This is a genomic window from Enterobacter chinensis (assembly GCF_034008295.1).
Classification (GTDB): Bacteria; Pseudomonadota; Gammaproteobacteria; order Enterobacterales; family Enterobacteriaceae; genus Enterobacter; species Enterobacter chinensis.
Window position 1 is genome coordinate 166,961 of record NZ_JARDVI010000008.1, and the last position, 57,671, is coordinate 224,631.

The following is a 57,671-nucleotide window of genomic DNA, read 5'->3' on the forward strand; positions in this document are numbered from 1 at the left end:
TTCTGAATTCCAGAAAGATAACCGCGCCCGCGTGGAAAAAGCCGACGGTTACCAGCAGCTGAAAGCCAAACTACCGCCGGTTTCACGTCGCGGCCTGGTGCTGATCGACCCGCCGTATGAAATCAAAACCGACTATCAGGCGGTGGTGACCGGCATCCACGAAGGCTACAAACGCTTCGCCACCGGAACGTATGCCCTGTGGTATCCGGTGGTCCTGCGCGCGCAAATCAAACGCATGATCAAAGACCTGGAAGCGACCGGCATTCGCAAAATCCTGCAAATTGAGCTGGCGGTACGTCCGGACAGCGACCAGCGCGGCATGACCGCCTCGGGCATGATCGTCATCAACCCGCCGTGGAAGCTTGAAGCGCAAATGAACAACGTGCTGCCGTGGCTGCATAAAAAGCTGGTGCCAGCCGGTACAGGCCACGCGACCGTCAGTTGGATCGTGCCGGAGTAATCGCAGCCATCGGTGGAAACTATTGATTTCAGGTATACAATCGCGGCAATTCACGATTAAGGACAAAAGCTATGACTAAGCATTATGACTACATCGCAATCGGCGGCGGCAGCGGCGGCATCGCCTCCATCAACCGTGCAGCCATGTACGGCCAGAAGTGCGCGCTGATTGAAGCCAAAGCGCTGGGCGGCACCTGCGTGAACGTGGGTTGTGTACCGAAAAAAGTGATGTGGCATGCGGCGCAAATCCGTGAAGCTATTCATATGTATGGCCCGGACTACGGCTTTGATACCACCATCAACCACTTCGACTGGGATAAGCTGATCGCCAGCCGTACCGCCTACATCGACCGTATTCACACCTCGTACGACAACGTGCTGGGTAAAAATAACGTCGATGTTATCCACGGTTTCGCCCGCTTCGTGGACGCGAAAACGATCGAAGTGAACGGAGAGACGATCACCGCCGATCACATCCTGATCGCTACCGGTGGCCGCCCGAGCCATCCGAACATCCCGGGCGTAGAATACGGCATCGACTCCGACGGCTTCTTCGAGCTGCCTGCCTTGCCAAAACGCGTTGCCGTTGTCGGCGCGGGTTACATCGCAGTTGAACTGGCCGGTGTGATTAACGGCCTGGGAGCACAAGCGCACCTGTTCGTGCGTAAACACGCGCCGCTGCGCAGCTTTGACCCGCTGATCGTCGATACGCTGGTTGAAGTAATGAACACCGAAGGCCCAACCCTGCACACCAACGCTGTACCAAAAGCGGTCGTGAAAAATGCAGACGGCAGCCTGACCCTGGAGCTGGAAGATGGCCGCAGCCAGACCGTCGATTGCCTGATCTGGGCGATTGGGCGTGAACCGGCGAACGATAACTTCAACCTGGGCGTGACTGGCGTGAAAACCGACGAAAAAGGCTACATCGTCGTTGATAAATTCCAGAACACCAGCGTACCGGGCATTTACGCGGTCGGCGATAATACCGGTGCGGTTGAGCTGACCCCGGTTGCCGTTGCGGCGGGCCGTCGTCTCTCCGAGCGCCTGTTCAACAACAAGCCGGACGAGCATCTGGATTACAACCTTATCCCAACCGTCGTCTTCAGCCACCCGCCAATCGGCACCGTCGGCTTAACCGAGCCGCAGGCGCGCGAGCAGTACGGCGACGACCAGGTGAAAGTGTATAAATCGGCGTTCACCGCGATGTATACCGCCGTCACCTCTCACCGCCAGCCGTGCCGCATGAAGCTGGTCTGCGTGGGTCCGGACGAGAAGATTGTCGGTATCCACGGCATTGGCTTCGGCATGGACGAGATCCTGCAGGGCTTCGCGGTAGCGCTGAAGATGGGCGCGACCAAGAAAGACTTCGACAACACCGTAGCAATCCACCCAACGGCGGCGGAAGAGTTTGTGACGATGCGATAATGCCGGACGGCGTTACGCCAGTTTTTCCTGGATCGCTTTTTTGACCTCGCGGACAAATGCCTCAACCTGAGGCATTTTTTCTGCCCAATCCACAGTGACCAACCCGAGATACTCTGCCCGCGCCTCCCCCAGCAGTTTCGCATGGGCTTCAGGCAGTTGCGGCTGCAGCCAGGCCGCCGCCTCGTCTTTAGACGCAATCTTACCGGTCTCAACGCTATACCCGATACGCGCCAGCGTCAGGAGGATATGCCTCTCGTCACCCTCCAGATCGTCGGCCCCGTTCCACAGCGCGAGGGTCTGGCGAAACGTATGCTGCAGATCGCGTTCAGGAACCGCCTCAAACAGCGTGCTGGCCGCTTCTCCCCGCAGGGGGAAGCTGTTCTGACGCGCTTTGGTCAGTAAAATCGCCAGATCGGGGTCGGGCTGCGCCGGTTCGTATTCGCCGTTTGTAATATCGTCCCGTAGCCATTCTCCAAACTGCAGTTCCCGCACGGGCGGAAAGTGCCATGGCACAATCTGCGACCAGACGACAACCGTCACCTCCAGCGCCCGGTAAACCTCCGACGTGCCGGGCCAGGCCGAAATCCCAAGCAGCTTCTGCATTAAGGTACGCCGTTGTTCATCCCGCAGCGGCGAACGCACTGTGACCAGCAGGTCAATATCGCTCAGCGGTTTCAGCCCCCTCTCCATCGCCGAACCGTATAAGTGAATCGCCATCAGCTCGCTTCCCAGGATGCTGTCGATAAGCGCGCAGGCGGTCTGGATCTGTTTTTGTGCACAGGGGAGTACGTTCATCCTACCTCTTCGTCTAACGTCAGCTGCTGATTAAACCGGGCCATCTCTTCCAGCACGCGGTTGACGAGGGATTCAATCTCCTGCCAGCTGCGTTCTGCATTACAGGCCGTTTCCAGTTGTTCACAGGCTTTCTGCAGGGCCGTCATGTTCATCATCCGCGCCCCGCCGTTGATACGGTGCGCCATACGGCCCACCTTGTCGCGATTTTTCTGCGCGAGCCACTGCGTCAGCTGGCTGGCATCTTCTTTGTTGACCTCAACCATTTCGGCCTGCAGCGCCCGCGTGGCATCATTCACCAGGTCGGGTTTTGCGCTGCTGGTCGCAAAATAGCGATCCAGCAGCGTCTGGAGCTTCTCCGCCGTCAGCGGTTTTTCCAGATATTCATTCATCCCGGCATCAATACAGCGCTCTGCCGCTTCTGCTCCGCTCATCGCCGTCAGACCAAAGACCGGAATCGGCGGCAATCCATTGAGTTGCTCAGTATGGCGGATCTGCTGCGCCAGCTCATAACCGTCCATCTCTGGCATCGTGCAGTCGGTAATAATGACATCATAGCGTTCAGGATTTTGCTGCCACATCGACAGCGCCTCAGCGCCCTGCGTCGCGAGTGACACCCGGTGCCCCCAGGACTCCAGCCGCTGCTGCAGCGCGCGCCGTGCGGGCGGATAGTCATCCACGCCAAGAATATGCAGGCTGCGCGTCTGTTCGACGGGCGGAGGGGTCAATACTTTGCTGGCAGCTGGCTCGGCATTGAAGTGAAGGCTCACCACGCAGCCCTCATGGGGTTCACTGTCGATACGCACCTCGGCACTTGCAGCCTGCGCCATATACAGGCAGGCGGGTAAACTAAACCCGGTGTCAGTCCACTCAGATTTCAGCGTCACGTGGTGCGCCCGTCCGGCAATCTCCTCCAGCAGATGACCGCCAATGCCCTCGCCCCGATCGCACACCTCAATGACCAGCGGGATCGTCGTGGTATGCGGCTCTCTGCTGCCCTCATACACCTCAACGTCAATCTCATGACAGTGAGAATGCTTGATGGCGTTACGCAGCAGGCTGGAGAGGATGCGAATAATCAGCAGCGGATCGGTGGTAAAGCGCTCGGTAGAGAGCTCGATCAGCACGTTCAGGGTGATCCCCTTCGCTTCCGCCTGCTGCCGGTAGAGCGCCACCGTACTGTGGATTAACTGCGGCAGGTGCGTGCTGCGCGTCGTTCCATTCAGCTGCGGGTTATCGGCACGGAAGACATCGAACATATCGCCGATAAGCGAAAGCAGATTGAGGGAGGATTCCCATATCAGGTTCAGGTTTTCATTATGCTCATGCCGCGCATCCAGCGCCTGAAGCTCCATCTCCAGCAGGCCGGTAATCACGCTGAGCGGGGTACGCACTTCATGCCCCATCGTCTGCATAAAGGCATTCTTGCTGCCTATCGCCTGCTCCAGATTACTTTTGGTCTCAGAGAGCTGAGCAATCAGTTGCTCTTTTTCGGTGACATCCAGCCAGCCGCCAATCAGGCCGCCAATGTCCCCCTGGCTGTCGTGCCACGGCACAACCCAGCCCTGCAGGTAGCGCGTCTGGTCATTTATCGTAAAACTGTCAGACCAGTTCTGCGGTTGCCCATCCTGCAACGCCTGCTGGTATTTCGCCTCCAGGTTTGCCAGCACCGCCGGTTCGGCAATGTCGATTGCCGTCACCGGCTGCCCCTGGAAGGCATCGCCCGGCTGGCCGATGGCATCCGCCCAGGCCTGGTTGTAGCGCAGCAGATGGCCGTTGCGATCGCGGACGTAGAGCGCCACGGGCGAGGCGTCGATCAGTGCCTGGGTAAAACGTAACTGTTCAGTAAGCTGTTGCTGCAAGACGTTGCCGCGACGCAGCGCGGCGCGCAGATACTGTATCCACAGCCAACACCCTGTCACCACCAGCAGAAGCAATACGCCCCAGACCAGTGAATTGAGTAATGAACTTTGTGCCCAGGTTTCGCTATTGTCGATGGCCGCTTGTCGCCAGTCGCCCGCCAGCTGCATCAATGCCTGCGGTTGCATATCCGCCAGCGCTTTATTGAGAATATTGATCGGCTGGCTGGTGTCGGTTTGCGCGGCAATAACCACATCAATAGGGGGCACGGGCACCGTCACTGCCAGATGAAAACGGGTGGGATGGTGGCGCGTAACCAGATAGTTAGCGATAAACTGTGGCGCAATCACACCGCGTATCTCGCCTTTTTTCAGCCGCGCGAGCGCGTCGTCCATATGGGTCAACGGCACCAGTTTGATCGTGGGATACCAGGTTTCCAGCCAGGGGAGCAGCGGATCGTCGGCCATAATCGCCAGCTTTTCGCCCTTCAACTGGGAAAAATCGTCCGGCCGTTTGATCTCCTGATCCATCACCACCACGACGGGCGTGGTGAGCAATGGTGGGGTTATCGCGCTGGACGTTGCGTTTTTTTGCGCCACGTTGACCTGCTGCCTGAGCACCAGCGCATCCGGGTTATCCCGCTTTAACGCATTCAGTTCGTCGTCGCTACCCGCCATCATGATGGTGAAGTGAATGTCATACTGCTCGCTAAATTGATTGAGCAAATCGATCACCAGACCCGCAGGCGTTCCATCTTCCAGAAACGCCAGCGGCCGCTGGCGATTATCAAGAATGACCTGAATCTGGCTATGTTTGCGCAGCCAGTCCTCTTCCTCCTGATCAAGACCCAGCGGGTTCGTCGTGATCACGAAGCTCCGGTTAAGCCCCCAACTGGTGGTGATACGCAAACGGCTGGCTAACGGGATATGTTTGAACACCGTGTCGATGGCTTCCGCCAGTTGCGGCAACTGGCGATCCACCCCAAAACTCATGTTCAGATTGGGCAGTGCCGGGCTGTAGCGCCAGCGTAGCCCCTGAGCCTGATGATACTGAGTGAGATACTCCGCGCTGGCCCGGTTAATCCACAGCGCGTCTATCTGCTTAAACGCCAGCGCGCTGACGGCTGAAGGATACCAGGACTGGAAACGGAGCGTGCTGCCGGGATAGTAACGCCGCAGCGCCGGGCTGGCGTTGGTATCAGTCATCAGGCCGACGGTCTTAGGGCTCTCTTCGGGTGCGTCATCGGCCCGCTCGCGGGTGGTCATTAAGACCGCCTTATCCAGCAACCATGGCGGTGTGGTCACCAGATCGGGGTTTGGCCACAGCTCCGGGTTCCACATCGCTACCATCTGAATGTCATGGCGGCGCAGCGCCTGGAAGGCATCGCGACTTTGGCTGTAATAGTGGAGTTTGACGTTGACCTTCAGACTATCTTCCAGCAGCGCCAGATAATCAGCCGCAATCCCGTTGAAAATCCCGTGTTCCATCCCTTCGCTGAGAGGAGGGTGAGGCTGCCCCCAGACGCCCACATGAAGCGTCTGATTGTTATTCAGCCATTGCTGAACATCATCACTAAACTGAACATGCGGCGCATTGACCTGCACGCGGCGTTGCAGAGTCAGTTCCTGGGCCTGAATCTGCCCGATACTGCAAAGCAGTAAAAAAAGGCTAATTAACCGGGCAGTGATAAAACGCATCGTTTGAATCGTTCCCTGAAAGATGAGAGCTGAAAATAGGCAGACGGGTGCAACCTTAATTTTAGCAACCGCGCGTCATTCTGCATTGTCTGGATACCCGTCATAATTTGAGGGAATTTTAGCAATCGGCGGGCTGGCCGGGATTAAGGTCGGTCTTGTTTTTAAAAACTCTCGTCAGAGGCTTTTTATAAGACCGGACTTATTGTCCCCTCTCCCCCAGGAAGGTAAAAACGCAGCAGATTTGCTATGCGTAAACAGGTTCTCAAAAAAATGAATAACACATTCCCTGCCCTGGTCGAGATTGACCTCGGCGATATTTTAATGCCAGGGGAAGAGTCTCTTTTTATCGACGACGACAGTCAGCTGTTACTGATAAAAGGCACACCCGGGCAGCAAGTCAATCTTTGCGAGCTGCTACCCGCAGAATCGGAGCCCGGAGACTGGATGAAAGCCAGAGGCTCCGTCACGGTGGATGGTGTGCAATATGAGGTTTATCACCATTCGGGTAATGAGACGGAGCTGCTCGTACAGACAGGTTTAGACGTTGTCCCTCAGACGTGATCGGGCTAAGTGATAACCTCAACCTGCACCTCGCCCGCACGAAAACCGTCGGCGAGGAAGAATGGGATAGGCAATCGCCATTGTCCGTCGCGCACCTCCGCCGTATAGCGATAGTTCTCCCCCTCAATCCGTAATGCAACGGGCTGCTTTTCACCGTCGGCTTTCTCACTTGGTCCCGCCAGCACGGTGAACCCGGCGTTGCTGCCAACGTGAAAATGTTCTGCGTTCCAGCGAATTGGCGGATGCGCAGGCCAGGGCTGAGCATGATGAAACGCAAAGATCTCATCATGATTCAGAATGCTCTGTCGGACCGTAGGCCAGAGCGCCACTTTGAGGAAATACTGATCGGTAAAGCGTGCGCTCCCCCGGTAGCCCGCCACAAACTGACGCATCATTCCCTCTACGTTCGGGATCGTACCGCCGCAGCCGCCCCACATTCCCGCCAGCAACAGCTCGGTATGGGTGAAGTAGTCGCGCATATGGTGGAAATAAAACGGCGAGCGCAGCCAGGCTTCCACGCAGACCTGCTCCCGCTCAGAAAGTAAGGAGTCAGCGTCACGCACTAAGAAACGCTCGACCTGTGGGTCATCCATCACCAGAAAACGCCACAGGGTTGGGTAGATGTGCTTTTCCTGGCTCATATCCACCAGCGCGGCTCCCGCCTGCGCCAGCCGCTGCCAGACGTGCTGCGGCACGGTGTCATCCAGATAGACACGACAGCGCCAGGCCGGAAACAGCCCGGCGGCGGCCTCAACGTTTTTAATTAAGGTTTCGCAGTAGCGCGGCCGATCGCCATACAGACTGAATGCGATGATGTTTTTTTCGGGGCGATCTGCCCGGAAAGCCGGCGGTGGCGTCAGGGGCAGCGGCCAGACGGTTCCCTGACGAAAACGCTGGTCAGAAAGGGTCAATGACTCCAGACCATAGGCGCGCATTTCATCCGTTTTGCCCATATGGCCGCACAATTCCGCCAGACCATCGAGCCAGGTTTCTGACGCTTCATGACGGCGGGGCGACTGATAAATCTTACGATAGACCTTGTATGCCTTGTCATGTTTTCCCTCACGCATCAGGCTCAGGGCGTAATCGCTCTGCACCGACACATTGTGCGGCAGAACAGCCAGCGCTTTTTCGCAGCAGCGAGAGGCTGTCGCATAATCCGCCACGGCCATTGCGTGGCGGTACTGCTCCGCCAGCGCAGTAAATGTCTGACGCATTGCGTCGTGTTTTGCAGCAGAGGAATGAGGATGAAAGGATCGGCGCATCGTCCAGGCTCAATAATCAAATAAACGTGCGCATTATTATCCCCTTCGCCTGTAAAGTAAGCGACAAGACCGGTCTTGATGTTTCCGGCAACCAATGCTGACGTTAGATTTAAACCGTAAAAAACAGGTGAAAATGCACGCTTATATTAGTATTGAGAGGATAGCGTAGAAATAATAACGTTCCTGACCAGACATTGCGCTTTTTGTTATTAAAGATTGCCAGAATAATAACCAAGCCTTGTCTTATAACAATACATGTACCGTTTAATCAGAATATCACTTTCAGTACCTTATTCTCAGGAGCGTTATAAAAAGTTATGCGCCACTACCTTCGTCGTTTTTTGCTTCTGGTTTTATTTTTACTCGTGATGCCATCGGCGCACAGCGAAGAATATAAGATTCTGATGCGCACCCCTATTGAGGGCATGAGTCGATTGCCGCTCAGCGAGGAGCAGGCAACGCTGCTGAAGCACAGGCAAAATTTGACGGTGGGTATCACACGCTATGACGCTCCCCCCTTCGGTATGCGCAATATGCGCCATGAATATGAGGGGCTGAGCGCTGACTATCTCGGCCTGGTGTCCTGGCAGCTTAATCTGCCGGTGCAGGTCAACATGTACGATTCACCGGAAGAGCTGTGGCAGGCGCTCGCGCGCGGAGATATCGATCTTATTCCGTCGGTCGCCGCCTTCGAGGCGAATGACGCGTTTGTTTTCTCCATGCCTTATGCCAGCGACAAACCCGTGCTGGGTATTAATGACAGAGAAACCCAGCCGCTGGCGGAAGATCTTGCCAATACGGATGTGGCGATGGTCAGAGACTACCTGCCGCTTGCGCAGGTGAAAGCGGCGTATCCCAACGCGCGTTTTCGTCTGTTTGACAGCTACCAGGAAGCGCTCAGCGCCGTGGCCTTTGGGCAGTCACGCGCCTATCTGGGCAACAGCTATTCGCTGAGCCGAAATTATCTCAACAATATACACATCGAACGTTTCTCGCGCCTGCCCAACCGTGAAGTCGGTTTCGCGCTCAGTCAGAGTAACCCGCAGCTTAACCAGCTGATCAACGCAACCATTCGTGCCGTACCGGAAGAGGAAAAGCTGGATCTCTATCGCCGCTGGCAGCCCGATCGTGTCGATATTGCACAGGGAACCAAGTCCCTGGATTTTACCGACCAGGAGAAAGCGTGGATCGCGCGTCATCCTGACGTGAGCGTATTGATCTACAGCCAGGATAATGCCGCACCGGTCTCTTTTATTGATAACAAGGGTGTGCTGCGCGGGGTCGTGGCGGATCTCTTTTCCGTGGTGTCACTGCGTACCGGGTTGCGCTTTCGTTTTGAGACCGGCGATACCACAGATGACCTGATTGCTAAGGTCAACCATGGACAGGCAGATATGCTCGCGTCGGTAACGCCAAGCGAAGCGCGCCAGGATCAGATCCTCTTTACGCGCCCCTACTTACGCAGCGCGTTTTCCCTCGCCACATCGACCTCGCGCAACGATATTCACACCCTGGCCGACCTGCGCGGCAAGCGCCTGGCGCTGGTAAAAAATATTGGCGTCGAACGCCTGATACGCGAACGTTACCCGGAAATCAAAATTGTACATGTCGGCAATGAGTCGCAGCTGCTTTCGAGCGTCACCAATGGAGATGCTGATGCCGCCGTCGGTATTCTGGTGATGACGGATTATCAGATCTATACCAACTTCCAGGATAAGCTGAAGGTGGTTGCTATCGTTGGCGATTCACCGGTCTGGGTCTCCTTTGGCGTAGGGCTGGCAAGTCCGGAGCTACAGAGCATTCTGGATAAAGTGTTGCTGAGTATCTCTCCTATTGAGCTGGAAAATCTGGCGAACCGCTGGCGACCCAACGAGCTGGTGGTGGTCGACAGCTTCTGGTATCGCTATCGCGAGGTGCTGATCGCTACCGGCGTCTTCAGCGGCGTGCTGGTGCTGTTGGCGCTGGGCTGGGCGCTCTATTTACGTCGGCAGATTGTGCGCAAAGCGGCATTGCGCAGACAACTGAACGAGCAGCTCACCCAGCTGCGCGAGATGCTCACGGAACGTGAGTCGCTGCTGGCGGAGCTGAGCGAGGCGAAAGATCGCGCCGAAGATTCCAACCGGGCAAAATCGGTGTTCCTGTCAACCATGAGTCATGAGATCCGCACCCCGATGAACGCGATCATCGGCATGCTGGACATCGTCCTGAAAAAAGGACGCCATGGCGAACACGATCTTCAGGCGCTGGAAGTGGCTTACGACTCGGCAGAAGGTCTGGTGGGGTTGATTGGCGATATTCTGGATATCTCCCGGATCGAGGGCGGGCATCTCGATTTCAACCCGGAACCCGTGCAGTTCGGAAAACTCATCGACAACATGATGCGGGTGTTCCAGGGCGTGGCGATTGAAAAGAATATCCAGCTGAATAAAGTCTTCCCGACGGACGCGCTGTATGAGGTTTATGCCGACCCGCTGCGTATCAAGCAGGTGCTCTCCAACCTGCTGAGCAACGCCATTAAGTTTACCGACCGCGGCAGCGTGACGCTGACCTTATCGCAGCGTGAGGAGCCCGGCACCGATAACATTCAGTTTGTTATTGAGGTACAGGACAGCGGGATTGGTATTGACTCCAGCCAGCAGGCCGCGCTCTTTAAGCCGTTCAGCCAGGCGGACAATCGCCGGGCGGGAACCGGCCTTGGGTTATATATCAGCCGTACCATCTGTGAAAGCATGAATGGCACGCTCACGCTCGCCAGTGAAAAACATGTTGGTACCACCGTCAGGGCGACCTTCTCCCTGCCTAAAGTCACCCGTGCCGTTACGCCATGTGCCCAGCCGGATGAGGAAGATGAAAAGTTACCGGCGCTTAACGTGCTGGTGGTGGATGACAATCCGGCAAACCGGATCCTGCTGGCCAAACAGCTGGCCTGGCTGGGACAGCACGCGCATCTGGCTTCCGGCGGCGATGAGGCACTCAAAATCTGGGCTGATACCGCGTTTGATGTGGTCATCACCGACTGCAATATGCCGGGCATCAACGGCTATCAGCTGACGGGCATGATGCGTAACGCCGAGCGTGAGCAAGGTCGGGCCCCCACCTGGATTACCGGGTTTACTGCCAATGCGATGCATGAGATTACGGAGCGGTGTTTGCAGGCGGGAATGAACGATTGTCTGTTTAAGCCGTGCTCGATTAGCGATCTCGCGACGGCGCTGCGCAACAGTACTTCTACGCTTGCACGGGCCTACAAAGAAGAGTAGGCCGGGTAAGCGCAGCGCCACCCGGCAAGAAAAGCGGCTCTCAGTGGAGAGTCACAGCAGCTGGTCGTGCCAGAGGAACAGTTCCGGGTCGGTTTTCACGCCCAGCTTTTTCATTGCCGATTTCTTTTGGCCGCTTACCGTTTTGCGGCTACGGCTGAACTTCTCGGAAATTTGCAGCACCGACATACCGGAAAGGAAAAGGCGTAACACCTCCAGTTCCCGCGCCGAGAGCTGATCCAGACGGCCAATGCCGTCGATTACATGTTGTTCATCCTCAACGTCACCGGGTGCAGACGGCTCGGAGATAAGATAAAACTCCTTCTCCATGCTTTCAGAGAGGCAAATATGGCCCGCCGCCACCCGGCGCACCGCATCGACCACTTCCGAGGCGTCACGGCTTTTACCGATATGCCCGCGCACGCCTGCCTTCAGCGCCATACGGACAATGGCGGTATTTTCCAGGGTCGATGAGATCAAAATTTTCAGCCAGGGAAAATTGCTCATCAGCTGCTTAATCATCGGTAATCCGTCGATGTCTTCATCACCGAGTAAATAATCGAGGATCAGCACATCAATACGGTTGGTACGTAAAAAATTAATCAGGTCAATGCGGCTGGCAAAGCTGCCCTTCAGTTCGAAATCCGGCTCCTGGCTGAAAATAATCTCCAGCCCCTTGCGCACAATCGGATGATCGTCGAGTAAGGCGATATAAATTTTCTTTCCTGAATACTGATTCATCTGCACTCTCTTCCTGTGCCTGCTGTGTGGTTCATTATAAAAATGGCTGATTAGGGCTTTCTCAGCCACTGCAATAATGTTCCCGCACTGGCATAACTACGAAAAATAGCAGCGTAAGCGTCAAAGCGGTTGGTGGCTTCTGCGACCTGGTTACCGTAATAATCACTTTCTGCACTCAGCACATCCAGCAGGGTTCGTTTGCCAAGGTGGTACCATTGATCGAAGAAATCATGGCGAATGCGATCGGATTCAAAGGCTAAGTCGTGGTACAACTCAGCGCGCTCCAGCATGCTACGGGCATCCTGATCGGCCGCACGCACGCGGTTATCCAGATCGCGTAACTGTTTTTCAATGGTTTCTCTGCTGGCGTCCGCACGACGCGCGGCAGAGAGTTCAGCGGCTCGCTGAGAACCGCCGCGGAAAATCGGCCAGCTCACGTTCACGCCCGTCTCCCAGGACTGTTCACGCCCCAGCTCGTCGCGCCCGGTGCTTTTGCCCACGTTCCAGGTCACCGTCGGGAAGGACGCCGAACGCGCGGCATCCGCATCCGCAAGCGCCGACGCGGTCTCTGCCTGCGCCTGGCGAATCATCGGATGCGTGTCGATGGCCGTGAGCTGTGTCGTCAGTTCCCCTGGCTTCAGGTTCCAGACGGTCGCCGCAGGCAGGGGTACTTTTTTGTCCCCCAGCAGGCGGTTAAGGGTAATTTCAGTATCACGCGCACGTGATACGGCGGTATCCAGCGATGATTGCGCCTGGAGCAGCCGCCCCCGGGCCTGGGTCAGCTCGCTGCGACGGCCCTGATCGACCTTCACGATCCCATCCAGCATCTCAACCAGCTCGTTCATCCGCGCCACATACTTTTGACTCAGACGGATAATCTGGCGCTGCTTGCTCAGTTCGATGAGCGCGCTGCTGACCTGCCAGGCGATATCTTCCGCCTGGGCATCAACGTTATTTCTCGCCGCATCATGCAGGGCTTCACGGCTTTTAATGGTGTTACTGGTGCGGCCAAAATCGAGCAGTGTGGTCGCCATATTGACGGTGACCGCCGGACGACTGTCGCTGTAGCGATGTTCACCGCCACCAAACTGATAACTTTTAGAGCGGGTGCCGACATCAATTTGCGGCCAGCGTTGGCCTTTGGCTTCGTCAACGTTGGCTTCTGCCGCTTCCGTATTGTAATTTGCGCCGCGCACTTCGGCGCTGATGCTCAGCGCGGTATTCACCGCATCATTAAACAGAGTGCGGATCTCACCTTCGCTGGGCGCCCGGGCCGTATTATCGCGTTTCGGCGCGGCGACCGCGTGTGTCACGGGTGCCTGCTCCACTAACGGAGCGGCCGGCGCGGGCGGTGTGGAGGCCATCACCATGCGAGATTTTACCACAGGGTCTACAGGCGCAAAGGCTAATAAGCCGTCACTATTTGCTGCACTTTTAGCCGATGCCAGGCAAGCCGCGGCCGTCAGCAGCGCCGCCAGACGGCGCTGCATAAAGATTGAATCACTTTTCATATTAACGCTCGCGGAATGCTTCCTTCGCTTTGAAGATAGGTTTCAACAAATAATCAAGAATGGTTTTTTCGCCGGTACGGATCTCCACCGTCGCAATCATGCCGGGAATAATCGGCAGGGATTTTCCGCCCGCCGTCAGCGTGCTGCTGTCGGTCAGGACCATCACCCGGTAATAGGTGTCGTCAGGGCGGCCAGCGGCGGCTTTGGCGTCATCTTTGAGCGTGTCCGGGCTGACCAGCGAAACCTGCCCTTTCAGACCGCCGTAAATACCGAAATCGTAGGCGGTGATCTTCACCATCGCCGGTAATCCGGCATGCAGGAAGGCGACGTCAGACGGTTTGATTTTCCCTTCCACCAGCAGTTGGTCTTCCAGCGGCACGATTTCCATAATGTGTTCACCGGGCTGAATAACGCCGCCGATGGTGGTGACGCGCACGTTTTTCACCGTGCCTTTCACCAGGGCGGTGATGGTGGTCCGGCTCACCACGTCGGCGCGCCCCGTCAGGCTCTCTTCGGCCTGCACCAGATCCAGCTCCTGGCGAATCAGTTCGGCGTTGGCATCCGCCTGATAGCGGTTACGACGCTCGACAATTTGCGATTGCAGGTCATTCGCCTGACGGCGCATACGCAGCAGTTCTACTTCAGAGAGCAGGCCGCGCGCGGCCAGCGGCTCTGACATGGCAATTTCGTTCTGCGCCAGGCGGTAGCTTTTCTCGAGCGAAGCCACGCCCTCTTCAAGCGCCTGCTTACGGCTGTTGTAGGCGCGGGTTTCCAGATCTACTTCGGAAGGATACTGTTTCACGCGGTCGCTAAAGGTCAGCGGCAGGCCGTAGGCTTCAGCACGCAGACGGTTGACGGTCGCTTCCAGCGCCACCACTTTACGCAGCGTCTCCTGATAGCTGGACTGGGCGCGGGTCGGGTCGATTTTCAGCAGCACCTGCCCCGGCTCAACGATGTCGCCCTCACGGACGTTCAGCTCTTCGAGAATGCCGCCTTCCAGGCTCTGGATAATTTGCTCACGGCTTTTCGAGACGATTTTCGCGTCGCCTTTGGTGACCTCTTCCACTTTGGCGAAATGCGCCCAGGTTAAAAACCCGGCGAACACCAGCAGGATCAGCCATAACACCAGGCGTGACTTTGGCGTGGTCTGGGAGAAGAGCGCCTCCTGAATGTCGCTCATCCAGGCAGCGTCGCGTGCAGACAATGCCTTGTTATTGTTACGCTTTAAGAATTTCATGCGCTGGCCTCCACGGGCTGTTTTCCAGTAGCGGCTTTTGCAGGGGCACTGTCGTTTGCCGGTGCGCCGTTCAGTGCGGCCAACACCTGCTGTTTAGGACCATCGGCCACAATTTTGCCGTCATCAATAATCACCATGCGATCCACCAGCGCCAGCAGCGACGGGCGATGGGTGACCACCACCAGCGTGTGCCCGGCGGTCGCGACTTTCAGGTGTTGTAAGAACAGGGCTTCCGTCTGGGAATCCATTGCGCTGGTCGGTTCGTCCAGCAGCAGCAGATTCGGTCGCGCCAGCAGCGTACGGGCCAGGGACACCAGCTGACGCTGACCGCCGGAGAGGCTGTTCCCCTGCTCGCCCACGGGCATATGAATGCCCCGCGGGTGACGGGCAGCGATCTGATCCAGCCCGGTCAGACGCAGCACGTGCAGGAATTCATCGGAGGAGGCGTTCTGGCGGCCAATCATGATGTTTTCACGCAGGGTGCCGTAAAACAGACGCGCTTCCTGGCCGACAAAGCCCACGTTGTTACGCCAGTCGGACGGCTCAATCTGGTTCACATCCAGCCCGCTGCTGAATATTTGCCCTTTCACCGGGGTGTAGAGGCGCGCAATGATGCGCAGCAGGGTTGATTTACCGCTGCCGATTTTGCCGACAATCGCCACGCGCTCACCCGGTTTGATCGTCAGGTTGACGCCTTTGAGGATCTCCGGGTTAGGCTGCATCGGCGGTGCCGGGTAGGAGAAGGTCACGCCTTTCAGCTCAATATCGCCATTCAGCTCAGGCTGTTTGATGTAATCAATGTCGCTGCTGCGGTCGGTCGGGTGCGCCATCAGTCTGTTCAGCGAGCCCAGCGCGGCTTTCGCCTGTTGATAACGCACGGCTAAACCAATCACCTGGCTTAATGGCGCGGTCACGCGACCGGCCAGCATCACGGTACCGATCAGCGCACCCTGGGTCAGATTACCGGCATCGATCAGGTATACGCCGGTGACAATCAGCATCACTGTTTGCAACTGTTGCAGGAAACTCACCGAGTTCATCGCCAGCGTTGAGTAATGTTTTGACGCCGCCGCGCTGGAAGATTGCATGGCGCTGAATTTCTGCCAGCGGCTCTGCATCCAGGATTCACCGCCGACCGATTTCAGGGTTTCCATACCTTCAATGGATTCAATCAGCACGCCCTGCTTTAGCGAGGCTTCCTGCAGGCTGGCTTTCATCACTTTCGCCAGCGGCCACTGGATCAGCAGGCTGACTATCAGGATCATCGGCAACATCAGCAGCGGAATAATGGCCAGCGAACCGCCGATGGCAAAAATAATGCCGATAAACAGCAGCACGAACGGCAGATCGGCAATGGTCGCAAGGGTGGCGGAAGAGACGAAGTCACGCACGGATTCAAACTCGCGCAGCTGGTTGGCAAACGAGCCGGAAGAGGCCGGCTTATGCTCCATTTTGACCGCCAGCGACTGACGAAACAGGACGCTACCGACAATCAAATCCGCTTTCTTTCCAGCGGTATCAAGCAGATGCGCACGCACCGTACGGGTGATGGCCTCAAAGACCATCGCCACCAGTACGCCAATCGCCAGCGACCAGAGCGTGGTAAACGCCTGGTTAGGGATAACGCGGTCATACACGTTCATGGTAAAGAATACCGTGGCCAGCGCGAGCACGTTTACCAGCACCGACGCCAGCGCCGCGCTGCGGTAGTAGCTGCGATAGCGCCACAGGGTACTGAACAGCCAGTGACCTTTTGGTTGCGGCGGTGCGATATCGCTGACCCGGCTGTCAATGCGCGCCGTCGGTTTCGCCGCAATGGCATAGCCGACATACAGCTCGCTAAGCGCCTCATGGTTCAGCTCAACCGGCTCATCGCCCACTTCCGGCATGATCAGGGAGTAGAACAGATCCCATTTATCCTCAGCATTTTTACGACGCTCGCGCGCAAGCAGCACCATGCCGCCCGCACCTTTGCGCAGCAGAATCATGGGGAAAACCTGCTCGGGCAGTTCAGCGCTGTTACGCTTGATGAGCCCCCCGGTGATACCGGCGTTTTTGAGCGCATCAAGCGCTAAAGAGGGTGTGAGAGTTTGTTCGACAGGCAGACCAGCCAGCAAGACATCGTCGCTCTTACCCAGACCATAATGCTCAGACAGCCAGGCAATGCTTCTGAGCAGAGAGTCGTCATTAAGTCGGGTATCACGGGCGATGGTGTGCAGCTGTTCCTCCTGGGTATTGGCCATTGAGGATTCCATATTTCGCGTGTTCCTGGTTGTTAAAAGTCAGTTAAATCAAAAAGATAAATTAACTTTCTGAGATGAATTAGGAATATTCTGTCACGCGGAATGGTCTTGCCTTAATGAGACCTGTCTCAATGGAACTGCTTATTTTTTGTCACGAAAAAGGAATGAGTGGGGGTTTTGCCCGGCGGCGCTGCGCTTGCACGGGCCTACAATGAATGTCGTAATAGATTGATAATATTGGTGATTGCAGGCCGGGTAAGCGCAAGCGCCACCCGGCAAGAGTCGCTGAAAGGTAACACTATTTTTGTGCTTGTGCCGACACGTCCTGGTCGCCGCTCACGCGCACCACAACACGACGGTTCGGCGCATTGCAGGCAATCAGGGCTTTTTTACTGGATGCCGCGCAGTCGTTCACCACGGGCTCACTGCTGCCCACGCTGGAGGCACTCATCAGGCGAGCCGGAAGACCGTTTTCAGCCAGCATGGTGCGGACAGTCTGCGCACGCTTCAGACCAAGAGCATAGTTGCTGCGATCGCTGCCAATGGCGTCCGTGTGGCCGATCACCTGGATCTGCTTGAGTTCAACGTTTTCACGTTTGATCGTCGTCACCAGATCTTTCACCGCCTGATGGCCCTGGGCAGAAACGCCTTTCTCGCTGGACTGACCGAAGCGGAACATCACATCACCCGAGAGGGTGTAATCTTTGTACTGCGGCGCAAGGTTCTTACAGGCCTCTACGCTTGAGGCACGGGACAGCACGTGAGTCTGCTCACGCAGGCCAGCGAGATCCTTTTCCGCCTGCTCGCGCGTACGGGCTTCCGGCACCGCGTTCAGCGTGTGGCTGACGCGTACGAAGTAGGTCTGACCGCCGCTCATCTCGACGTTGTAGCCCTGCTCTTTGCCGCGATATTCCGGCGCATCGTTCTGATAGGCACCCAGGTTGTGCTTACCCGGTGCCAGACAGAAGGTCGTAAAACCGCCCGGCAGCAGCGCGTCGTGGAACTCGTTATCAACATAGATATGCGCCGCGCCGCCTGAGGCGTTGCTGGCGTCACGGTAGTAAACCACCTGCGTCTGCGTCTGGCCGACGGGGGCGACAGGCTGATACGTCTTACCAAAATTCTCCGCCGCCAGCGCCGGGTGAATAACAAATGCGGAGGTGGTAAACAGCGCCGCGAATAAAGAGGTCTTGAAAAAAGTCATAAATCCTCCATGGGCCTCCCCGAAAGGAGGCCTGGAAAAGTTTAAGTTAGTGATTATTCACGTTGACGGTGACGCCGTTCTGCACCAGCAGTTCCACGTCCAGATTTTCCATCTGGTACACCTGGTACTCGACGCCAGACACCTTGACGTTACCTGCGTTAGTCCAGTTACCCGGATCGCTGTTGTCAGGCAGCAGGTCGTTCAGGTTCAGCACATCGCCTTTATTCCCCTGCACCATCAGCTGTTTATTGCCGTCGGCGATAAACATGTCTTTCTCGGCGTGGGTCAGCACGTCGTTCACGTTGATATTCAGCACATCCGCTTTGCCGTTGTTCATATCAATCGTTGAAACCTGCTGATCTTTGCCGACCAGCTTGCTCAGATCGATGCTGTCCTTCGCGTCGCCCGCTAACGTCAGCGTATGATTGACGGCATCGTGCTCAACGCCTTTCTGCTCTGTCGATGCATCCTGCTTAGACGCGTTATCGTCTTCGTTCTGAGCCACAACAGGCGCTTTTGCCGGTTTGTTTTCCTCGCTGTTCACACGCTGTTCTTCATGAACAGGCTGGGTGTTTTCCTCAACGCTGAAGGAACGCATACTGCGGCTATTGCGCAGCAGCATGCCATCAACAGTGATCGGTACCCCGTTGTATGTGTGAATGCTGGTATTCGCGACATCTACAACGGTAAACACTGCCGCAAAGCCGTTGCCGTTCCCTGGAGCAGACAATCCGATAGCACGCCACTGCGCCAGCGTTAAGGTAACGGTCCAGGTACCATCATCCAGTACCCGCCCGGTTGTACCTGCCAGCGTAGGCGTCAAACCGCCTCTCAGGCTGACAGTATGGCCCGGAATCCCTCCCACACCTTTAACCGTAATCACTTCACCGACGACATCAAAGTACCCACCACCGCTGACGCTGGTGATCAGGAAGTTTTCAGGCGACCAGGTTTCCACGGTCACATAACGCTGGGCGCCTAATGCACTGCTGTTGCCTGCGGTATCAATCTGCTTGGCACGGAAATACCAGGTGCCATCAGGCAACGCCGTCGGGATTTCCAGACTCCAGGTACCATCTGCTTTGGCCGTGGTGGTGTAGATAATGTTCTTACCGCTTGTCCATCCAGACCCAGTCGTTGGACCCGCCAGCCAGATCTCGATCTTCGCACCCGCTTCCGCGCCGTTACCGGTGATGGTCGGACGGTTGTCGTTGGTCTTCTCTGCGTCAACCAGGTTACCGACCTTGCCGCCCGCAACGTTATCGACGACTGCTGTAATGACAGGTGCAGCCGCGACCGTATCAACCACAACATAGTGCTGGTTACCCAGAGCGCTCTTGTTGCCCGCCTGGTCAGTCTGATTGGCACGGAAGTACCAGGTGCCATCCTGCAATGCCTTCGGAATTTCCAGGCTCCAGGTACCGTCCGCTTTGGCGGTGGTGGTATACACGAGGTTGTTATTACTCCACCCCTGATTACCCAGCGCCAGCACGATTTCGATCTTCGCGCCCGCTTCCGCACCGTTACCGGTGATGGTCGGACGGTTGTCGTTGGTACGCTCCCCGTCAACCAGGTTACCGACTTTACCGCCCGCCACGTTATCAGTAATAACCGTTACGTTCGGTGCGGCCACCACGGTATCCACGGTAATCGCGAAGTTGGTGGAGTTCACCGAACGGTTCCCGGCTTTATCAACAGAGTAAGCCTGGAAGTTATACGTCTGGTTATAGTTGGTCGTCAGCGGGAAAGACCATTGTCCATTCGCACCCGCCGTGGTTGAACCATGAACCCCACCGTTTGCCGGGTTGATGATATACACCACGCTGCCCGCTTCCGCCGTGCCGCGTAAATCCAGCGTTCTGTCGTTGGTTACGCCACCGTTACCCACCAGACCGTTATACACGCCCCCCTGAACATCATCCCAGGAGCCAGTAATCACTGGCGCGTTATTGACCGTATCAACCGTAATCGCAAACTTCGCAGAATCTGCCGAACGGTTGCCAGCCGGATCGACAGAGTACGCATGGAAGTTGTATTGCTGGTTGTAGTTAGTCGCGATCGGGAGCTTCCAGCTACCATTTGCATCCGCCTTCACGGAACCCGCAACAGTGCCATAGTTATCGATGACGATGTACACCACGCTACCCGGTTCAGCGGTACCACGCAGTTCTGGTGTCTTGTCGTTCGTCACGCCACCATTCGCCACCAGGCCGTTATACACGCCACCCGCAACATCGTCATACGCACCGGTAATCACTGGTGCGGCATTGACCGTATCCACATTCAGAGAATAGGTCGCCGATTTACCGGAAACGTTGCCCAAATCGTCTTTGGCAATGGTGTAGAACATATGTGGACGACCCGCAGCAGTATCCGCGACCGAACGCGACCAGCTCCAGTTACCCTTAGCATCAGCTTTTACTGTATCCAGCACGCCGTCGTTATAGGCGTTGTAGATATAGATAATGCTGTTCGCTTCCGCCGTACCGCGCAGTTCCATACTGCCGTCATTGCTCAGCCCACCGTTAGGTACCAGTCCGTTGTAGATGCCGCCTTCCACGTTATCGTACGCGCCCAGAATGACCGGCGTGGCCGCTTTCGTGTCGACTTCCAGACCGTAATGGTTGGATTCACCCGACAGGTTACCCGCCTGATCCTGCGCCTTCACAAAGAAGTTGTGCTGCGTATCAGACAGGGTTGGTGAGGTCCATTTCCAGTCGCCATTTGCATCGGCATATACCGAACCAACAGGCACATTGCTACCCGGAACGTAAATTTTCACCAGACTGTCTTTCTCAGCGGTACCACGCAGCTCTGGCGTGGTGTCGCGTGAGCGGCTGCCGTCAGCGATCAGCGTGTTCGCATCGTCATACATGCCGGTAATAGCCGGCGCGTTTGGCGCTTCGGTATCAATAGTCAGGTTCCACGCTGCCGTTGGCGCGCTCTTCACGCCGGTCGGGCTCTGGAATACCGCCGTCAGAGACAGCTCAGACCCGTTGTTCTGCTGTGGCATCGTATAGTTCCAGGTATTCGCTGGCCCTACGGTGACGGAGTCAATCAGTCGGGTACCGTCGTAAATGAAGACCACATCACCTGCCACACCTTTACCGTACAGGGTTGGCGTGGTGTCATCGGTCACGGCCGGGTTCGCGAGATCGCCCTGAATCGTCCCCACGTCATCCGCGACGCGGTCCAGAGAACCTGTCGGGATACGGGTATCCAGCGTCAGCTCGAACGGCGCGGTTTGCGCACTCTCACCCGCGCCTGCGTCTTCGCTGGCGGTGATCTTATAGGTTGCATCCGCAGTCAGTGCCGGGTTGAGGGTGTACTGCCATTCACCGGTCACGGCGTCAGCGCGCACGCTGTCGATGTATTTGCCATCAACATAGACTTTCACCAGGGCACCTGCCGTCGCACGGCCCACCACGGTAGGGGTCGTGTCGTCGGTGTGGCTACCGCTGCCCAGATTGCCGGTGATGTCACCCTGATCGTCCACAACGTGGCTGATGGAAACACCGTTATGGCTGGTATCCACGATGAAGTGGATCGGAGCAGACTCCGGACCGACGTTACCGGCTTTATCTTCAATCGAGACTTTCCAGGTGTAGTCGCCATCCGCCAGCGCCGGGGCCGGGGTATAGCTCCAGTTACCCTTATCGTCTACCGGGACGCGCACGATGGTGCCGTTACCCAGATCGATAATCGCGGTACCGTTCGCTTCACCCTTACCACGGTAGGTTGGGGTGTTGTCATCGGTGGTGTCGTCATTGGCGATGAGACCCGGCGTGCCGAAGTCGTCCCACAGTTCAATGTCGGTAGCTGCCAGCGGATCAACGGAATCGACAATAATCACCCACTCGCCGGTTTCCGGGCTGCGGTTGCCTGTCACATCTTCTGCAACCGCGCGGAAACGGTGCTCGCCCTGCGCCAGATCGGCGTCGAACTCAATGGTCCAGCGACCGCCCGTTACCACGGCGCTGCCGATCGGGTTCGGGTTAGTGCCGTCGTACAGATAGACCGTTGTGCCATCCTGTGCGGTACCGGTAATGGTCGGGCGCGCGTCGTTCGTGATACCGCCGTTCTGTATCGTACCTACGTGTGCGTCAACGTCGTCGATCACGTCAGTGATGGCTGGTGCCGTTGGAATACCGCCCGCCAGCAGGTCAAATGAGAAGGCGTCAGAAGGCTCGGAACGCAGCCCTGCTTTATCCTGCGCCACAACGGTGACATCGTAATGGCCGTTGGCCAGGCCCAGCGCTGGCGTCCAGGTCCAGACCCCGGTAGCGGCGTCAGCGGTCACAGAGTCAACGGTTTTCCCGTTCACGATGATGAACACCAGGCTGCCCTTCTCGGCGGTACCGGTAAAGTCCGGGGTGCTGTCGTCAGTAATGCCGCCGTTGGCGATATTGCCGGTCTGCTGACCCGCGTCATCAAAGACGGTATCGATCGTCGGTTTTGCCGGCGGCTGAGTATCGACGATAAAGCCGATTGGGTCGGACGGTTCGCTGGCGTTACCCGCCGGGTCACTGATGACCACCACGGCTTCATGCTCACCGTCTTTCAGTGGGTTTTCCGGGGTCACTTCCCATTTACCGTCGTCACCGACAATCGCGGTGCCCACGACTTCGTCGTCAACAACCAGTTCAACGGTATCGCCAGGCACGGCGCCTTCGCCGCTGAATACCGGTTTCGTGTCATCCGTGGTGTCACCGTTGTGAATAGGGCCGACAACCGGACCCTGATCGTCCTCAACGTCACCAATGATCGGTTTGCTTGGCGCGTCGGTATCGATCACCAGCTTCCACGGTGCGGTCGGCGCGCTTTCCACCCCGGTCGGGCCACGGAATACGACGCTCACATCCAGCGCAGTGCCGTTGGTCTGCTCAGGCAGGGTGTATTCCCAGCTGTTGTCAGCACGTACGGTGGTGGAACCAATAATGTCGCTGCCGTTGCGAACGTAGACGATATCCCCAGGACGGCCAGTGCCGTGCAGGGTTGGGGTGGTGTCATCGGTCACACCCGGGTTCGCCACGTCGCCCTGGTAGCGGCCTTCGTTGTCTTCGATACGATCGAAGGAGCCAGTTGGCACGACGGTATCAACAGTCAGCAGGAACGGACGCGTCGGCGCAGGGATCTCACCTGGACCGCTGTATTCACCTGCGGTGATTTCGTAAGTTTTACCGGATTCCAGCGCCGGGTTGATCTCAATCGCCCACTCGCCGGTTACCGGGTCAGCGGTCATCGAGCCAACCGGGTTACCGTCCACATACAGGGTCACCACAGAGCCAGGCGTCGCCGTCCCGACGATAACCGGGTTCACATCATCCGTGCTGCTGCCGCTCGCCAGCGGGTTAGTCAGCGTACCGGTGTTATCTTCAGCGTGGCTGATGGAGACCGCGTTACCCACCGTATCAATGGTGAAGCTGATTGGCGGAGTAGAGGGACCGCGGTTGCCCTGTGCGTCTTCCAGGGAAACAGACCAGGTATAAGACCCGTCCGCCAGCGCAGGCGCTGGGGTCCAGCTCCAGTTACCGGTTGAATCAACCGGTACGCGAACGCTCTGACCGCCACCGAGGTCGATCACCGCCGTCATGCCCGGCTCACCCTTACCGCTAAAGGTTGGGGTGTTATCTTCGCTCGGATCGCCGTTGTTAATTTCACGCGGGAACTGGTAGTCGTTCCACAGTAAAACGTCTGTAGGCAGCGGGGGCAACGTCGCCATTGCGGCGATATTTTCGGTATTGTTGTTCGTAGTAATGGTCTTTTTCATACAATTTTCCAAATGAATTCTGTTTATGTTCTGGTCTAAAAGCTTCCGGAGGCTCCGGTTCAGGAGCCTCACTTTCCTGGCATCAATTAATGGTTCTGTAGCGTGACCGTGACTCCCATCTGAACGAGGATCTCGGTATTCAGGCTATCCATCTGATAAGACTGATACTCCACGCCCCCAACATTCACCGTCCCGCCATCGGTCCAGTTCCCCGGGTCCATACCGTTCGGCAACAGGTCGCTCAGATTCACCGTGTCGCCCGCGTCGCCCTTCACCATCATTTGGTTGAAGTCGTTGTCGTGGAATAGGTTCTGCGTGGCGTTTTCCAGCACATCACCCGCGCTCAGCGTCAGGGTGTTGTTGCCTGTTCCCGTAATGTCGAACACTTCCACTGACTGGACAGGATGGGTCAGCGCGCTCAGGTCGAGGTGCTGATCCGCCCCCAGCAGCTTCAGCGTGTCGGTGCCTTCGCCACCCTGAATCACCGCGCCGGTCAGGCTGGTCACATCCGCAACCTGATACAGGTTGTCCGCCGCGTCGCCGTACCAGACATCGCCCTGGTTATCCGCCAGGAACTCGCCCGGGGTAACGGTTTTCGCCGTTCCGCTCACCACCAGGTTATCGATGCTGAAGCCAAACCCGGTGCTGGTCGCCTGTTCCTCGTGGTGGATTTCCATCCGGTAAACCGGCGTATCATCCGGGCTGGTAAACGACACCGGGACGTTACGGTTAGGGAGGAAGGCGCTCACCGACTGAGATCCAATCTCCTTGCCGTTAATGTCGTAGAACGTCACCACCGTCGACGGGCCGGCAAAACGCGGGTTGAAAACGAAATCGATCGTTTTAGCGCCATACTGGAAGTCAACAAACATGCTGGCTTGCATCCCGGTATCCGTTGAGGTGCTGTACAAATACAGGCTGTTGGTGCTTCCCGTCCCGATGACCTGTTTGTCGAATTCATAATCCGCCGTGCCGGTATCCGGAGTGTGGGAGAAACGCATCCCGTGCACCCATGCGCCCGCATTAATGTCCGCGAACTCCGTATCGTCTTCGAAGCTATTGGTACTGGTGAACGCGCTGGTGCGGTAGCTTGAGCTGTTACCCGCCGCGTCAACAATCGCCGCGCCCACCGGAATATCGGTGTAGCCGCCCGGTGGCAGACTCAGGGTCACGTTGCCGTTAGCGATGTCGGCGGCCGTCAGCGTATGGGTCACGGTAATGTCGCCGCTCTTCACCAGCACGGTGTCGCCCTCGACAATCCCGCTGCCCGGCAGCGTCACCGTCACGTCGTTACCGCTGCGCACCACGTCGGTCGGCTCATCCGGCGCCACCTGATCCAGCACCACCTTCTGCGAGGATTCGGTGTAGTTCCCGGCGATATCGACCACGCGCGTCAGGACAGTCCAGTCCGCGCTATGCCCCTGGCCATCGACAAACGCCCATTTGTCGCCGTCAACCATGGCTTCCAGCCAGGTTTTCCCACCGTCAGTGGAGACCAGCACTTTCCCGCCCGCTTCCAGCGGGGCCGAAAGATGGCCGCTGACCAGGCTACCCACCTGACCACTGTTGGTGATGAAGTCGCTGCCGTTGACACCGGAGTCATGGGTCATCGCATCGACCACCGCGTTGCTGGTTGGCGCGTCGGTATCAATGATGATTTTCCATTCCGCCGACGGCGCGCTTTGTACGCCGGTCGGGCTCTGGAATACCGTTTTCAGCGCCAGCTCGGTACCGTTGTTCTGCGCAGGCAGGGTGTAGTTCCAGGTGTTACCCGGCCCTACGGTCACGGAGTCGAGCAGCGTGGTGCCGTCGTAAATAAACACGACATCACCCGCGACGCCGGTCCCGTGCAGGGTTGGCGTGGTGTCATCGGTCACCGCCGGGTTCGCCAGGTCGCCCTGCACCAGCCCTACGTCATCCGATACGCTATCGAATGAGCCAACCGGTACGCGGGTATCCAGCGTCAGTTCAAACGGCGCCGTCTGCGCGCTGTCACCGGTGCCGGTATTTTCACTGGCGGTGATCTGGTACGTCCCATCAGCGGTCAGCGCCGGGTTGAAGGTGTATTTCCACGCACCGGTAGCCGGGTCAGCGATCACGGTGTCGACAAACTTGCCGTCCAGATACACTTTCACTTCGGCACCAGGCGTCGCGCGGCCCACAACGGTAGGTGTCGTGTCATCGGTATGGCTGCCGCTGGCCAGATTGCCCTTCAGCGCCCCTTCATCGTCTTCCACGTGGCTGATAGACACGCCGTTGAGGCTGGTGTCCACGATGAAGTGGATCGGAGCAGACTCCGGGCCGACGTTACCGGCTTTGTCTTCAATCGAGACTTTCCAGGTGTAATCACCGTCCGCCAGGGCCGGTGCCGGGGTATAACTCCAGTTACCGCTGCCATCTACCGGCACGCGCACGGTGGTGCCGTTACCCAGATCGATGATCGCGGTACCGTCAGGTTCACCCTTACCACGGTAGGTTGGGGTGTTGTCGTCGGTGGTGCCGTTATCCGCAATAATGCCCGGCGTGCCGAAGTCGTCCCACAGCTCAATGTCCGTAGGTGCCAGCGGATCAACGGAATCCACAATAATCACCCACTCGCCGGTTTCCGGGCTGCGGTTGCCCACGGCGTTTTCCGCGACCGCGTGGAAGCGGTGCTCGCCCTGTGCCAGCGCAGTGTCGAAATCGATGGTCCAGGTGCCACCCGTTACCACAGCGCTACCGATCGGCGTCGGGTTAGTGCCGTCGTACAGGTAAATCGTCGTACCGTCCTGACCCGTACCGGTGATGGTCGGTTTGTCGTCGTTCGTGATGCCACCCTGCTGTACGGTACCAACATGAGCATCGACATCGTCGATAACGTCCGTGATCGCCGGAGCAGGAGGAATACCGCCTGCCACCAGTTCAAACGCGAACGCGTCAGACGGTTCAGAACGCAGACCTGCCTTATCCTCGGCAACCACTTTCACATCGTAGTGGCCGTTCGTCAGCGCCGGAGATGGCGTCCAGGTCCAGTTGCCTGTCGGGTCAGCGGTAACGGAATCCACTTCCTTACCGTTAACGATGATGCGCACTACGCTGTTTTTCTCAGCGGTACCGGTAAAGGTCGGAGTACTGTCATCGGTGATATCGCCGTTGGCCAGATTGCCCGTTTTCAGGCCAGCATCATCAAACACGCTGTCAATCGTCGGTTTTGCCGGCGGCGTGGTGTCTACGATGAAACCGATTGGATCGGACGGCTCGCTGTCGTTACCCACCGGATCGGTGATCACCACAACCGCTTCATGTTCGCCTTCCGGCAGCGGTTTCTCAGGCGTTACTTCCCACTTACCGTCATCGCCGACAATCGCGGTACCGACAACTTCATCGTCAATAATCAGACGCACGGTGTCGCCTGGCGTACCGTTGTCGCCACTGAATACCGGCTGGGTGTCGTCGGTGGTATCACCATCGTGTATAGGACCCACAACCGGTCCCTGGTCGTCTTCAACGTCACCAATGACCGGCTTGTCAGGGCCTTGCAGATCAACGATAAATTCGAAATCATCAGACGGTTCGCTGGCGTTGCCTTCTGGATCGGTAATCACCACTTTCCCGGTGTGGCTGCCTTCCGGCAGCGGTTTCTCAGGCGTCACTTCCCACTTACCGTCGTCACCAACGATCGCGGTGCCGACCAGTTCATCGTCCACGATCAGTCTGACGGTATCGCCAGGCGTGCCGTTTTCACCGCGGAACGTCGGCTGCGTATCGTCAGTCGCGCCGCCGTTCTGGATTGGGCCCACCACGGTACCGGCGTCATCTTCCACTTCCCCGATGATCGGTTTTTCTGGCGTCACGATAAATTTGAAGTCATCAGACGGTTCGCTGTCGTTCCCGGCCGGATCGGTAATGATCACCTTCCCGGTGTGGCTGCCTTCCGGCAGTGGTTTCTCAGGCGTCACTTCCCATTTGCCGTCTTCACCGACGATCGCGGTACCGACCACTTCGTCGTCAACGATCAGGCGTACGGTATCGCCAGGCGTGGCACCTTCACCGCGGAAGACCGGCTGTTTATCGTCAGTCGCATCGCCGTTATGGATTGGGCCCGTTACCGCGCCAACGTCGTCTTCCACTTCGCCAATGATCGGCTTAACAGGCGCTTCAAGATCGACGGTGAAATCAAAAGAATCGCTCGGCGCGCTGGTGCGACCATCCGGGCCTTTACCGATCAGCACAATGCTGTGGTCGCCGTGCGCCAGCGGGGTTTCCGGCGTCCAGGTCCAGGTGCCGTCTGCGCCCACACGGGTTTCGCCGAGCTTGACGTTGTTTTCCCATAATTCAACGATATCGCCCGCTTTGCCTTTACCGCTAAACGTTGGCGTGGCGTCATCGGTCACGCCGTTTTGTGGGATCGAGCCGGTTTTCGTGCCGAAATCGTCGTGCACGTCGGTCAGTTCAGGGGTGGTGACAGGCGCAACGGTGCCTTTTTTGTCTCCGCCATCGTCACGGTTATGACGAATGATGGCGCCCAGGCCCACCAGCGCACCAATCCCGGCTAACGCACCCAGCGCCAGCAAGGCAGGAGAGAATGCGGTACCCGCAACGGCCAGACCGTCCAGGCCCGCAATGGCACCTGCACCCAGCGCCTGAGCGGAGGATTCGCCATCCAGCAGGAATGCAGCTTTGTGGTCGTCGTCGCCGTCAGTGGCAATGTACTCATGCCATTGACCATCTTCGCCTTTACCGACCAGCTCGCCTGGGTTATCGAAATAGTCTTCAATGATCAGCTGTGGCTGATCCTCGTCAGTGCCTTCCAGCATGACGAACAAGTCTTTGCCTACGCGTTTCAGCGTAATATTTTCTGGCGCGACGCCATTTTCCCCTTCAGCAAGAATATATTTTGCATTCGGGATGGCTTTGATTTTGACAGCACTGCCAACCTTTTCACTGCGCAGAACGTCAGCTTTGACAATCGTATCTTTATCAACGACTGCAATATTTACTGGCTTGAGAGTCATGTTTAAATTCTCGTGTAAATAATCGATCTGTGTCCGCGCAACGCGCCAGACGCACTTCCATACGGGATACATTCCCTGGCTGACGCTATCTTCCCGGCTGGCAAGTTTTGGCTTAATAAGACCTGTCGCAAACCGGTCTTATATGTCTCAGGAGGGGGAAAGTGGCACTGTCATCTGACGGTATATGGACGCCAGAAAATAATGGCGAAGATAAAGACAAGTCTTAGTCAACTTTTTTTTGCGTGGATGGAAAATGACATTTTTGTCACTCAATCAGGACAATCAGGAATGTCAGATAAAAAAGTCATTCTCATGGATGCCAGTTCATTACTCCGGACAGGCATCCAGGGTTTATTAGCAGAACACGGTTATCAGACAGCGGCACAATTCCTCACGATTGAGGCAATGCTCAGCGCGTTGCCGATGTTACAGGCTGACCTGATTATTATGGAGCATCTGCAACAGAGCCCCGATGTTTTCTCTCAACTGGTACATATAAGAAAAGCCTACCCTGATATTAAGGTTCTTATTTTGTCTTCGTCCTCCAGCGATTTTCATATTCAGTTGAGCCGACGGGCCGGTGCATCAGGCTATATAAATAAAAACAGTTCGTTAGAGAAAATCATTAGCACCGTCAACAAAATCACATCCGGTGGATATTGCTATGGCTCAGAGCTATGGCAACACCACGCCCGGTATCCCCGGGATGCATCACTGTTATTATCGCTGTCGCATATTGATATCTGTATTTTGCGCTATATTTCTGCGGGCTACAGCAATCAGATTATCGCCTCGATGCTGAATATGAATAATAAAAAAGTGAGCGCATATAAGCAGCGCATCATGGCAAAATTTAAAATGACCCGTCTGGCGGAGCTGGTGGATCTGGCAAAACGGAATTATCTGTACTGAACGCCGGATGGCGCCCGGACGACGCCATGTTCGGGCTTATTTACATAATTCGTTGCAAACGAATGCTCCGAAAATAGTGATCTACCGCACATTTCCCTCCCCATCTACCGAAGCGAATGTCTACGCTTATAAGACGCCCGGATAAACCTGTCTTTTGAACACACAACCGGAGGTCCTTATCACCATGTTCAACCAGAAACTACAGGCTACCGAGAACATCGAGTTCGAGATTGCAGAAGAGCTGCGCTACGAGACCGATCCCTGCGAGTTAAAACTGGATGAGATGATCGAGGCGGAGCCGGAACCGGAGATGATTGAAGGGCTGCCCGCGTCGGATGCGCTGACGCCCGCAGACCGCTATCTTGAACTGTTTGAACACGTGCAGTCGTCGCGGCTGTTCGCGGACAGCAAAACCTTTCCCGACTGCGCGCCGAAGATGGACCCGCTGGATATCCTGATCCGCTATCGTAAGGTCAGACGCCACCGGGATTTCGACCTGCGCCAGTTTGTGGAGAACCACTTCTGGATGCCGGAAACGTACGGCTCAGAATATGTCTCCGACCCGGGCCAGTCCCTGAAAGAGCACATTGATAATTTGTGGCCCGTGCTGACGCGCGAGCCGCAGGATCATATTCCCTGGTCTTCCCTGCTGGCGCTGCCGCAGGCTTATATCGTTCCCGGCGGACGATTCAGCGAGACCTACTACTGGGATTCGTACTTCTCAATGCTGGGGCTGGCCGAGAGTGGCCGTAACGATCTGCTGAAGTGTATGGCGGATAACTTCGCCTGGCTGATTGAGCGCTACGGCCATATCCCCAACGGCAACCGTACCTATTATCTCAGCCGCTCTCAGCCGCCGGTCTTTGCGCTGATGGTGGAGCTGTTTGAAGAGGACGGGGTGCGCGGTGCGAAACGCTACCTTGAGCACCTCAAAATGGAGCACGCCTTCTGGATGGACGGCGCGGAGTCGCTGCTGCTTAACCAGGCTTACCGCAGTGCGGTGCGTATGCCGGATGGCTCATTGCTGAACCGCTACTGGGACGACCGCGATACGCCGCGCGACGAATCGTGGATTGAGGATGTGGAGACGGCCCGCCATTCCGGTCGTCCACCGAACGAAGTGTATCGCGATCTGCGTGCGGGTGCGGCCTCCGGTTGGGATTACTCCTCCCGCTGGCTGCGCGAGCCGGGCCGGCTTGCCAGCATTCGCACCACGCAGTTTATCCCTATCGATTTGAACGCCTTCCTGTTCAAACTGGAAAGCGCTATCGCCAACATCTCGGCGTCGAAAGGAGATAAAGAGACGGCAGACCTGTTCCGCCAGAAAGCCAGCGATCGCCGGGCCGCGGTGAACCGCTATCTGTGGGATGACGAGAGCGGCTGCTACCGCGATTACGACTGGCGACGCGAAGAACAGGCCCTGTTCTCGGCAGCCAGCATTGTGCCTCTGTACGTTGGCATGGCAACCCATGAGCAGGCCGAGCGCTTGTCTGATGCCGTCAAATCGCGGCTGCTGACGCCGGGCGGGATTCTGGCAACCGAGTACGAAACTGGCGAGCAGTGGGATAAACCCAACGGCTGGGCGCCACTGCAGTGGATGGCGATTCAGGGGTTCAAGCAGTATGGCAATGACTCGCTGGGTGATGAGATCGCCTGGAGCTGGCTGCATACGGTGAACCATTTTTATAAGACGCATCATAAGCTGATTGAGAAGTACCACATCGCCAGCAGTACGCCGCGCGAAGGGGGCGGGGGTGAGTATCCCCTGCAGGATGGCTTCGGCTGGACCAACGGCGTGGTGCGCCGGCTGATTGGGTTGTATGGGGAACCTTGAGTGGGGAGCAGGCCCTCTCCCGATGGGAGAGGGAGAAACGATCAGCGGATCACTTCATAAATGGCGGTCTGAATGGACTGCCATTTTTTCGTCTCTGAGCCCGGTTGTGCCTGGGCACGGCGTTTCGCCATATCGGCGTCATGCTGCTGGCGTTTCACCACGGCAGGCACGGTGCAGAAGGCTTTAAGATACTCTTTACGTACTGAGGTCAGAGACTCGCCGTTCGACATGGCGTGGCTGAGCGTGTTGATGAAGCGGCGACACGGCTTCTCTTCCACCATGTTCTGCCGGTAGCGTAACATTAGCTCCAGCACATCGTCATAGCCTGCCGACATCGCCTCTTCGGTCCAGGAGAGCTGCCAGTCCATACCGCCCTGCAAAAAGAGCTGCGCCACGCGGGTATCGTTGCGGTTAATAGCCGAGCGGAAGTTATTCTCGTCCCAGGTCACGCCCATGCGCGTTAGCGTCTCACGCGAGGAAGGCGTCTCGCGCATTTCCTGTGGAGGCGCAGTTTCTGCAACGCTGACGGTCGCAGGCTGCGGTTTGCTGCTGGTCACCAGCCAGAACCCCCCCGCCACGATGGCAATCACCATGACGCCAACCGCCCCCCATAACGCACCGGAAATGAGCTGCTCGCGTTGTTCGGGAGTGCGCGGCGCGCGCTGGGTCGGCTTTTCAATGGTGTCACGGACTTCAAACAAATCCCCGCCGGTGACCCGATCCATTTTCTGCGCTTTTTCCCAGAAAGTATGTAACTCGCTGGCATCCACCGCCATGAATCCGGCCGGGTTGACGCGCGTTCTGCCCTCTTCAAACGCGCGTTGAACCGGTCGCGCGATCTGCGTGTAGTAGTTATCCAGCAGCTGAATTTGCGCCGAACTTAACGTTTTCTGAACGGTAATGTTGTTGCGGATTTGCCGAATGTCGTCGAGGAAGGTTTGCAGGGTTTTACGCGGTTCAACCAGCAGCGTCAGCATGGACGGATCGCTGAATAGAGAAGCGTAATAACGGCTGAACTCTTTTTTATCCACCAGCATCTGCGCCAGTTCACTGAACATCATGCCGCTCAGGACATCGTTGATCTCGCCGAGTTTCAGCCAGCGTCTTACGCGGTCAGCGTTGAACAGGGTCTTCAGATGATTATTCAGCCGCACCTGATCGGGCCAGGCCTGCTGGATGAGCCCTTTTATCATCAGCTCTATTGCGCGTACCTGCTTTTGCGCCTGCTGCTGCTGAAGTTCGCTTCCCGGCGTCAGATCGGTGCTGTAGGTCAACAGCGGCTGCTGCAGGCGAAGATGTTCCAGCGCGGTCACAAAGCGCATCGCCGCAATAAGCTGGTTTTCACTCACATCCTGTCCGCTTTCATACTGCGGTACGCGCTGCTGCAGCAGGCGCAGCTGGAGCGTAAATTCTGACATCTCGGCATCATTCAGATTGAGCGTCTTGGCAACGGCACCCCAGCCTCCCAGGGCTAATCGCGCGCTGTCCAGCTGTTCCAGGAACCAGCGTGGATCTTTGCCCTCAGAAGCATGTACATTCAGAAGAAGCAAAATTTCCACCGACGCATGGCGAATGACCGCCAGACAGTGTTCAAACTGTTCGCGAATATGATGTGATGTGCTGAGAGTCATTATTTACCTTAAGTGACAACGAATACATCTGAATGGGCACGTGACGGCCGTTTTTCTTTTTATTTATACGAGGTTAACCATACCTGACTTTCTGTTGAAATAAAGTGACAACCCTAAAATCATTTAAAAAGTGTCAGGAGAATCTGAATGCCTGTTTTAATCACCCCCCGCCTTCACTGCTCGCCTCTGCAGGAACAGGACTGGCCCTTTTTTCTGGCGTTGCAGCAGCACCCAGACGTCATGCGCTTTGTCGCGGAAGACCGCCCCGTCGCCGCCATCCGCGAGGCGTTTGATGCCCGTCTGACGCCCTGGACGCCAGGCAGCGCACACTGGCTGTGTCTCGTCGTACGTGATGCCCTCTCCCGGGCTCCGCTGGGCGTCACCGGGTATATTCATCGGGAGGAGGATTGCGCTGAAGTGGGTTTTCTTTTCGCCCCCGAGGCGCAGGGAAAAGGCTACGGCTTCGAATCCCTGCAGGCGCTTTGCCGCTATGCCTTTGAAGAAGGAGGTGTACGCCGACTCACCGCCACCGTCACGGCGGGGAATATTGCCTCAAGACGTCTGCTGGAAAAAGCCTACTTTTGCCTGGAAGGGGAATTACGTGAGAGCTATTTCCTCGCGGGGCGCTGGCATAATGACTGGTTATTTGGCTTATTACGGCAGGAATATCTGAATAACCATTCCTGATCAACAGCCATTTGGCGGATATTTCTCGGCCATCGTTTCCTCTACAGTGTCGCGACTTAAGAGGAAACGAATATGAAAGGTCATGCGCTGAAAATATCTTCTGCCGCCATTGCGTTAATTAAAAAACATCAGGGTCTTTCGCTGGAGAAATACCGTGACGAAAATGGATTATGGGTTATCGGCTATGGACATGCGATCCGCGAGAGGGAAAAATTCCGCGGCCTTATTACGCCCCTGCAGGCGGAATATTTACTCCAGGAAGATATTCAGCTGTGTGAGACGCTGCTGCGGGAAATGTGTATACGCCCATTAACCCAACAGCAGCATGACGCGCTGGTAATGATGATATTCAGTTCTGAAGAGGCACCTTCACCCCAGAAAGCCAATTTTCAGGCCATCGCCCGGGTATAGAACATGGCAGCCTGCGTTCTGTTTTTCACGTCCAGCCGCCGGAAAAGCGCTTCGAGGTGCGCTTTTACCGTGGCCGCACTGATGTTGAGATTGCGTCCAATCTCTTTGTTTGACTCCCCCGCCGCCAGCAGTTTTAACACCTCCCGCTGGCGCTCGCTTAACGCTAATAACGCCTCTGGGGACGACGGTTGTTTGATCCACTCTCCCGGAAAACAGACCATCCCTCTGGATACTGAGTCCAGCACGGCGGAAAAGCGCTCGGGGCTGGCGTTTCGGGGAATAATGGCCATGACGTTTCGCTGCCGCAACTGCTCCACCCATCTGGCCTCTTTTTTCGCCAACACCATCACCACGCGTATCGCCGGAAAGCGATGCATGAGCGCTTCCAGCAACGCGGTCTCCTCGTTCTGAATTAAATTCCCGTCAATCAGGACGATAGCAGACGGCGAAGCGGATACCTGAGCCCATAAATCTTCTGCCTGACCGGTCCCTGTCATATTTATTTCCGGAATGAGCTTCTGCAGACTGTGTATCGCTCCATGAATAAATATTGACTGCCTGTCAAACATGATTACTCGCATCGTTTTTCTCCCTCTGAGAATAGCGAAGGGGGATTCTACAGAGGCTGTATTTAAGAAAAAACTCAACGAATGGAGACGTTACAAATCCCCCCGGGTTCTTTATATCTGTCAGTATTTAGACACATTCACGTTAAGGATTTCCTTAAGGGAGTCCTTCCCGTTAAGCGTATGCATCACAGGAACATCCCACCTGATACTTCAATACGTTGCGCATTCATCCAGCCCAGTTTATCGCTGAGCAGCGCCGCAATGGCATCGCCAATATCGTCCGGCAGCCCCACCCGTCCCAGCGCCGTCTGCGCAGCCAGCATCTGATTTAGCTGCGCATCGTCGCGAACGCGTCCGCCGCCAAAGTCCGTTTCTATCGCACCGGGCGCGATGATATTGACGGCTATCCCACGCGCGCCCAGCTCTTTCGCCTGGTAACGCGTCAGCACTTCCATCGCCCCTTTCATGGCCGCATAGGTCGCTGAGCCCGGCTGGGTAAAACGGGCCAGCCCGCTGGAGACGTTGAGGATCCGCCCACCGTCATTCAGCAAGGGCAACAGGCGCTGCGTCAGGAAGAAGGGGCCCTTGAAATGGATGTTTAACGCCTCATCAAACTGGGCTTCCGTCGTGTCGGTATAGGGCGCGTATAACCCCGTCCCGGCATTGTTTAATAAATAATCAAAGTTTTCACGCTGCCAGACCGTCTTAAGGGTTTCCTGAAGCTGCCGGGCAAAATGATCGAAACTGGCAACATCCCCGACGTTGAGCTGTAATGCCGCTGCGTTAACGCCTTTTGCCTGAATTTGGTGTACAACTTCCAGCGCTTCCTGCTGGCTACGGTTGTAGGTCAGGATAATTCCGGTGCCGTCTGCCGCCAGCTTTAAAGCAGCGTTTTTACCCAGTCCACGGCTACCACCCGTCACTAATGCGATACGTTCAGTCATCATAAACCTCGTTTTGGCTGTTATGGAGATTGAGAAAGAGCTTATTAGGTGATAGAAAATCAATAAAGAGGGTTTAAAACGCTTCACTGTTTCAACAGAGACAACAATGAGCTTCGTCTATGGATAAAATTCACGCAATGCAGTTGTTTGTCCGCGTCGCGGAGCTGGAGAGTTTTTCCCGCGCGGCAGAAACATTAACCCTGCCAAAAGGCAGCGTTTCACGGCAAATTCAGGCCCTGGAAAACCGGCTTGGCACCCAGCTATTGCACCGCACCACGCGGCGCGTCAGCCTGACACAGGACGGCATGGTCTATTACGAACGGGCAAAAGATCTGCTGGCAAACCTTGATGAACTCGACGGTATGTTTCAGCACGATCCCTCCAGCATCAGCGGACGGCTCCGCGTGGATATGCCCGTTGGCGTTGCGCGAAATTTAGTCATCCCCAAACTGCCTGCTTTTCTGCAGCACTATCCGGGCATTGAGCTGGAACTCAGCAGCAGCGATCGTCTGGTGGATGTCATTCGCGAAGGGTTTGACTGCGTTGTGCGCGTCGGCACGCTGAAGGATTCGGGGCTTATCGCCCGTCAGCTGGGCAAGCTGTCGGTGATTAACTGCGCCAGCCCGGATTATCTGGCGCGTTTTGGCTACCCGGAAACGCTGGACGATTTAGGCTCCCACGCCGTTATTCACTACGCCGCCACGCTGGGAAGCCGCCCGCAGGGCTTTGAATTTTATAACGGCAGTACGACACAGTGGATAAAAACGGGCGGGGTATTAACCGTTAACAGCACAGAAACCTACCATGCAGCCTGCCTTGCCGGGCTGGGCATCATTCAGGTCCCACGCGTTGGGGTGCGTGATTCTCTGCGGGCGAAAAAACTGGTTGAGATCCTCCCACAATACCGGGCTGAGCCAATGCCTGTTTCCCTGATTTATCCCCACCGACGTAACCTCTCCCGTCGCGTACATCTTTTTATGGAGTGGCTTACCGAACTCACAAAAGCTTACGTGGATTAGTCGCAAGCTATAATTCAATAACATCCAGCCAAACGAAAAGGAAAAGACGCGTGACGCCGGAAAACAACCCGCAACGACCCACCCAACATTTAGAGTATGATCCCATCAAAAAGATGGAAACCGAGCCAGAAGAGGCCAAATCGCCAGGCACCGCCGGCAAAGCGCTGGGAACCGTCACCGGCATAGTCGCGAGAATTCAGCAGTTCCCCGTGGTGGCGCATCTGATCCGTGCGACCGAGCGCTTTAATGACCGCATGGGGAACCAGTTTGGTGCCGCCATCACCTATTTTTCCTTCCTGTCGATGATCCCGATCCTGATGGTGTCATTCGCGGCGGCCGGTTTTGTGCTCGCCTCCCACCCGACGCTGCTGCAGGATATCTTCAATAAGATCCTGAATAACGTCAGCGACCCGACCCTTGCCAGCACGCTCAAAAGCACCATCAATACCGCCGTTCAGCAGCGTACTACGGTCGGTATCGTCGGTTTGCTGATTGCCCTTTACTCCGGCGTTAACTGGATGGGCAACCTGCGCGAGGCCATTCGCGCCCAGTCGCGCGATGTCTGGGAGCGTAAGCCGCAGGACCAGGAGAAAATTTGGGTTAAGTATCTCCGCGACTTTATTTCGCTGATTGGCCTGCTGGTCGCCCTCATCGTGACGCTCTCCATTACCTCCGTGGCAGGCTCGGCGCAGCAGATGATTATCTCTGCACTCTATCTTGATTATATTGAGTGGCTGAAACCTGCCTGGCGCGGCATTGGGTTGGCCATTTCCATCTTTGCCAACTACCTGCTGTTCTTCTGGATCTTCTGGCGCTTGCCCCGTCATCGCCCGCGTAAGAAGGCGCTGATCCGCGGCACGTTGATTGCGGCGATCGGCTTTGAAGTCATCAAAATCGTGATGACTTACACCTTGCCATCGCTGGTTAAATCCCCTTCCGGCGCGGCGTTTGGCTCGGTGCTGGGGCTGATGGCGTTCTTCTATTTCTTCGCCCGCCTGACCTTGTTCTGCGCGGCGTGGATTGCCACGGCCGAGTACAAAGATGACCCACGGATGCCGGGCAAAACGCATCGGTAATCCCACTCTCGGGCTGAAATTTCAGCCCGAATCATCATTTCAGCATATAAATCCAGCCCGTAACTTTTATTTAACCAAAAACCAGTTTTATTGACTAATATCTAAAAACTGTGAAGCATTTCATAGACGAGTTTTGGCTGGACTGAAAATTATCCGCTTTTTGTTGCTTTTATCGCCAGCGCGCGGCTTTGTTACAGATTGAAATGTCGCTTTTGCTATGCGTAATATGGCCTTTCGTTCGACAAAAATAAGAAAATATTATGCAAGCAACAGCCACCACACTCGATCCGGGAACGGAAAACGTTCCGGTAAACTCGCGCAATAAAGTTGTCGTCGCATCGCTGATTGGCACCGCCATTGAGTTCTTCGACTTTTATATTTATGCCACCGCTGCGGTCATCGTCTTCCCGCATATCTTCTTCCCGCAGGGTGACCCGACGGCGGCCACGCTGCAGTCTCTGGCCACCTTTGCTATTGCGTTTGTGGCGCGTCCGATTGGTTCAGCGGTCTTTGGTCACTTTGGCGATCGCGTTGGCCGTAAAGTGACGCTGGTGGCTTCGCTGCTGACCATGGGTATTTCCACCGTGGCGATCGGCCTGCTGCCGACCTATGAAACCATCGGTATTCTGGCACCGGTCCTTCTGGCGCTGGCACGTTTTGGTCAGGGTCTGGGCCTGGGCGGTGAATGGGGTGGCGCGGCGCTGCTGGCCACCGAGAACGCCCCGGCGCGTAAACGCGCGCTGTATGGTTCATTCCCGCAGCTTGGCGCACCGATTGGCTTCTTCTTTGCGAACGGGACGTTCCTGCTGCTCTCCTGGCTGCTGACGGATGAGCAGTTCATGAACTGGGGCTGGCGTATCCCATTTGTGTTCTCTGCCGTGCTGGTGCTGATTGGCCTGTACGTCCGCGTTTCCCTGCATGAGACTCCTGTTTTCGCGAAAGTTGCCGCGGCGAATAAACAGGTGAAAGTGCCGCTGGGTACGCTGCTGACCAAACACGTCCGCGTGACCGTGCTGGGCACATTTATCATGCTGGCAACCTACACGCTGTTCTACATCATGACGGTTTACTCTATGACGTTCAGTACCGCCGCCGCGCCGGTTGGGCTGGGGCTGCCGCGTAACGAAGTGCTGTGGATGCTGATGATGGCAGTGATCGGGTTTGGCGTGATGGTACCGATTGCGGGTCTGCTGGCGGATAAGTTTGGTCGCCGCTCAAGCATGATTGTGATCACCACGCTGATTATTCTGTTCGCGCTGTTCGTCTTCCCACCGCTGCTGGGATCAGGTAGCCCGGCGCTGGTCATGGCCTATCTGCTGATTGGCCTGAGCCTGATGGGGCTGACCTTTGGTCCGATGGGTGCGCTGCTGCCGGAGCTGTTCCCGACGGAAGTGCGTTACACGGGCGCGTCGTTCTCCTACAACGTTGCCTCTATTCTGGGCGCGTCCGTTGCGCCGTATATCGCTACCTGGCTGCAGGCGAACTATGGTCTGTTCTACGTGGGCGTCTATCTGGCGGCCATGGCGGCGCTGACGCTGATTGCGCTGCTGCTGACGCATGAGACTAAGCATCAAGCTCTGTAAGCTAATGCCGGGTGGCGGCTACGCCTTACCCGGCCTACGATTCAAATGTAGGCCGGGTAAGCGCAGCGCCACCCGGCAATAACAGGCCGCACCTTATTTCTTCATCTGCGACAAAATATTCCGACACTGATTCGCTTCGCCTTCTGACGGCGAAATCAACGCCAGCAGCGCTGCGGCTGGGGTGACCAGCGTCGCAAGGGCTGCGGCCACCGCACCACGCGCAATCAGCGGGCCAGGCTTCACGCCCGCCTGCGGATTTTTGAACGTTCCACGCACGTAAAGCGGCGAGCGCAGGGTAATGATACGAACCCCCTTACTTTCCGGGTCAATCGTCAAATCAAGCTGCTCCGAGGCCATGCTGGCGGTACCGGTCACGTTAATGACCGCATTTTCCGTGTCGAAGGCGAAAATCTGCGGGCGCGCCACGCCGTTGACCAAATCCAGATTGGCCGCCGCGCAGTTCACCCGCACCTCATCATCACCGAAGATTTGCCCGATAACATAGTTTCCCACGTTCAGGCCCAGGATCTCCATCAGGTTGCGGCTCACCAGCCCGTCGTTCATCAGCAGTTTGAGGTTGCCATTACTGCTTCCCAGCAGGGCCGCCACGGAATTCCCCACGCCGCGGATGTCGGCATCGCCGTTCATTTCACCCAGGGTTTTCTGCATCAGCTCCACGTTGGGCATCAGTTCTTTCAGCTTGAGCCTGCGGGCCTGAATTTCGGCTCGACCCTGCATCGGCTTCTTATCGCCTTCGAGGTGAATGTTCGAAGAAATCGTCCCGCCCGCCATGCCAAACTTCAGCGGCTGCAGGCGCAGGTCGGCATTTTTGAGGAGGATATGCGTCGAAAGATTGCTGATTGGCAGAGAACTGCCATGTTCAATTTTTCCGCCTTTGAAGCGCACGTCCGCGTCCATCACATCCCACTTGTCCGTCTCAAAGCGGTCATAGGGCAGCACTTTCCCGGCCGGCTGGAGATCTTTCTTCACCTCCTTCGACTTCGTGCCTTTACCGGAATCAACGCCGATCAGCGGGCCCAGGTCAGCCAGCCGCAGCTGGCGGGACTCGACATCCCCTTCCAGTTTCGGGCGCGGTTTTCCGGTAGTGTAGGTCAGCGAGCCGTGGATATCGCTGTCGCCGATGCGGCCGTTAAAATCCCGGTAGTCAAAAACAGAGGATTTTTCGGTGTCGATTTTGGCGACCAGATGCCCGTCCGTTTCGAACGGTGGGGTATCCGGCAGCAGTATACCGGTCAGATCATACAGCTCGCCCAGCGAATCACCGGCAAATTTGAGCTGCAGGTCTACGCCGCCCATGTTCATCGGGTCGTTGACCGTCCCCACGAACGCCACGCGGGTGTTCCCGGAACGGAAGTCCGCCTGCACCGGGAACGGCGTGCCTTCGCTCCGGAGCGCCAGCATGCCGCCCATTTTCCCTTTTCCGCTCAGTGGCTGGCCGTTGTAACGCCCTTTTGCCGTCAGGCCGAATACATAGTCACCCACGTTGGCGGTGTCGCCTTTCGCTTTGGTGCCCGTGACCTCGCTAAACGGCAGCGGCTTGCCCAGCGGATCGACCAGGATCTCCACATCCGCCTTGCTGACTTTATCGTCGATGGCGATCCGCCCGCGATCGAAGAGAATATTATCGAGACGGAATGACCAGGAAGAAGGCTGGGCATTCGGATCTTTTTCGCTATCGCTGGCAAGGTTAAACGTCCAGTTGTTGTTTTTTTCTGAGAGGCGGATCAGGCGCGCATCGGGCTGCTGAAGTTTGATCCACGGCAGATAGACCGTTTTGGTGAAGAGCGCGAGCGGGGCCAGCGTGGCTTCAACCCGCGGCAGATGAACCATTGTGACGTCGGGAATATCCGGCGGGTTACCGAGAATGATGTCGTCGGCATGGACGTGTGGCCAGGGGATCCAGCTTCGCCAGCCGGGCTCCTCTTTCTGACGCTCCCACACCACCCCTAAATCACCGCGTATGGCGAAGGGGCGATTCAGTTCGGTTGAGACTTTCTGGTTGATGGTCGGCTTAAGACGGTTCCAGTCAAACGTCGCAATAATGATGACGACGACCACGATCAACAACAAGAAAATCCCTGCTGTCCAGGAGATTACCCTGGTTGTTTTAGTCATTTTTTATCCCCTCTCCTGATGACCTGTCCTGTAAAACTATAGTCCAGACAAAGGGAAGCGGGCTTATCAGAGGGTCGTTATCACGCTATCGAGGCGATCCATGGGTACCGGGCGAGAGAGGAAATAGCCTTGCGCCGCGGCGGCGGGAGAGTTTTGCACATCACGCCACTCTTCCAGCGTCTCCACGCCTTCAACAATCACGCCCTGGCAATAGCGGTTCATCAACTGTAATAACAGCGTAAAGAGATTCCGCCCTTCCGGGGTCTGACGCAGCATAATGAACAGATCGCGGGCCACTTTAATGTAGTCGTAACGCACTTCACTCAGGGCGGAGAAGTTCGCCATGCCGGTGCCAAAGTCATCAAGCCACAGCGGGCCAAATTCGCACATCGACGCAAACGAGGAGTCCTGCGGCAGGCGGACATGCTCCACCAGCTCAAAGCGCATCCACGGTAGGGTGGCGATCAGCTCCTGCAAGGTCGCGTTCTGACGCAGCGCCAGCAGGGTTGGACCATCGACGTTGACCGAGGCGAGGATATCGTGCTGTTCGAAAAAGGACTGCTTCGTCGCCAGCATACGGAGCTGCTCTTCAAGCACATCCAGACGCTGGCGAACGGCCACTTCGGCAAAATAGCGATCCGGTGCGATACGCTGAGAAGGGTTGGATGGATGCGTCACAACGGTCAAAATTTCAATGGCCATCAGTCGACCATCGGTTCGATAGATCGGCTGATAGGTGTACGCACGCTCACATTGCAGCCAGTAGCGATGCTCCTGCAAGTTCTCAATACTTGCCTCAGGCGTAGTGCTCAGCCGCTGGATAACCTGCTCTGACTTCATTTCAGATGTCCTGTTGTTGGGATGGCCTTTCTGGACTCGTCACAGGATTATCGGCGCGACAATTGAGAACTTTATGTTCAATTCACCGGGAAAATGAAATTAAGATGACAGAAATGGGCAGGAATACGCGCTGGCTCAAATAAAATAATGGAACGTTGTTTTAATATAGTTGACCGGTAAATTCACTCAGCGCACACTGCTGATAATTCTTCTGTTCAGGTTCACGACTATGTCCAAAAAAATTGCCGTGATTGGCGAATGCATGATTGAGCTGTCACAAAAAGGCGCGGAAGTTAGCCGCGGATTTGGTGGCGATACGTTAAACACATCCGTTTATATTGCCCGTCAGGTTACGCCTGAGGCGCTCACCGTGAACTACGTTACCGCCCTCGGCACGGACAGCTTCAGCCAGCAAATGCTGGAGGACTGGCAGAGTGAACATGTTGAAACGTCGCTGATCCAGCGTATGGAAAACCGCCTCCCGGGGCTTTACTACATCGAAACCGACAGCACCGGCGAGCGTACGTTTTATTACTGGCGTAACGAAGCCGCAGCCAAATTCTGGCTGGAGAGCGACGCGGCCGCTGCCATCTGCGAAGCGCTGGCGACATTTGACTATCTTTATCTGAGCGGGATCAGCCTGGCGATCCTGAGCCCCACCAGCCGTGAAAAGCTGCTCTCGCTGCTGCGCGAATGCCGTGCAAACGGCGGGAAGGTTATTTTTGATAACAACTACCGTCCGCGCCTGTGGGCCAGCCGCGAAGAGACGCAGCAGGTCTATCAGCAGATGCTGCAATGCACTGACATCGCCTTCCTGACGCTCGACGACGAAGACGCCCTGTGGGGTGAGAAGCCGGTTGATGAGGTGATTGCACGCACGCAGGCGGCTGGCGTAAGCGAAGTGGTGATTAAGCGCGGTGCGGATTCATGCCTGGTCGCGGTGGCAGGTGAAACGGTGGTTGACGTTCCGGCGGTGAAGCTTGCCAAAGAGAAAGTGATTGATACCACGGCGGCGGGTGATTCATTCAGCGCGGGCTATCTGGCGGTTCGTCTGACGGGCGGCACCCCGGAAGCGGCGGCACAGCGTGGGCACCTGACGGCCAGCACCGTTATTCAGTATCGCGGGGCGATTATTCCGCGTGAAGCGATGCCTGCTTAAGTAGGGTGCGGGCTAATGCCCGCACCCTAACCCTCTCCCACCGGGAGAGGGAATTTTCATTCACTACTGCCCCTGCGGAATATCCGTCGCGTCCGGGTGTAAATCATCAGCCGTGGCGGCCTGCGCCGGCTGCGACGCGGTAGCCATAATGGAATCCCAGGTTGTCTGAAGTTCCTTCATGTCATATTCCGGCTCGCCCTTCGGTTGCAGGAGGATTAAAGCCATCTCCTGCGACAGCTGCTGACGGAGGTCCTGATTGAGCATGTCGACGGTCAGACCGTTCAGGAAGTCCTGACGAAGCTTCTGGTACTGCTCCGGCGCAATGTCCACTACCTGATTCTGCAGGGAGCGAATACGCTGGCTGATCAGAATGTCGGTATCGGCGCGAGCGTAGGTCGCAAACAGCTTCTGCAGCTCGAGTTTTTTCTGAGCCACAAGCGCGTTGAATTCCTCTTCGGAAAGCCCTTCTTTACGCACTTTTGCCAGCTCTTTCGCGACCACACCCAAATTCGCATTCAGCTTATCGCCAGGCGATTCAACGTTAATGGCGCATTGCGCACGCTGGAACAGCACGCGGCAGTCAAAGCCAAGACCGATATTCTTCACGTTGTTTTTACTGAGCGTCTGCTGAACATGCCAGAACAGCGCTTCACGCGCCAGATCGGCACGCCAGTAGCGCAACATCGCCGCGGACTCACGGATTGGCTGCCAGGCGTTATCCCACATCACAGAGAGTCGGTCCTGACGCACGGTGTCCGTCATAATGCTGACAGGCTCAGCACGCAGTGGGGAGAGCGTCGGGACAGGGGCTGGCGATTCACGCTTGCCTTTGAGATCACCAAACGCTTTGTTGATCTGCTCAACCACCGCGCGGCTGTCCACGTTACCCACCACGATCAGCGTCATCGCGTCCGGGGTGTACCATTTCTGGTAGAACGATTTTACCTGTTCGGCGTCCACGGGCTGTTTCAGCGGTTCGGCAGGATCGTGTCCCAGTAACGTCGAGCCTTTCAGGCGGTAACGCCACCAGCCCTCTTTGGTATCCCCAGGCCAGGTCGCCACCATGTCACTGTTGCTCAACGCATAGTTGACGGTGTCCGGTGTAATCGCCAGATTGCCAGAGGCATCGGAGAGATACGTCAGCGCTTCTTTAAGCAGATCGTTACGGTTATTAGGCAGGCTCAGGTTAAACATGGTGTAGTCATATGAGACAACAGCAGGTGGAAGTGGGCGTTTCGGATCGATGGCCTGTTGCCAAAGCGAACGCACCTGAACCGCTTGCAGGCTGCCGCTCTGAGTGAGCGCCAGCCGGGGAATAAAGTGGCTGAAACCGGTTTGCTGGGTGCTTTCCGTGAGGGAGCCGGTATTAACAGACAGACGGATTTCAATACGGTCACTGGGACGTTGCGGAGTGGCTAACACCTGCCACTGAAAACCGTTCGCTAATGTCCCTTGTTGCCAGGCCGGGTCTGGCTGGAGCGCATCTGCCTGCACATAACTGGCTGCTGCCATCATCAGCAAACCGCCGGTTAAGAGTCGAATTTTTGTGCCCTGCATGTGAACCCCTGATCAACATTCCTGGTTAAAAAAGAGTGTCTCGCGACGCGCTTCACTCTTAAAGATGACGATGAAAACACGTCGATTAGACCGCGCGTTCGGCAAAACGTCACGGTCAGAAGTGAAATATACCCAAAAAAAATCTTGTCGAATTATGACAGGTACGAACAGTTATTATGCGCAGGAGCCCGCATCCCGACAAGGGAATACGGGCATTTGTGACAAGATTAAGAGGATAAGCCAGGATTTTTGCTGTCAGTTGAACGGTTATTCAGAGTATCGTCGAGCTTTTTGTGATCCAGCTCTTTCACCCATTTCGCCACCACAACCGTTGCCACGCCGTTACCCACCAGGTTGGTTAACGCACGCGCCTCAGACATGAAGCGGTCAATACCCAGAATCAGCGCCAGACCCGCCACCGGCAGGTGACCCACTGCTGAGATGGTGGCAGCCAGCACGATAAAGCCGCTGCCCGTCACGCCTGCCGCGCCTTTAGAGGAGAGCAGGAGCACCACCAGCAGGGTAATCTGATGGAAAATGTCCATATGGCTGTTGGTCGCCTGCGCGATGAACACGGCCGCCATCGTCAGGTAGATCGAGGTACCATCAAGGTTAAAAGAGTAACCCGTCGGGATCACCAGCCCGACCACCGATTTACGGCATCCCAGCTTTTCCATCTTATCGAGCATGCGCGGCAGAGCCGATTCTGAAGAGGACGTCCCCAGCACAATCAGCAGCTCTTCGCGAATGTAACGGATAAATTTGAAGATGTTGAAGCCTGTCGCGCGGGCAATGGAGCCCAGAACCACAACCACGAAGAGGATACAGGTGATATAGAAGCAGATAATCAGCTGACCCAGCTGCACCAGCGTACCGACGCCATACTTACCGATGGTGAAGGCCATCGCACCGAAGGCACCGATCGGCGCCAGGCGCATGACCATATTGATGATGCCGAAGATCACCTGCGAGAAGCTTTCGATCACATTAAAGATAAGCTGGCCTTTGCTGCCCAGACGGTGCAGGGCAAAACCAAACATCACGGCGAACAGCAGCACCTGCAGGATGTTACCGCTGGCGAACGCGCCAATGACGCTACCAGGTATTATGTCCAGCAGGAAGGCTACCACGCCCTGATCCTTCGCCTGCTCGGCATAAACCGCGACCGCTTTGGCATCCAGCGTCGACGGGTCAACGTTCATACCCGCGCCTGGCTGCACCACGTTGACGATGATCAGACCGATAATCAGCGCAAGGGTACTGACCACTTCAAAATAGAGAAGCGCCACTGCACCGGTACGACCTACCGCCTTCATGCTTTCCATGCCAGCGATGCCCGTCACTACCGTACAGAAGATCACCGGGGCGATGACCATTTTGATGAGCTTAACGAACGCGTCGCCAAGCGGTTTCATTTGCGCGCCCAGTTCGGGGTAATAGTGACCCAGCAGAATACCGATGGCGATGGCTGTCAGGACCTGGAAGTAAAGACTTTTGAAGAGTGAGGTTTTCATAAGGTGTCCTTGGGAAGAAAAACCACAGGCTTTGTAAGGTTATGGTTAACCTGCGGCTTTAAAATAACACCCACATAACAGGACAGAAATAAACTCAGTTCAAATTTGAAACACAAATGTTAAGAACTTTGAGCTGGCTCGCACAAGCCAGCAACAAAATTACACGTTTGCGTGATTCTCACTGCCAGAAAGGTATCGTTCTTCAAAGACATCCGAAGGTACAGCAGGCGCAAAAAGGAAGCCCTGCCCGCTCTCCACGCCCGCCTCTGCCAGCCAGCTGCGTTGCGCTTCGGTTTCAATCCCCTCGGCAATAAGATGCAGATTGAGACTGCGCGCCATCTGGATAATCGCCTGCACCATGCTGCTGTCACCCGGCAGGCCGTCGACAAACGCTTTATCAATTTTTAATACATCCACCGGCAGGGTTTTCATGTGCTGGAGCTGGCGCAGCCCGGCGTATCCCATGCCAAAATCGTCCAGCGCAATGCGAATGCCGGCGTTACGCAGCGGCTTCAGAATCGCGACTGCCTCATTGGGGTCGTCAATGCGTCGGCTCTCTGTCACTTCCAGGGTCAACGTATCAGGCTTGATCCGGTAACGGTGGATCAGCTCCAGCATCTCTGAAACCATGGTCGGGTGCATGAGCTGCAGGGCAGACAAATTGACCGACAGCGGCAGCGTCACGCCACGCTCCTGCCAGGCGGCAAGCTGACGGCAGGACTCTTCCAGTATCCAATAGCCGACAGTGACCATCAGGCCGCAGGACTCAATGCGCTCAATCAGCCCCTCCGGCAGCTCCCATGAACCATCCGGCAGCTGCACGCGCAGCAGCGCCTCGGCGCTTTTCACTTCTCCCGTCAGCAAATTCACCTGCGGCTGTAGCCAGAGGGCAAACTGGTGGTTATCCAGCGCGGTCAGGATGTCGCTCTCTTCCGTCAGGCGCTGCTGCGCCTTTTCCATCTCTTCCGGTTCGAAGAACTGAATTTGATTTTTTCCTTTGCGCCGGGCGGTGAACGCCGCCGAGAACGCGCGACGATAAAGCTGTTCCGCCGTTAAATCGCCATAGTACATCGCGATACCGATACTGGCGCTTGGACGAAGCTGGATACCCTGAATGGGCAGCCGCTCATTAATGACAGTGAGTACTTGCTGACCTAATGTGATCGCATGCCATGGCTCTTTCACGCCGTTGGCGATCACCACCAGGTCGTAACCGCTGACCTGGGTCAACACCATGCGTGGGGCAAGGACAGACTTCACTTTTTCCACCAGGGTCAGCAGCAGCATTTCGCGCTGGCTCTCCTTGAGTACACCCGCCGTGTCCTGCAAGGTTTCACAGGCGATCGCCATCAGCGCCGTGGTTTGCTGGCGGGCAACGGTCTGCTCAAGCATCGCCATCAGGAAGGCTTTATTGGGAAGCTCCGACACCGGAAAGCGTGTGGCGCTGCTGTTTAACTCATCCTGCTGGCGCTGGATGCGCTTCTGGTTGAGGTTGTAGCTGCGCACCAGCATACCGATCTCGTCATCATGATGAAGACGCGGCACCTTAAGCTGATGGCCCATCTGGTCCTGTGGAGAGAGCGTGTTCAGCTCCCGGGCAATATGGCGCAGCGGGTGGACAATCAGCCGGTTAATGCACCAGGTCAGCGCCACGCTGAGAATAAGCGTCATAAGTAAGCAAGTGGTCACTAACGTAACCACCCAACTCATGACGAATTTATACATGCGGTAGGAGTCCGCCTGTAACACCAGGTAGGCCAGCGGCTGTGGATTCGCAGGGCGTTCGAGCGAATAGACGGGAAGCGAAATTTGTACCGGCAGTTCGAACAGGCGCATCACCATCATCGGGACGGGACGCTCCGGGATAAAGCTCATCCGCAGCGCCTGAAACTGGTTGGGCAACACGACGTCCGCCCGGCTGACAATACCGGCTGGCTGAATACGTTTTAAAATGGTTTCCGCTTCGGGAATATCCCCTTTCAGGATAGAGGCTGAAAGCGGGCCGCGCACCGAGCGGGCGATACTTTCTAACTGCGAAGCCGTGTTATAGCGATTCTGCTGTACGGAATGAAACAGCAAAATTACGCAGAAGAGCAGTACAAACAGCATGGTGACGGCAGACACCATCGCCATCTGTTTGATCGTTAAAGAACGGCTGACACGCAAAATGACTCTCCACAAAACTCGAAGCGCAGGGCGCACCAGGGTGTAAACCTGGCGCGCCTGAGTATACCCGATTGCTGCGCTATTAAGAGAGACTTACAAATGGATTAAGGAAAATCCGATTACCAGTCCGCGTAAGGGATGAGCGGCTGCGGCGGTAAGTCCATATCGCCCTGCCAGCCTGCAGCAGAGTAGCGTACATATAACAGCGCATGGCTTGGGGTATAGTCTTTCGCTTGCTGGATATCCACGCCCACGCCGACAAACCAGTTGGATGTTACCCGGCGCTCGATAATGGCCCGCGCGGTGTAACCGGTGCCTGAGGACGAGCTGCCCGTTTCGGGATCGTGTTTATCGGAATACATCGGGTCGCCATTGGCATCGACCTGGTTATCCGGGATCAGACTCTGGATAGGATAACGCATCCCGTCTTTGGTTTTTGAATGGGACCAGGACACCGAGCCACCCAGCTCCCAGGACCAGTTCTCCGTGCGTTTACGCCAGGTCACCGGTAGTGCAAAGGAGACATATTCCTGCGGGCTGTAATAACCGCCCTGACCCAGGGTATAACCGCTCAGGTCCTTGTCGTAGTGCCAGAGCATATTGGAGACGCCGACCGTCAGGCGCTCATTATTTTTATTAATGAGCTTGTAGTAGTAACCCGTCATCCAGCGGACGCGCCAGTTATCCTCCACATTTTTACCCGTCAGCGTTTCCGCATTCAGGCTTGACCAGACGCCGTGCGCTTCCCCTTTGTCATAGCTCATGCTTACGCCGCCGCCGGTGGCGCGAACACCGCCCCACGTGGTGCCGGTATTGGTATCTTTTTGCCCGGCGAAGGCCAGCAGAGAGCTGGAGATTGGCCGGCGATGGGCGTTAACGGTATAGCCGATAGGCCCCAGATCGCTGCTGTAGCTGACGCCACCTACTACGTCGACGACGTCAAAGCCCATTGGGGTGGTACCAATGTCCATTGCCCAGGTTTTGTTCTGCCAGCCGACGGCAACGCTCGCGCCATTGTCTGACTGATGGGTATTGCCGCTACACGGCGTCGCAGAACAGGTACCCCAGTTCGGATCGTACTTCCCGTCTTTCGTCGCAAACGAACCGGCATCCATATTGACCAGATCGCTGCGGAAGAACATCCGTCCATCAGAGAGCGGCGCATCAACCTGCAGCATGGTGGTATGTGCTTTCAGATCGGAATACCCGCCCGTACCGCTGGAGCCCCAGTAATCATGCTGCAGCGTGACGTTAACATCCTGCTGACGGTACAAGTCACCGGCGTCGCTACGTACGCCGCGCTTCAGCCAGTCATCTTTTTCATCGTTACGCGTCAAGCGGGTAAAACTGTCGTTGTCAGCCGGCCGCGTCGTCGTAATGCCAGTCGACACCATCGCATCTTTATAGGTTTCCAGCGCCTGCTGGGGCTGGCCATTTTGTGCCTGGAAACGCGCGGCATCACGCAGCACCAGCGCGTTTTCCATGGAGGCGGGCTGCGATTTAGCCTGCGGAATAATTTTGTTGAAGGTCTGCTCTGCGGCGGCGGAATCGCCCAGGCCTGCCTGCGCCATCGCGATCCGGCGCTGCATATTGAGCGACAACGGCTGGCCGTTTTGCGCGGCGGGCAGTTTCGCCAGCTCCGCGCGCGCAGCGTCTTTGTCGCCTTGCGCACTGTAGATTTCGGTCAGGCCGAGGATCGCGTCTTCGTTCTGCGGCTCGCGCTGCAGCACAGTGCTGTAGGCCGTTTTCGCCGCGTCGAGATCGCCACGCTGCTGCGCCCAGTCCGCCAGCGTGAGGTCAATACGGGTAGAGGTCGGCTGCTGGCGAAGGAGATTCTCCGCCTCCTGCTCTTTGCCGCTGTCACGCAGACGGTTGGCGGTTTCCAGCACCTGATTGCTTTGCAGGCGGTCGGCAAGCTCCTGAATATTGCCGTTCCACTGGCTGCGCGGCAGCGTGTCCAGATGCGCCAGCGCGGCCCGGTCCTGATCGTTTCCGGAAAGATACAGCCCGTTGGCATAAACCTGATCCGGATCGGCCGGTTTCTGGCTGGCAAGCTGACGCATCAGGGTATCCGCCTGGCTGCGCTGGCCTGCGCTGTAGAGATCGCGCGAGAGGCGGTACGTTATCCACACGTCGCCCGGAGAGAGCGCCAGACGACGACGCTGAATATCTGCTGCCTGCGCGTATTTACCCTGATTCTCCAGCTGTTCTGCCTGGGCGGACAGCTGCTCGTTAGTCAGGCTACGTTCAATATCATCAATGCTGCGGCGCTGGCTGGCGGAGAGAGACTGGATAAACTGCGAGGCTTTCTCCGGCGACTGCGCGCGATAAATATTGGCCAGGCCGCGGACCGCATTGCTGTTACCGCTGTCCATACGCAACGCCTGGCGATAATAACGTTCCGCCGCGTCGTTATCTTTACGTGCCGCGGCGGCATCTCCCAGCCCCAGCACGGCATAGCTGTCGGTATTATCGATATTGCGTGCCTGCTGGTAGTAACGCTCCGCCTGAGCAGGGTTATTCGCCTTCAGCGCCGCATCGCCCTGCTGGATCAGCAGCCAGTAACGGTTAACCTTCAGCAAACTGTCCCATTTTCCCCGGTTATCGCTCTGCGGATCGAGGGCAATCGCCTTTTCAAACTGTGCCACCGCGCGGGCACGGTCGCCTTTCTGGGAATAAGCCTGTCCAAGGGCACCCACCGCTTCACTGTCGGTATGGTTGGCGCTGACGGCTTTTTGCAACTCCGCCACCGCCTTATTGCCCTGACCGGCATCCACCGCCGCCAGCCCTTCCGCTTTCGCGCGGAACGCCGGGTCAGCGAGCTGTTTTTGCTGCGCTTCAAGCTGGGCACGCGCCGCCGCAACGCTATCACCGTCGCTGAATACGCTCAGGTATTTTTGCAGCGCGCTGACGCTGGCGTTGCTGGCAGGCTGGCCTTTAATTTGGTCATACCACATATCAGACGCCTGATTGCGGCCACTGGTAGATTTGGCCATCTCCTGCAACACCGCAAAGCCTTCATCACGTCGTCCGCTCTGGAACAGAAGTTGGGACAGCGTCGCCTGCAGCTGTGTATTTCCTGGGCTGCTGGTATTTATTTTCTTGAGCTGGTTGATAGCCGCACTGCGGCGGGCAGGATCTTTCGCCACGACGTTCCAGTATTCCGTCGCCACGTCGCCACCCGGCGGGTTGCCGTCAAACAGCTTGTCATAGGCGGCAATGGCTTCCTGCGTGTGTCCCGTTGTGGCGAGCAATCGCGCCTGCTGAAGCTGCTGGCGACCATCCGGGGTGGAAAGCAACATCGTGTTGCGCGAGGACTGGTACGCACTCGAGCCCGGTGCGATCCCTTTCAGACGATCCAGCTCTTTTTGCGCGCCGGCGTTATCGCCCTGACGCAGCAGATAGCGAAAGCGTGCGGCAATCACGTCAGGGTTGTTCGGGTCAATCAGCTCAAGGCGATAGAGCGACTGACGAACCAAATCCTCACGCTGTGTCGATTCACCCAGACGAACCTGCTCCAGCAACTGTTTCTGCTGCGGAGAGTTGGCGGCCTGGGCCCACGGCATAAGCGCCAGGCCAAGCGATAAAGTGAGTAGATTTACTGTGAACTTGCGCATTCCTGGCCCCAATCCGGTATTAATTCACCTTTAGCGGTGAAGCGAAAACGATGCTGATCCCATCCTTGACCAAAGAGAGTCAGTACGTAGCTGTAATAGGCATTGTTATCGGGAAAATGGTCTGCAACGCGCTGGCGCTGAACCGCCTGGGCATCACGCTGTTGTAAAAACGGCAGCATGACGGCAGAAAACCCGACCGGGCCATTCCCGGTGCGTTTACCCGTCGCCACATCCACTTTCTCCGGCGGCACACCCCGTTTCATTGTCTTTGCCGCCATCGGCTTGAAGCGCGTCAGCAGCCGGGCTTTCTGAGGATCCTTATCACTCATCATTCCCACCCAGAGATAAACGCGGATGGCGTCGTAGCCACCCACCAGCGACTTATCCTGCTGTAACCGCCAGCCTCTGTTTTTCTGATACTGCACCCAGTCCGGCGAAAAACCTTTCGGCGCGCTCTCCAGCAGCAGGCGCAGATTGGTTTCACGAAGCTGGGTCCACGGGGTACCAAAACGCGTGAAATAACTCGCTAACTGCGGAGGAAGATAACTGGGGTTAAAGCGCCAGACGTTTTCATCGGCAAAACCAACTTTACCAGGAAGCAGCATTACGCCGAGCCCCGGCACTTTCACCACTTCCTCGCTGGCAATGCGTTTCAGCAGTGCCTTACCCGTGCGGGTATAGTCCGGATGTTTCCATAACCGACCCGCTTCGAGCAGTGACCAGGCGATCCAAACATCGGCATCGGAGGCGGAGTTAGTATCAATCACCGCCCACTTTTCTTTATCTTTCTGACCCCATAGCCAGGCAGGAAGATGGTCGTTGAGATTACCGCTGGCAAGATTATCGCGCGTCCACGTCAGCAGTTGATCAAACGCGTTGCGATCGTTCGCCGCCAGGGCAAAGAACAAGGCGTAGCTTTGCCCTTCCGAGGTCGTAATTTTGCGCGTGTCACTGGGATCAATAACACGCCCGCCCTCACTGATGTAATCCTTTTTAAACTGCTCCCAGGCAGGCCAGGTACAGGCGGCGCGAAGAGGGAGCGCCGCCAGCATCAACGCTGCTAATGCACACCAGCGAAAGGCTTTCATCACATCTTACTCATCCGGGTTCAGACGACGACGGCTGATGATTCGCAGCAGACGCCACAGTACCCATGCCAGCAATACCACACTGACCGCAGCCAGGATGGCGAGCAGAACCGGATGGTTAGACATCGCATACCACAGGCGTTCGAACCACGGCAGATGGCCCACATAGTACACATCGCCCACGCGCAGGCTATTGACGCCGGACTCACGGATCACCGACACAGAGCCAAACATCGCGGCACGTTTACCGCTGTCGTTCATGGCCGTATTAAGCAGTTCATACCCGCGCGGGCTGTCCGCAAGCAGAGCCACCACGCTGCGCTGTTCGTTGTAAGGGGACTGGAAGCCCACTACCGCGGCCATTGCCCCCTGAGACGTTACGGTCGTCTGTGCGCTAGCCTGACGATCGTTCACATCCGGCATAATACTCGGGAACTCGGTCTGGCGCAGCGGCGTGTTAACCCAGGACTGAGCCGCTTTCACCAGCAGATCGATACGTTTGTCATCCTTCAGCTTGTCCGGGATGCTCCCGATCACCAGGATATCAGCATCTTTGTTCTGAATCTGGCTGCCATCGTCCGTCAACGTGACGTTAATTGCCGGCAATCCTGTCTGCCCCCCAACGGTCGCCATGGTGTCCAGCAGGGTTGTCACCTGCCCTTCGTTTGGCGCTTTTGGCATCACTACAATGGACTCAGAGAGGTCGGCCATGCGGCTGAACGGGAAGCCCGCATTGGCAAAGGCACGCAGATCCGGCATCGCCAGGAAGTGATAGTACTTCGAGAAGTCGATGGTCGACTCATCACCAATCACGACGTGGTTCTGAACCGGCTGGAAGGTGATGCAGTTCTCCGCCGAACCGCCAGGCATCGGGTTCATGTACTGGAAGTCAAAGCGCAGCTGGTTTATCGCGCCAAGCTTCAGTGCCGGGATAGAGACATCCGTTTTACCGTCCAGCAGACCCTGCAACACCGGCAGGCGAAGCATCAGTCGGTTAGTATCCTGCGTGCTTTGCAGGCTGAACGATTGCAGGAACTGGTTGTTCAGGCTGATATCCATGCGCGAGCTGTCTTTGGTCGCTGGCGCGGTATAACGGTAGTTCAGATTAATATCAATGCCGTTGGTACGCAGCAGGTACAGATCCGGCGGTAGATTCATTGACAGGCTAATCGGCGCGGGCTCAAGCCCCGTCGCCTGCAGCTGTTCTTCATAGGTTTTCAGTTCGCCAAACGTTACCGCACGATCGGTACGCACCCAGTTTGGCGCATCGTAAGGTTTACGGGCCAGCAGCGGTTTGACCTCATCAACCACAACGCTGTTGCCACGGAAAAGAACATTGCCCTGGGCAATCGCTTTTGCTGCCTGCACCAGATCTTTATCGTCACGACCAAAGACCACCAGCAGCTTCACGTACGGATTTTCCGGGTGGCTTACCATTTCCACAGTCGGCGCTTTGACGTCCGGATGATCGCGCAGGAAGGCCGGGCGTTTGGCGTTGGTTGCAAACACAATGGCATTTCTGTCCGGCAGTTTGTCGTACATCGCCGGGAAGCTCTGACCACGCCAGCCGGCACGTGAACCAAACCAGGACGCCACGATGGTGGCCGCCAGCTGCTCGGTCACGTCCGGGGACGACGCAAACACCATTGGCAGGGTGAGCGGACGGTTATCACGTGGATCAAAGAACGGAACCGGGAAGGCCGACAGATCGTTTTTCAGCGCCAGCGACTGGTAGGTCATCTGCAGCGAGGAGTTACGCCCGACGTCCATCCACAGCGTGTTGCTGGCAGGGTTTTCGCAGACATCACGGTAGTGACCGACAAACTCCAGACGGATACGGTTAAAGTCAGTAATGAACAGCGGGTTGATCGGCACCTGCGCCTGGGTTTTCTTACCGAGCTGCTCTTTCGTGACCGGCAGTACGTCCATCAACTCGTCATTCAGGTAGACCTTCAGCTGAGACTGTGTCGGCAGCAGAGACGGCGACGGGGTGTATTCAAGGTTCAACACCGCATTAGAGACGACCTCATCGCTGCGCATGCCAAATTCTATGCCGCCGTTAGGGTTGATGCCACGCAGCACCATACTGCCCGGAGGCGGCGCAATTTGCGCGAAGGTCAGCTTCACGTCCCGCGACGGCGCGTTGTCCGCGACGACTGGCGCATTCGCACCCCGGACGCCCGGCATCACCTGCCCGATGACCTGGCTGTCTGCCGGCAGGGTGTTCCCCTCCGTTGGCTGGTTCGGCATGATGTTTTCTGTTTGACCAGGTGCCGCAGTGACAACCGGATCGGTTGCTTGCGCGACGACAGGTACCGTTGGCGCAGGCGTTGCCGCTGCGTTACCAGGTGCTGCGTTAGCCATTGTTGCGGGGAGGGCATTCATCCCCATTGCCACTGCACATAACCAGGAAAGTTTTGTTTTCATCGCGTTATCATCATTGTTGAGCCATAACCGGGTCCGCCTGCTTCGCCTCATCCCGCTCAGGACGACGAGGAATGAACGACACGACCCAGGAAACCAGCGAAGTAAGTGACCGGAAAATTAATTTCACCGACGACGGGGCAAATTCTGCAAGGTGACGATAGCCTCGGAACCCCAGCTTCAGAATATCCAGCAGGCTTTCCAGAGGTTTATCTTCCGGGAAGCTGTCCTGCCAGAGAGCCCACGTGTCCGCGCGAGCAAACGTACACTGCACAAAATCGATATGTTGCTTTTTGGTCAACGGCATCAGTTGCAGACCGACTTCATTGCCCGTCACACGAACGACCTGCGTCGGGAATACGTACTCCTGCTGACCGCGCTTAAGCAGCAGGTTCACTTTCTGCCCTTCCAGCACCTTCGCCTGACCGTTGATTTTGATCCCCAGACCACCGTCAGAGAAGTCGTGCACGGTACAGGAGAAGAGATGTCCATCTTCACGGGCAATCGCCGCAGGCATGCAGATTTCCACACGATGCGCGCGACGAACCTGTTTGCTCTCCACCGATACCGCCACCGCGCCACCGAGGATAATCAGGTTGTAGAAGACCCAGGCCATACTCACGAATACCGTCAGGATCTCGTTTTCAGGGCCGTAGAAGTAACGCCAGATACCCGCGATGACGCCAACAATATTCAGCAGCACAAGGAAGATATACGGACGGGAGATCACCCAGTCGACATACTCTTCTTCCACCAGACCGCCCTTCGCGGTGACGTTGAATTTACCTTTGTGCGGGTTAATCAGCGCCACCATTGTCGGCGGCGCGATGTACCAGGCCAGCACCGTTTCGTAGATTTCACTCCAGAAGGAATGGCGGTATTTACCCTGAATCTTCGAGTTCGTCAGGCTCGCGTGGATCATGTGCGGCAGAACAAACAGCGCAATCATCAGCGCGGGGGCGTAAATGATATAGGCGTGAAGGAGCAGGAACGCCAGCGGCGCGGTCAGGAAGATCAGCCGCGGGATACCGGATAAGAAGTGGAACATGGCGTTGACGTAGCAAAGACGTTGCGCCAGCTTGAGCCCTTTCCCTATCAGTGGATTATCGAGACGGAAAATCTGCACCATGCCGCGAGCCCAGCGAATACGCTGACCAATGTGCGCCGACAGTGACTCCGTTGCCAGACCGGCTGCCTGTGGAATACGCATATAGGCGGAGGTATAGCCACGGCGGTGCAGGCGCAGAGAGGTGTGAGCATCTTCCGTGACCGTTTCGACCGCAATACCGCCAATTTCATCCAGCGGTTTACGGCGGATAACCGCACAGGAGCCGCAGAAGAAGGTGGCATCCCACATGTCGTTACCGTCCTGCACCAGGCCATAGAACAGCGTGCCTTCGTTCGGGGTTTTACGGAAACGACCAAGGTTACGTTCGAACGGATCCGGTGAGAAGAAATGGTGCGGCGTCTGCATCATCGCCAGCTCTT

General features: G+C 56.5%; 34 protein-coding genes (2 of these 34 running past the window's edge). 12 read left to right on the forward strand and 22 right to left on the reverse strand.

Features of this window, described 5'->3' with window-relative positions:
* Both PYW49_RS21450 and gorA read left to right on the forward strand, forming a co-directional pair.
* Positions 1 to 460: the 3' portion of a 23S rRNA (adenine(2030)-N(6))-methyltransferase RlmJ gene (locus PYW49_RS21450; RefSeq protein ID WP_320387451.1), read on the forward strand. Its footprint begins 383 nt before the window's first position; 460 of the gene's 843 nt are visible here — the last part of the coding sequence; its start codon lies off the left edge, out of view; the stop codon is at positions 458 to 460.
* 71 nt (positions 461 to 531) lie between these two features.
* The gene (gorA, locus tag PYW49_RS21455) at positions 532 to 1,884 is read left to right on the forward strand and encodes a glutathione-disulfide reductase (protein ID WP_320387452.1); all 1,353 of its coding nucleotides are present in this window, start codon (positions 532 to 534) and stop codon (positions 1,882 to 1,884) included.
* Positions 1,885 to 1,896: 12 nt separating this feature from the next.
* On the opposite strand, the gene PYW49_RS21460 is transcribed toward gorA, so the two are convergent.
* Positions 1,897 to 2,679: an aminoglycoside adenylyltransferase family protein gene (locus PYW49_RS21460; RefSeq protein WP_320387453.1), complete on the reverse strand. Its 783-nt coding sequence runs from the start codon at positions 2,677 to 2,679 to the stop codon at positions 1,897 to 1,899.
* The gene (locus tag PYW49_RS21465; RefSeq protein WP_320387454.1) at positions 2,676 to 6,233 is read right to left on the reverse strand and encodes a response regulator; all 3,558 of its coding nucleotides are present in this window, start codon (positions 6,231 to 6,233) and stop codon (positions 2,676 to 2,678) included. Before PYW49_RS21465 ends, PYW49_RS21460 begins: the two co-directional genes overlap by 4 nt.
* Before the next feature lie 246 nt (positions 6,234 to 6,479).
* Here PYW49_RS21465 and PYW49_RS21470 point away from each other — a divergent pair, with 246 nt between their 5' ends.
* Positions 6,480 to 6,794: a Biofilm associated protein A gene (locus PYW49_RS21470; protein WP_320387455.1), complete on the forward strand. Its 315-nt coding sequence runs from the start codon at positions 6,480 to 6,482 to the stop codon at positions 6,792 to 6,794.
* Positions 6,795 to 6,799: 5 nt separating this feature from the next.
* Here the strand turns inward: PYW49_RS21470 and PYW49_RS21475 are convergent, their stop codons facing one another.
* The gene (locus tag PYW49_RS21475; RefSeq protein WP_320387456.1) at positions 6,800 to 8,011 is read right to left on the reverse strand and encodes a tetratricopeptide repeat protein; all 1,212 of its coding nucleotides are present in this window, start codon (positions 8,009 to 8,011) and stop codon (positions 6,800 to 6,802) included.
* A 452-nt stretch (positions 8,012 to 8,463) separates the two neighbouring features.
* On the opposite strand from PYW49_RS21475, the gene PYW49_RS21480 reads away from it, so the two are divergent.
* Positions 8,464 to 11,319, forward strand: coding sequence for a transporter substrate-binding domain-containing protein (locus tag PYW49_RS21480; RefSeq protein ID WP_320387457.1), 2,856 nt, complete (start codon positions 8,464 to 8,466; stop codon positions 11,317 to 11,319).
* A gap of 51 nt (positions 11,320 to 11,370) precedes the next feature.
* On the opposite strand, the gene PYW49_RS21485 is transcribed toward PYW49_RS21480, so the two are convergent.
* From PYW49_RS21485 to PYW49_RS21515, 7 genes are all read right to left on the reverse strand, one after another.
* Complete coding sequence (locus tag PYW49_RS21485; protein WP_134348180.1) at positions 11,371 to 12,057, reverse strand: response regulator transcription factor; 687 nt, start codon at positions 12,055 to 12,057, stop codon at positions 11,371 to 11,373.
* 50 nt (positions 12,058 to 12,107) lie between these two features.
* The gene (locus PYW49_RS21490) at positions 12,108 to 13,568 is read right to left on the reverse strand and encodes a TolC family protein (RefSeq protein WP_320387458.1); all 1,461 of its coding nucleotides are present in this window, start codon (positions 13,566 to 13,568) and stop codon (positions 12,108 to 12,110) included.
* A 1-nt stretch (position 13,569) separates the two neighbouring features.
* Entirely contained in the window at positions 13,570 to 14,805 is a 1,236-nt protein-coding gene (locus PYW49_RS21495) for an HlyD family type I secretion periplasmic adaptor subunit (RefSeq protein ID WP_134348182.1), read from the reverse strand.
* Positions 14,802 to 17,060, reverse strand: coding sequence for a type I secretion system permease/ATPase (locus PYW49_RS21500; RefSeq protein ID WP_320387459.1), 2,259 nt, complete (start codon positions 17,058 to 17,060; stop codon positions 14,802 to 14,804). Before PYW49_RS21500 ends, PYW49_RS21495 begins: the two co-directional genes overlap by 4 nt.
* Before the next feature lie 286 nt (positions 17,061 to 17,346).
* A complete protein-coding gene (locus PYW49_RS21505) occupies positions 17,347 to 18,252 on the reverse strand; it encodes an OmpA family protein (protein WP_320387460.1) in 906 nt (301 codons plus the stop codon).
* Positions 18,253 to 18,298: 46 nt separating this feature from the next.
* Positions 18,299 to 24,022 carry an Ig-like domain-containing protein gene (locus PYW49_RS21510; RefSeq protein WP_320387461.1) on the reverse strand — a complete coding sequence of 1,908 codons (5,724 nt, stop codon included), beginning with the start codon at positions 24,020 to 24,022 and terminating at the stop codon, positions 18,299 to 18,301.
* Between the two features lie 86 nt (positions 24,023 to 24,108).
* Positions 24,109 to 29,016 carry an Ig-like domain-containing protein gene (locus PYW49_RS21515; RefSeq protein WP_320387462.1) on the reverse strand — a complete coding sequence of 1,636 codons (4,908 nt, stop codon included), beginning with the start codon at positions 29,014 to 29,016 and terminating at the stop codon, positions 24,109 to 24,111.
* 201 nt (positions 29,017 to 29,217) lie between these two features.
* Between PYW49_RS21515 and PYW49_RS21520 the strand changes: the two genes are divergently transcribed.
* Positions 29,218 to 29,928, forward strand: a complete 711-nt coding sequence (locus PYW49_RS21520; RefSeq protein ID WP_286164215.1) for a response regulator transcription factor — start codon at positions 29,218 to 29,220, stop codon at positions 29,926 to 29,928.
* A gap of 184 nt (positions 29,929 to 30,112) precedes the next feature.
* Positions 30,113 to 31,762, forward strand: a complete 1,650-nt coding sequence (locus tag PYW49_RS21525) for an alpha,alpha-trehalase (protein WP_134348187.1) — start codon at positions 30,113 to 30,115, stop codon at positions 31,760 to 31,762.
* A gap of 41 nt (positions 31,763 to 31,803) precedes the next feature.
* On the opposite strand, the gene PYW49_RS21530 is transcribed toward PYW49_RS21525, so the two are convergent.
* Positions 31,804 to 33,393, reverse strand: a complete 1,590-nt coding sequence (locus PYW49_RS21530; RefSeq protein WP_320387463.1) for an STY4199 family HEPN domain-containing protein — start codon at positions 33,391 to 33,393, stop codon at positions 31,804 to 31,806.
* A gap of 147 nt (positions 33,394 to 33,540) precedes the next feature.
* On the opposite strand from PYW49_RS21530, the gene PYW49_RS21535 reads away from it, so the two are divergent.
* Both PYW49_RS21535 and PYW49_RS21540 read left to right on the forward strand, forming a co-directional pair.
* Positions 33,541 to 34,080 carry a GNAT family N-acetyltransferase gene (locus PYW49_RS21535; protein WP_320387464.1) on the forward strand — a complete coding sequence of 180 codons (540 nt, stop codon included), beginning with the start codon at positions 33,541 to 33,543 and terminating at the stop codon, positions 34,078 to 34,080.
* A gap of 72 nt (positions 34,081 to 34,152) precedes the next feature.
* On the forward strand, positions 34,153 to 34,491 hold the full coding sequence (locus PYW49_RS21540) for a lysozyme (protein ID WP_320387465.1): 339 nt from the start codon (positions 34,153 to 34,155) through the stop codon (positions 34,489 to 34,491).
* On the opposite strand, the gene PYW49_RS21545 is transcribed toward PYW49_RS21540, so the two are convergent.
* Entirely contained in the window at positions 34,470 to 35,072 is a 603-nt protein-coding gene (locus tag PYW49_RS21545) for a response regulator transcription factor (protein WP_134348191.1), read from the reverse strand. The genes PYW49_RS21540 and PYW49_RS21545 overlap by 22 nt on opposite strands.
* Positions 35,073 to 35,245: 173 nt before the next feature.
* On the reverse strand, positions 35,246 to 36,004 hold the full coding sequence (locus PYW49_RS21550) for an SDR family NAD(P)-dependent oxidoreductase (RefSeq protein ID WP_320387479.1): 759 nt from the start codon (positions 36,002 to 36,004) through the stop codon (positions 35,246 to 35,248).
* 119 nt (positions 36,005 to 36,123) lie between these two features.
* On the opposite strand from PYW49_RS21550, the gene PYW49_RS21555 reads away from it, so the two are divergent.
* The 3 genes from PYW49_RS21555 (at position 36,124) to PYW49_RS21565 (ending at position 39,682) form a co-directional block, all read left to right on the forward strand.
* Positions 36,124 to 37,023: a LysR substrate-binding domain-containing protein gene (locus PYW49_RS21555; protein WP_320387466.1), complete on the forward strand. Its 900-nt coding sequence runs from the start codon at positions 36,124 to 36,126 to the stop codon at positions 37,021 to 37,023.
* Positions 37,024 to 37,073: 50 nt separating this feature from the next.
* On the forward strand, positions 37,074 to 38,099 hold the full coding sequence (gene yhjD, locus PYW49_RS21560; protein WP_134348193.1) for an inner membrane protein YhjD: 1,026 nt from the start codon (positions 37,074 to 37,076) through the stop codon (positions 38,097 to 38,099).
* Positions 38,100 to 38,359: 260 nt separating this feature from the next.
* A complete protein-coding gene (locus PYW49_RS21565; RefSeq protein WP_134348194.1) occupies positions 38,360 to 39,682 on the forward strand; it encodes an MFS transporter in 1,323 nt (440 codons plus the stop codon).
* A gap of 93 nt (positions 39,683 to 39,775) precedes the next feature.
* Here PYW49_RS21565 and PYW49_RS21570 read toward each other — a convergent pair whose 3' ends face one another.
* Together PYW49_RS21570 and pdeH are read right to left on the reverse strand one after the other, a co-directional pair.
* Complete coding sequence (locus PYW49_RS21570) at positions 39,776 to 41,818, reverse strand: AsmA family protein (RefSeq protein WP_320387467.1); 2,043 nt, start codon at positions 41,816 to 41,818, stop codon at positions 39,776 to 39,778.
* A 66-nt stretch (positions 41,819 to 41,884) separates the two neighbouring features.
* A complete protein-coding gene (gene pdeH, locus PYW49_RS21575; protein WP_134348196.1) occupies positions 41,885 to 42,658 on the reverse strand; it encodes a cyclic-guanylate-specific phosphodiesterase in 774 nt (257 codons plus the stop codon).
* Between the two features lie 229 nt (positions 42,659 to 42,887).
* Between pdeH and PYW49_RS21580 the strand changes: the two genes are divergently transcribed.
* Positions 42,888 to 43,817 (forward strand): 2-dehydro-3-deoxygluconokinase, encoded by a 930-nt coding sequence (locus tag PYW49_RS21580; protein ID WP_320387468.1) that lies wholly within the window; start codon positions 42,888 to 42,890, stop codon positions 43,815 to 43,817.
* Positions 43,818 to 43,880: 63 nt separating this feature from the next.
* Here the strand turns inward: PYW49_RS21580 and PYW49_RS21585 are convergent, their stop codons facing one another.
* The 7 genes from PYW49_RS21585 to bcsA all read right to left on the reverse strand — a co-directional run.
* A complete protein-coding gene (locus PYW49_RS21585; RefSeq protein ID WP_134348198.1) occupies positions 43,881 to 45,374 on the reverse strand; it encodes a M16 family metallopeptidase in 1,494 nt (497 codons plus the stop codon).
* 227 nt (positions 45,375 to 45,601) lie between these two features.
* On the reverse strand, positions 45,602 to 46,888 hold the full coding sequence (locus tag PYW49_RS21590) for a dicarboxylate/amino acid:cation symporter (protein ID WP_134348199.1): 1,287 nt from the start codon (positions 46,886 to 46,888) through the stop codon (positions 45,602 to 45,604).
* A 159-nt stretch (positions 46,889 to 47,047) separates the two neighbouring features.
* Positions 47,048 to 49,054, reverse strand: a complete 2,007-nt coding sequence (gene hmsP, locus PYW49_RS21595) for a biofilm formation regulator HmsP (protein WP_320387469.1) — start codon at positions 49,052 to 49,054, stop codon at positions 47,048 to 47,050.
* 119 nt (positions 49,055 to 49,173) lie between these two features.
* On the reverse strand, positions 49,174 to 52,671 hold the full coding sequence (bcsC, locus tag PYW49_RS21600; protein ID WP_320387470.1) for a cellulose synthase complex outer membrane protein BcsC: 3,498 nt from the start codon (positions 52,669 to 52,671) through the stop codon (positions 49,174 to 49,176).
* Positions 52,653 to 53,759 carry a cellulose synthase complex periplasmic endoglucanase BcsZ gene (bcsZ, locus tag PYW49_RS21605; protein WP_134348220.1) on the reverse strand — a complete coding sequence of 369 codons (1,107 nt, stop codon included), beginning with the start codon at positions 53,757 to 53,759 and terminating at the stop codon, positions 52,653 to 52,655. Before bcsZ ends, bcsC begins: the two co-directional genes overlap by 19 nt.
* A gap of 6 nt (positions 53,760 to 53,765) precedes the next feature.
* Complete coding sequence (gene bcsB / locus PYW49_RS21610; protein ID WP_320387471.1) at positions 53,766 to 56,186, reverse strand: cellulose biosynthesis cyclic di-GMP-binding regulatory protein BcsB; 2,421 nt, start codon at positions 56,184 to 56,186, stop codon at positions 53,766 to 53,768.
* 10 nt (positions 56,187 to 56,196) lie between these two features.
* On the reverse strand, positions 56,197 to 57,671 hold the 3' portion of the coding sequence (gene bcsA / locus PYW49_RS21615) for a UDP-forming cellulose synthase catalytic subunit (protein ID WP_320387472.1). The gene runs 1,141 nt beyond the window's last position; 1,475 of the gene's 2,616 nt are visible here — the last part of the coding sequence; its start codon lies beyond the right edge, outside the window — the gene reads right to left on this strand; it ends in the stop codon at positions 56,197 to 56,199.

What these genes read in the sequence shown, in the direction of transcription:
- PYW49_RS21480 (WP_320387457.1), top strand. Translation starts at nt 8,464, where the DNA reads ATGCGCACCCCTATTGAGGGCATGAGTCGATTGCCGCTCAGCGAGGAG.
- PYW49_RS21525 (WP_134348187.1), top strand. Translation starts at nt 30,113, where the DNA reads ATGTTCAACCAGAAACTACAGGCTACCGAGAACATCGAGTTCGAGATT.
- PYW49_RS21590 (WP_134348199.1), bottom strand. Translation starts at nt 46,888, where the DNA reads ATGAAAACCTCACTCTTCAAAAGTCTTTACTTCCAGGTCCTGACAGCC.
- PYW49_RS21565 (WP_134348194.1), top strand. Translation starts at nt 38,360, where the DNA reads ATGCAAGCAACAGCCACCACACTCGATCCGGGAACGGAAAACGTTCCG.
- PYW49_RS21500 (WP_320387459.1), bottom strand. Translation starts at nt 17,060, where the DNA reads ATGGAATCCTCAATGGCCAATACCCAGGAGGAACAGCTGCACACCATC.
- PYW49_RS21585 (WP_134348198.1), bottom strand. Translation starts at nt 45,374, where the DNA reads ATGCAGGGCACAAAAATTCGACTCTTAACCGGCGGTTTGCTGATGATG.
- PYW49_RS21485 (WP_134348180.1), bottom strand. Translation starts at nt 12,057, where the DNA reads ATGAATCAGTATTCAGGAAAGAAAATTTATATCGCCTTACTCGACGAT.
- PYW49_RS21505 (WP_320387460.1), bottom strand. Translation starts at nt 18,252, where the DNA reads ATGACTTTTTTCAAGACCTCTTTATTCGCGGCGCTGTTTACCACCTCC.
- PYW49_RS21540 (WP_320387465.1), top strand. Translation starts at nt 34,153, where the DNA reads ATGAAAGGTCATGCGCTGAAAATATCTTCTGCCGCCATTGCGTTAATT.
- PYW49_RS21530 (WP_320387463.1), bottom strand. Translation starts at nt 33,393, where the DNA reads ATGACTCTCAGCACATCACATCATATTCGCGAACAGTTTGAACACTGT.
- PYW49_RS21515 (WP_320387462.1), bottom strand. Translation starts at nt 29,016, where the DNA reads ATGACTCTCAAGCCAGTAAATATTGCAGTCGTTGATAAAGATACGATT.
- PYW49_RS21465 (WP_320387454.1), bottom strand. Translation starts at nt 6,233, where the DNA reads ATGCGTTTTATCACTGCCCGGTTAATTAGCCTTTTTTTACTGCTTTGC.
- bcsB (WP_320387471.1), bottom strand. Translation starts at nt 56,186, where the DNA reads ATGAAAACAAAACTTTCCTGGTTATGTGCAGTGGCAATGGGGATGAAT.
- PYW49_RS21470 (WP_320387455.1), top strand. Translation starts at nt 6,480, where the DNA reads ATGCGTAAACAGGTTCTCAAAAAAATGAATAACACATTCCCTGCCCTG.
- PYW49_RS21495 (WP_134348182.1), bottom strand. Translation starts at nt 14,805, where the DNA reads ATGAAATTCTTAAAGCGTAACAATAACAAGGCATTGTCTGCACGCGAC.
- bcsC (WP_320387470.1), bottom strand. Translation starts at nt 52,671, where the DNA reads ATGCGCAAGTTCACAGTAAATCTACTCACTTTATCGCTTGGCCTGGCG.
- PYW49_RS21520 (WP_286164215.1), top strand. Translation starts at nt 29,218, where the DNA reads ATGGCGAAGATAAAGACAAGTCTTAGTCAACTTTTTTTTGCGTGGATG.
- gorA (WP_320387452.1), top strand. Translation starts at nt 532, where the DNA reads ATGACTAAGCATTATGACTACATCGCAATCGGCGGCGGCAGCGGCGGC.
- PYW49_RS21460 (WP_320387453.1), bottom strand. Translation starts at nt 2,679, where the DNA reads ATGAACGTACTCCCCTGTGCACAAAAACAGATCCAGACCGCCTGCGCG.
- PYW49_RS21510 (WP_320387461.1), bottom strand. Translation starts at nt 24,022, where the DNA reads ATGAAAAAGACCATTACTACGAACAACAATACCGAAAATATCGCCGCA.
- PYW49_RS21550 (WP_320387479.1), bottom strand. Translation starts at nt 36,004, where the DNA reads ATGACTGAACGTATCGCATTAGTGACGGGTGGTAGCCGTGGACTGGGT.
- bcsZ (WP_134348220.1), bottom strand. Translation starts at nt 53,759, where the DNA reads ATGAAAGCCTTTCGCTGGTGTGCATTAGCAGCGTTGATGCTGGCGGCG.
- PYW49_RS21475 (WP_320387456.1), bottom strand. Translation starts at nt 8,011, where the DNA reads ATGCGTCAGACATTTACTGCGCTGGCGGAGCAGTACCGCCACGCAATG.
- PYW49_RS21580 (WP_320387468.1), top strand. Translation starts at nt 42,888, where the DNA reads ATGTCCAAAAAAATTGCCGTGATTGGCGAATGCATGATTGAGCTGTCA.
- PYW49_RS21490 (WP_320387458.1), bottom strand. Translation starts at nt 13,568, where the DNA reads ATGAAAAGTGATTCAATCTTTATGCAGCGCCGTCTGGCGGCGCTGCTG.
- PYW49_RS21545 (WP_134348191.1), bottom strand. Translation starts at nt 35,072, where the DNA reads ATGCGAGTAATCATGTTTGACAGGCAGTCAATATTTATTCATGGAGCG.
- PYW49_RS21570 (WP_320387467.1), bottom strand. Translation starts at nt 41,818, where the DNA reads ATGACTAAAACAACCAGGGTAATCTCCTGGACAGCAGGGATTTTCTTG.
- PYW49_RS21555 (WP_320387466.1), top strand. Translation starts at nt 36,124, where the DNA reads ATGGATAAAATTCACGCAATGCAGTTGTTTGTCCGCGTCGCGGAGCTG.
- PYW49_RS21535 (WP_320387464.1), top strand. Translation starts at nt 33,541, where the DNA reads ATGCCTGTTTTAATCACCCCCCGCCTTCACTGCTCGCCTCTGCAGGAA.
- pdeH (WP_134348196.1), bottom strand. Translation starts at nt 42,658, where the DNA reads ATGAAGTCAGAGCAGGTTATCCAGCGGCTGAGCACTACGCCTGAGGCA.